Raw genomic sequence first — 40,403 nt, 5'->3', positions numbered from 1 at the left:
CGCCTGGCAAAAACCACCCCGGCCCCAAAGGGGGGGGGGCGGCCGGGCCCGGAAGGGGCGCGGGCTGCGCGAACCGCAGCCCGGTTCAAGGCGGTATTACAGTTCGATGCGCGTGCCGAGCAGCACGAGGAACTGGCGGATCCACTCAGGGTGAGCGGGCCACGCTGGCGCGGTCACGAATGGTGCATCGGTGACGGCGGCGTCGATCGGGATGTCCGCGTAGTCGGCGCCGGCCATCCTGACTTCGGCGGCGCAGGCCGGGTACGCGGAGATCCGCTTGCCGCGGATCACGTCGGCGGCGGCCAGCAACTGCGCCGCGTGGCAGACCGCCGCAACCGGTTTTTTCGCTTCGGCGAACTGGCGCACGATGTCGATGACTTTCTGGTTCATCCGCAGATACTCGGGCGCGCGGCCGCCGGCGATCGCGAGCGCGTCGTACCGGGTTGCATCGACGTCGTCGAAGGTGGCGTTGAGTGTGAACTGATGACCCGGCTTTTCGGTGTACGTCTGATCGCCTTCGAAATCGTGAATCGCGGTCTTGATCCGGTCGCCGGCTTTCTTGCCGGGACACACCGCATCGACCGTATGGCCAACTGCCTGCAGTGCCTGGAACGGCACCATCGTCTCGTAATCCTCGGCGAAATCTCCGGTCAGAAACAGGATCTTCTTCGCTGCCATCGCATGCCTCCAGTGGTGGGTGGAATACATCGAACGCTCCCGCAGTCTACTCCAGCGTGCATGACGGATGCGCGACCTGGCAGTTTCGCAGCCAGGTGGAATGTGCGCTGGATGAGTGCATGAAGCCAGACAAAGCGCGTGTGTTACGGACGGAACGGGCAACGGCGTATGATGGGCAGCGTTTCCGCATATCGAAGCCGCTCAGCCCGGCTCACTTCCGTAATGATCTCTTTCCGTTCCTCTCCTCTGATTCGCCGTACGGCGCTGGCGCTGGCCTTGCTCGGTGTGCTGGCCGCGTGCCAGAAGAACGACGCATCCGCTGGTCAGGTCGCCGGCAAGCTCGATGACGCCGCGCAGGTCGCGGGCCAGAAACTCGATCAGGCCGCAAGCTACGTGGGCCAGCAGGTCGACGCGACGCGCGCCACGGCCGAGCAGAACCTCAATTCCGCCGCCTCGGCGCCTTCGGTCAGGATCGATCCTGCCGATCTCGCATCGTCGGCGCAGGCGAACCTGCAGAACGCCGCCAGCGCCACCAGCGCGGCGATCGATCACGCGGCCTCGCTGACGGACGAAGGCCTGCAGACCACCGGGCGCAAGCTTCAGCAGTGGTCGAGCCAGAGCACGGCCGCCTCGTCGTCCGCTTCGACATCGACGTCCAGCTCGACGGATTCGACCGACGCCCAGAAGCAGATGGACAAATGACCGGCGATTTGACGTCAGTGTTAAATGTAATTACCATGGTTACACATCGTCGCCGGAAACAGTCGCTGTGAATACGAGTAGCCGGTTCGCTTTTGCCGTGCATGTGCTGGCGCTGCTGTCGCTGCAGGAGGGCGTGCCGCTGTCGTCGGACATGATTGCGGGCAGCGTGAACACCAATCCGGTACTGGTGCGCCGGCTGCTTTCGATGCTGTCCGCAGCCGGGCTCACCACGTCGCAACTGGGCGCGGGCGGCGGCGCATTGCTCGCGCGCGCGCCGCGGGACATCACGCTGCTGGAAATCTATCGCGCGGTCGACGATGCGCAACTCTTCGGGCTTCATCGCGAAGAGCCGAACCCGGCGTGCATGGTCGGGCGCAACATTCAAGTGGTGCTGCGCGGCATCATCGACGACGCGCAGCGGGCCATGGAAAGCTCGCTTGGAGCACGCACACTCGCGGATGCGACGGCGGATGTCGAGCGGGCAGAGCGACAGCGCGGGGGCAAGAAACGCGCGCGCGGTTAAAGGATTCGAAAGCAGGGATTTCCGCGCACAAGGCGCGGCAATGCAGGGTGCAGGATTCACACGGGGCGAAGCCCCTCTTTTTTCCTTGATATATGTAATCGATGTGGTTACATATAAATACTTAACGGGAGCATCAGGATGAGCAAGGCACTGAAAATCGCGCTGTTCGGCGCGACGGGCATGATCGGTTCACGCGCCGCGGCGGAAGCGGCGCGTCGCGGGCACACGGTGGTTGCGCTGTCGCGCAATCCGGAGCGCGTTTCGACGGGTGTCGCCAACCTGACGGCGGCGTCCGCGAATGTGCTCGATGCCGCGAGCGTGGCGGATGCGGTGCGCGGCAGCGACGTCGTCGCGAGTGCCTATGCGCCGCCGCAGGGGGACCTGGGCGCGATCGTGGCGGCATCGAAAGCGCTGGTCGACGGTGCGCGCACGGCCGGTGTGAAGCGTGTGGTGGTCGTGGGCGGCGCGGGCTCGCTCGAAGTCGCGCCGGGCACGCAACTGGTGGATACAGCCGGTTTCCCGGACGCCTACAAGGCGATTGCACTCGCGCACCGCGACGCGTTGGCGTATTACCGCACGGTCGGCGACCTCGACTGGACGTTTTTCGCACCTGCCGCGCTGATCGCGCCGGGCGAGCGTACGGGCACGTTCCGCACCGCTGCCAACGTGCTCGTCGCCGACAGGGACGGCAACAGCACGATCTCCGCCGAAGACTACGCCATCGCGTTCGTCGATGAAATCGAGCAGGGCCGCTTCATTCGTCAGATCGCGACGGCCGCGTACTGACGCTGACTGGCCCACTCGCGGGCAAACCGGCGCGGTTTCCCGCTGTTTCCAGCCCGCGCCGGTATCTGCAAGCGTTCTAACATCCGGTTACGCATGTAAGTATCGACGCACCGCAACTGCGACTACACTGGCATGTCCCGTTTTGTCACCGGATCTCATGAAGTCATGCCCGTCGCGGGGGGGGGCGCGGGCCCCGCCGCCGGGCCCGCCGCGCCCCGCCCCGCGCCCCGCCGCCCCCCCCGCGACCGGCCGCTCACGCCGTTTTGTCGCCATTTCCACATTCCCGCCGCCAGTCTGCTTCCGCGCGCGCGCCGTCGTGGTGCGCTGCGTGGTCTTCGGCTGTATGGCTGGCCTTCGTGCTGTGCGCTGTCTTGCTGACGGGCGCGCCGCAACTCGCGCGGGCGGCCGGCACGCCGGTGATTCCGGCGTTGCAGAGCCTGATCAACAGCGCGACCGCGTCATCCGCCGCGGCGGGCTCGGCGCCCGAGGCGGCGTCCGCGCCGACGCCTGCGAGCCAGGCCGAACTGTCGCGCTCGCTCGACAACGTCATCTCGACGCTCGATAACGACCGGCAGCGCACGGCGCTCGTCACGCAGCTGAAAAAGCTGCGCGACGTGTCGAAGACCGTGAGTCCCGTCGCGCCCGCGCAACCGGGGTCGGGTCTGCTCGGTGCGATCGCTTCGGGCATCGCATCGGTCGAAACCGACGTGAGCAACGGCCGCACGCCGCTGCGCTACTGGGCGGGGCGTTTCAACGCGGCGGGCAACGAGGTCTACACGATCGTCGCGAGTCAGGGCCGCGAGTCGTTCGGCCGCGTGCTGCTCGACCTCTTCACCATGCTGGCCGGCTGGGGCGCCTGCGCAGGCGGCCTGATCTATCTGCAAAAGCGGATGTACGCCCGTTTTGGCGTGGTCAATGAGCTGAAGCCGAATCCCACTACGCGCGAGTTGCTGATTTTCGCGCTCAGGCGAGTGGGGCCGTGGATCGTCGCGTTCGTCGCCGCGCTGCTCTTCGCGCGCGCGATGCCGGTCGCGCTCGGCCGCACGCTCGGCATGGTGATCACCTATGCGATCGTTGCCGGCGCGGTGTTCTCGGCGATCTGCCTGATCATGTTCTCGCTGTTCGGCTCCGGGCACCGGCGTGTCGCGGTGAGGCTGCTGCTCGCGCACGGTCGCCGTCTGCTGTTCGTGATCGGCATCTGCAGCGCGCTGGGCGACGCGGCCGTGAATTACGACGTCGCGCATCAACTCGGCCCGAACCTCGCGGCGCTGGTATCGACGGTGGCGAACATGACAGCCGCGCTACTCACCGGCTATTTCGCGCTTGCGTTCCGCCGTCCCGTCGCGCATTTGATCCGCAATCGCTCGTATGAGCAGCGGCACGGCCACAAGGCCGCCACCGATGCATTCGACGTGCTCGCATCGCTCTGGCATTTGCCGATGCTGTTGCTCGCGGCCGTCTCGGTGATCGCGACGATCGCTGGCATCGGCACGAGCGAAAACGTGTTGCAGATTTCCGTGTTGACGGCGCTGCTGCTGGTGCTGGCGTTCTTCATGAGCGCGATCGTGCTGCGCATCACGCGCCCCGGTGACGTCCGCCGCCGGCGTCGCTCGCCTTACGTGTCGCGTCTGTTGCGCTTCATCGGCACGTTGATGGTGCTGTTCATCTGGCTTGCATTCCTCGAATTCGCCGCGCGCCTGTGGGACATTTCCATCGCGGAATTCGTCGAGGAAAGCGTCACCGCGCGCGGCATCGCGCACGCGGTCACGGCGATCATCACCACGGTGTTCGTCGCGTGGCTGATCTGGATTCTGGTCGACACGGCGATTCTCGAAGCACTCAACCCGAGCAGCCCGCGCACGAAAGGGCGCAATACGAGCACGCGCGCGCGCACGATGTTGCCGCTCGTGCGCAACGCGCTGCTCGTGACGATCCTGATGATCGCCGGAATCGTGACGGCCGCGAATCTCGGTATCAACGTGACGCCGCTGCTGGCCGGCGCGGGCGTGATCGGACTCGCGATCGGTTTTGGCGCGCAGTCGCTCGTGACCGACCTGATCACCGGGCTCTTCATCATCATCGAAGATACGATTTCAGTGGGTGACTGGATCGATGTGGACGGCGGTCACGCCGGTACGGTCGAGCACCTGACGATCCGCACGGTGCGTCTGCGCGACGGGCAGGGCGCGATTCACGCCATTCCGTTCTCGCAGATCAAGATCGTGAAGAACCTGTCGCGCGATTTCGCGTACGCGGTGTTCGAGGTGCGCGTGCCGTTCTCCGCGGATGTCGATCAGGTGACGCACCTGATTCGGGAAGTCGGCGCCGATCTGATGGCCGATTTCCGCTATCGACGCGAAATGCTGGGCTCCGTCGAAGTATGGGGACTCGACCGTTTCGATCCGAACTGGATGGTCGTCAAAGGGCAGATCAAGACGCGGCCGCTGCAGCAATGGAGCGTCGCGCGCGCGTTCAATCTGCGCCTGAAGCGCAAGATGGACGATGCCGGCATCGAGATTCCGGTACCGCAGATGCGCGTCTATACGTCGACGAAGGATGAAGCCGGGGTCGATATCGAGCGGGAAGAAACGCACGCGGCGATGCACGCCACGGGCGCGGGCCATGCGCAGGCTTCGGCTGCTCCGGTCGTGGCGCCACGCGATGTGTCGCACGCGCCGCGTCCGGCGCCGCCATCCACGGGTGAAACGGCGCCCGTCGCGCCGCAGATCCCGACTGCCGGTGAGACCGGCAGAAACTAGCGACGCGACATAACCGTCATGCGAAGGTGCGCTCGGCCGCGCCTTCGGTCGCTGCGGCGACGCGGAGCAGATCGTTCACGTGCGTGGCGATCTGTTCGCCCTGCACGCCATACACGTGCAGCGACACCGCGCGTGCGTCACTGAGATTGCCGAGCTGATGAATGCCGGTTCGCCCGGCACGCGTGAACGACACGGCGCTGCGCTCGCGCGGATGAGTGCGCACTTCGGACGCGCACTGACCGGCCTCGTTCCATTCGAAAGCCGTCTCCGTGAGCGCGCCTTCAATGACGGCGTAGCCGCACCACGTGTGATGGGCGTGCACCGGGCTCATCTGGCCCGGCATCCAGACGAGGGCGGCGACAGCGTAACGGCCAAGCGGATCGGCGGCGAGCAGATGACGGCGATAGCCGTCAGGCGAGCCTTCGCGCTGCGTGGAGCCCAGCAGGGTGTCGTCAGCGATGGCTTCGGCCAGCGCGGCGCGCACGGCGCGTGCGAAATCCGCCTCGTGCGACGACTCGACGTGGCTGACGCAGCGGGCGGGGCCGCCAAAAGCATTGTCGAGCGAGCGACACAGCCGGTCGATGGCCGCGAGCGGCCGCATGGCCTGCTGCTCGCGCGCCTGAAGACGTCGGGTGTCCGCGCCAGCGAGCGTAAGGGTGGCACGGTCGGAGGGCATCAGGTTGGCGTCGTGACTCATGGCGGTATTGGATGTGTTGTTGTGTGGTGTTCGGACAACGACATTTATACCGGTTTGCACAGAGAAAGAGTTTCCATATAATTTCCCTTGATACCGTAAAAATAGAATAATTTTCTACCTGAGTGCCCTCATGGGAATGGACCTTATCGACCGGAAGCTGCTCGAACTGCTTCAGTCGGACGCTACGATGCCGGTCGCGGAACTCGCGCAGAAGGTGAACCTGTCGCAGACGCCTTGCTGGAAGCGCGTGCAACGGCTGAAGGAAGCCGGCGTGATTCGCGCGCAGGTGGCACTGTGCGACCCGCGCAAGCTGGGCGTCGGGACAACCGTGTTCGTGGCCGTGCGCACGAACCAGCACACCGAGGAATGGGCGCAGATGTTTACGCGCGCCGTACAGGCTATTCCCGAAGTGGTGGAGGTCTACCGCATGAGCGGGGAGACGGACTACCTGCTGCGCGTCGTGGTGTCCGACATCGACGATTACGACCGCGTCTACAAACTGCTGATTCATGCGGTGCCGCTCTACGACGTCAGCTCCAGTTTTGCGATGGAGCAGATCAAGTATTCGACGGCGTTGCCCGTGCGCGAGACGGCGATCACGTAGATAGCGCGGAGCACGTCGGCCATGCGAGTGCTGGCTGATTGCCCGGTGGCGGTCGACATGCAAAGCCAGCCGCGCGACCAGCGGCGTACTGCAAGCAGAGTGCAAGGACTGCGGGCGTAGAATGCCGCTTCCTTCGACACAACCCACCCTCTGGTGTTTTCATGAACGAACCGCGCAGGAAGAATCCGACTTTTGGCGTCGCCGTATTTATCGTGGTCGTCGTGCTGATCGTGATCGGGACGCTGGCCTATAACTCGATCAAGGACAAGCGCGAGTTCGACCAGCAAAATGCATCGGTGCCTCAGGCCGCCTCGCTCACAACAACGACGACCGGCACGACCGGCGCGACCGGCGCCTCGCAGTAACGCGGCATGCCGCGTTGGGTCAGGTCTGTCAGTCTTCCGGCAACCTGATCACGCTCGCGTCGCGGCGAATCTGCGAGGCCGCCGCGATCATCTGCTTGCACTGATGCGCGAGCTGTTTCAGGTCATGAACCGCGTCCGCCGAATAGCCCGCTGACTGTTCCGCTTCCACCACCGTGGTGTCGAGTTCGCGCGTCATCTGTTTCGCGATGTCGGCCTGATCGGCCGGCGGCGCGCTTCCCAGTTCGGCTTCGCTCAGGTTGTCCCGCACGAGGGTGAGCGCACGCTGCAGCGAGTTCAGCGACACGTCGTCTTTTTGCTGCGCCGCCGTGCGCAACAACGGCGCGGCGGCCGTGATGTGCGACGCGAGCACGTGACTGCGAACCAGCAGGTCATTCAGTTCGGGCACGAACTTCTGTACCGACTTCGGTTCGAGCATCATGCGCTGGAACGCCTGGCCGAGATTCGCAAACGCGACGTGCACGTTCTTGCGCGCGAGGCGATAACGGAAGTCGCGATCGAGCGCGTTAGTGGCGGCTGCGGCGGCGGGCGTCTTTGCGGAGGGCGTGGCGGTTGTTTTCGGCGACACGCCGGGCACAGCGGTTGCGGCGCCGGCGGCCGGATTGAGCGCCACGTTGCCCACGACTGACGGCGCGAGCACAGCCGTATCGCCGCCTGCCGACACTTCCGCCAGCGCCGCGACCGGTGCCCGTGCACCCGCTTCGGTTACCGCCGTCGCGGAAATGCCGGCGCTCGCCGCGGCAGGCTTGCCGCTCCACCACCAGCTCGCTTCCAGATACTGCCGGGTCGCCGAGATCATGTCGTTGACGAGCTTGCCCATCAGCCGGTATTCCCAGTACGGAAACAGATGACTCGCGGCGATCGCGATCGCGCAACCCACGACGGTATCGATCGCGCGCTCGCCGATGATGTGCAGGCTGCCCGGCGCGAGCAGATGAAACATCAACAGAACATACGACGACGTGAACACGACACTTGCCGTGTAATTGAACAGCAACAGGCTGTAGCTCATCACCATCGAGGCGAACATCACGATCAGCAGGATGTGCGGTTCCTTCACGAAGATCATCAGCGCGATACTGGCCGTGCAGCCGATCATCGTGCCGATGATCCGCTGCCCGTTGCGCTGCTTTGTCAGCGAATAGCCAGGCTTCAGGATGATGACGGTGGTCATCACGATCCAGTACGCGTTCGTGAGCGGCAGCAGACGGCCAAGCCAGAAGCCGACCGCGACCGCGATCGTCACGCGCAGCGCGTGCCTGAAACTCGGCGACGCCATGGTCAGGTTCGAGAAGATCTGCCGGAACGGTACGCGGCGGCTGGAGATGAAGCGTGACAGTGCCTGGTCGACACGGACTTCGGTTTCCGTCACGCTGGCGTCGTCAGCCAGGCTCTTCCGCATCCGGTCGATCAGACGCGTTGCGCTCCAGATGCGCCGGAAGGTCGCCGACACCGCGGCGTAGGCCTCCGGGTTTTTCGCCTGCACGTCCTGCTTGCGCAGCTGTTCGAGTTCGTATTCGATGGCCCGCAGTTCGGCTTTCGTGCTGATACGCAGGCGTGGCGGCCGGTTACGCAGTGCCGCGAGCCCGATGTCCTCGAGATCGGCTGCGACCTTGCGCATGAGATCCCGATAAAAGATCAGCAGGTCGGAGCCGCCAAACGTATTGCGCACCAGCGGATAGTCGGTGTGCGCCCCGACTATTAGTTCATGCAGATCGACCGTATTGATAAAGAGATTGAACAGGGCGGCACGGCGGCCGTCCATCCGGCCGCTTTTCAGTTTCGGCAGGTTGCGCAGTACGATGTCGCGAGCCGCATCCTGACGCTCGACCGCTGCGATCTGCCTCGCGACCAGATTGCGATAGCACTCGTCGAGATCGCGATCGAGGTCATAGAAATCGGAGCGGGCCAGCAGGTAATCGGCGCAGGCGAATACGCCTTCGGCGAGCGCCTGCTGTTCGATGCGGTGCATCTGCCAGCGGCTCACCAGCGTGGCCCAGTACGTGTACCACAGCCCGCCGAGCAGGATCCACGAGGCGTTGACGAGCGCCTGCACCGGCGTGAAGTGGTCCTCCAGCGTCATGATCATCATGAAGAGCGTCGCGAAGCTGATCTGCGGCCAGCGGTTGCCGTAGACGACGATCAGCGAGAGCACGAACGTAAGCGGGACGACGGTGCACCAGAGCGCCACGGAGTTGACCGTGGCGAGCCCGGTGGCGAGCGCGGAAAGAAACCCGATCACCGTGCAGGCAAGCATCTCGTTGTGCTTGTACTTGAGCGGGCCGGGCATGTCCACGACGCAGGCGCCGAGTGCGCCGGTGGCGATCGTGAACCCCAGGTCGCGGTTATGGAACACGACGAGGCAAAGCACCGCCGGCAACGATACGCCCACCGCAATGCGCAGTCCGCCATAGAAGTACTGGCTGTACAAAAATTTCTTGATTTCGACCGAATAGCGCATCGACTGCCTGAGCTTTACTGAGTGGAGGGGAAACGTAAAAACGCTTGAGGGGCCAGACTCAAGCTGCGTCGAGTCTAACTGATTTTGCACGTGCTCTGACCTCATCCATCCGGCCAGGTTCTACGCGATCCACGCCTTTGTTATGCTGTCGCCTCAATGTCTGTCGCCGTGTCCTGTCAGGGTCGCGGTGCCGCTTTCCCGGGTCCCATGCTCCAGCTCTTCTATTCGAACCGTTACGAGACGCTCGCAGCCGCGTTGCTCGATGACCTGTTGGCCGCGCCGTCCGATCCATGGGCGGCGCAGTCCGTCATCGTGCCGAGCGCCGCGGTGCGCCGCCAGCTCGAAATCGATATCGCGGAGCGGCATGGCGTCTGCGCGAACATCAACTTTGGCTATCTCGCGCAATGGCTATGGGCGCGTATCGACGGCGTGATTCCCGTGCCGGTTCATTCGCCTTTCGCGCCCGACCGGCTCGTGTGGCGTTGCTACCGTCTGCTGGGCGAACCGGCGGGCGAAGGCGATGGCGCGCCGTGGAACGCGTCGCCGCGTCTGCGCAGCTATCTCGACGCCGCGGATGCACCGATGCGCTACGAACTCGCACGGCGCATCGCAACGGTGCTGGATCATTACCTGACGTACCGGCCCGAGTGGCTGACGCAATGGCAGGCGGGCGGCTCGATCTTCGCGGGTGCGCCGGGGTCCGCACAGGATCGCGGCCCGCGGCTCACGGGTGGCACCGGGGCCCTCCGCGAGGACGAACGCTGGCAGGCCGCGCTCTGGCGCGCGCTTTCGATGGAAGTCGCGGGCAACGTGCCGTCGCCAGCCGATGCGGCGCCACCGGCCTACCGCTTTCTCGATCAGGTGCGCGCGCTCGATCTCGATGCCGTCGCGCGGGCGCGATGGCCGGAGTCGGTGAGTGTGTTCGCGCTGCCGACCATGCCGCCGCTGCACGTCGCGCTGCTGCGTGAACTGTCGCGCTGGGTCGACGTGCGTTTGTACGTGATGAATCCGTGCCGCGAGTACTGGTTCGATATCGTCAGCGAAGGCCGTATCGAATCGCTCGACGCGAAGGATCAGCTCGACTTCCAGGAGGTGGGTCATCCGCTGCTCGCGGAGTGGGGCAGACAGACCCAGGCGCAACTGCACATGCTGCACGAGCTGACGGAGAGCGCTGCGTCGAGCGAAGTGTCGCACTTCGTCGAAAATTCCGGTTCGAGCTGGCTTGCCAGCGTGCAGAACGCGATTCTCGATCTGCGCGACGAAGCCAACGGCGAGCGGCCCGCCGTGAATGGCATCGAGGTCCACGTGTGTCACAGCCTGTCGCGCCAGCTCGAAGTGCTGCACGACCGTCTGCTTGGCTGGTTCGACGAGTTCGACGACCTGCAACCGTCGGACGTGCTCGTCGCGTTTCCCGATCTCGGGGCCGCCGGTCCGCTGATCGACGCGGTGTTCGGCACGGCGCCGCCTGGGGACACACGGCGTATTCCGTATCGCATCACGGGCTTGCCGCCTTCGCAGGCCAATCCTGTCGCACGTGTACTGCTCGACTGGCTGGCGTTGCCGGAGCGCAGCGTGGGCGCACCGGAACTGGTCGAATGGTTGCGCGTCGATGCGATCGGCGCGCGCTACGGCATCGACGCAGTCGCGCTCGAAGCCGCGCAGGAATGGCTGGCGGCTGCTGGTGCGCGTCGCGGGCTCGCCCCGGTCGAGCCGGACGACGCAACGGTGCCCGTTGCCCGCCATACGTTTTCGGACGCGCTGACGCGCCTCTTTCTCGGCTACGCGATGCCCGATGGCGGCGACCCTGTCGATGCCTGGCTTCCCGTCGAAGGCGCTGACGGTTCCGATGCCGAACTGCTGGGGCGGCTCGCGCGCTTCGTCGACGATATCGACGCGTTCGCGCGCATTTGCGAGACGGAGCACACGCCGGCCGGATGGACCGGGTTGCTGCTCGAAACGCTCGGTCAGTGCTTCGACGGCGGCGTGCTGTTTGCCGATGCGCTCTCGGACGTGCGCGACGCGCTCGATGCAATGGGCGCCGCGATGCATGCCGGTGCTGAACATCTGACGTTGCCGGCAGCGGTGGTGCGCACCGCGTTTGCCGAAGCGCTCGACGATCCCGCACGCGGCGGTGTGCCGTGGGGCAGCGTGACGTTTTCGTCGCTAACAAGCCTGCGCGGATTGCCGTATCGCATCGTGTGTCTGCTCGGCATGGACGACGGTGTGCTGCCAAGCCTCGCCCGCGCCGATGAGTTCGATCTGATGGCGGCGTTCGGCAAGGCCGGGGACCGCCAGCGGCGCGATGACGAACGCAACCTGTTCCTCGATCTCGTACTGGCCGCGCGCGACCGTCTGCTGATCGGCTATACAGGGCGCAGCATTCGCGACAATGCGCCGTTACCGCCGGCCGCGCTGGTCGATGAATTGCTCGATCACCTTGCGCGTGCCTCGTCGGAGCCGGATGCAACGCCGGCCGAAATGGATCTTGCGCGGCGCGCATTCATCGTCGAGCATCCGCTGCAGCCCTTCGCATCGGATTACTTCGAGTCGAACAACGGTCTTTTTACCTACGACGCGGACCGCGCGGAGCTTGCTGGTTTGCTGACCGCACCGTCGCAGGTAGCCGTCGCGCCGTTCTTCGCACAACCGTTGCCAGTCGAGGCGGCAGCGCCCGTTGCGTTCGACGGTTTTCTGCACTTCTGGCGTCATCCCGCGCGCGCGATCCTGCGCGACCGGCTTGGCATTGTGCTGTCGGATGCGCAGGGAGAACTGCTCGATGTCGAGCCGTTCGAACTCGACTATGCGGGCCGCGACACGCTGGCTGACCGGTTGCTCCCCGGGCTGCTCGAACGCGATGAAGGCGGCGATGCGTTTGCGCGGGCGCGTCGCGTGGCGGAAGCGAGCCCGGAGTTGCCCGGTGGTGCGACGGGCGCCGTGTGGCGCGCGCGCGAGCTTGGCGCGCTGTGCCATCTGGCGGAGCGCGTGCGAAGTGAGCTCGCCACGGGTGTCGAGCGTTTGCCTTTTGCGCTCAATATCGTCCCGGTCTGGCCCGACACCGGCGACGTCACATTGTTCGGCGAGCACGACACGATGCTTCGGCAGGCAGCGCTTGAATCGCCATTCCAGCTGCATGGCACGCTCAACCTGCTCACGGAGGCCGGTCAGGTCCTGTTTCGATATGCACGCCCTTCGGCGCGCGATTATCTGTCGGCGTGGCTTGCGCATCTTGTCTACTGCGCGGCATACCCGTCCGGCCCACGGCGCACCGTGTGGCATGGCAGCGGCGAGACTTTCGAACTCGCGCCCGTCGATTCACCGCTCGACGAACTCGCGCCGCTCGCCGCGCTGTATCGGGCCGGGCGCATGTTGCCGTTGCGCTTCTTTCCGAAAAGCGCGTGGGCCAGGATCAGCAACGGCGAGTCGGCTGCCCAGGGCGCGTGGATCAACGACCGCGTGCGTGGCGAATCCGAAGATGCGGCGTTGCGGGTCGCGTTGCGCGGCATACCGCTGACGCTCGACGAGCCGTTCGGCACGCTCGCCGCGATTGTTTTCAAACCGCTTGTCCAGCACCTGCGGAGCGGATCATGAGCGGCGCGTCATGGGTGCATGAAACCGCGACGCAGGAGCTCGATGTTTTCGCGTGCGCGCTCGACGGCGTGAACCAGATCGAGGCTTCGGCGGGAACTGGCAAGACCTGGAATATCTGCGCGCTGTACGTGCGGTTGCTGCTCGAAAAGAAGCTGAACGCCGACCAGATTCTCGTGGTCACCTTCACGAAGGCGGCGACAGCTGAATTGCACGAACGCATTCGCGGACGGCTCGCCGAGCTGGACCGCGCAATCGAAACCGGTGATGACAGCGGCGACCCGTTTATCGCGCGGCTGTTCGAGACCACGCTCGCACCGGAAAATGGTATCGACCTTGCCGACGCGGCGAAGATCGTGCGTCGCGCGTTGCGCACGTTCGATCAGGCAGCCATTCATACGATTCACGCGTTCTGTCAGCGTGCGCTGCAGGAAGCACCGTTCGCCGCGGCCATGCCGTTTGCCTTCGATATGGAAGCCGATGACGCCGCATTGCGCTTCGAACTCGCCGCCGGTTTCTGGCGTCAGCGTGTCGAGCCGCTCGCGGCTTTGCATCCCGCGTTCGCGTCCTGGCTCGTGGCAAGGCATGCGGGGCCCGCGTCACTCGACGAGCAACTCGCGCGGCGTCTCAAGAAGCCGCTTGCCCAGTTGCGCTGGAGCGGTCTCGACCTCGCTGATGCGTCGGATGCATCCGGGGCGTCCGGCGCGCATGCCATGCAGGCGCGCTTCGACAACGCGCACGAACTCTGGCGCGCGCAGCGTGATGCAGTCGCCGGATTGCTGGCCACGGCGCAGGAGCGTCTGAGCCGGACAACGCACAAGCCCGAGCAGGTGAGCGTCGCGATCTCCGCGTGGACTGAATACTTCGCCGGCGGCGATCCTCACGAGGCGCCGCCCAAAGCCGCGCTGAAGCTGACCGCATCCGCACTGAAGAAGGCGACGAAGGTCAAATTCGAGCCGCCGGAGCATCCGTTCTTCGCGCTGGCTGAAGAGCTTGCGGCTGCGGTCGTCGCATCGGAGGCGATGCAGCGGGTGCGCTGGCTCACGCTCGTCCAGACGTGGCTCGACACCGCGCCGGTTGAGTTGAGCGCGCGCAAGCGCACGCGCCGGGTGGTGTCGTTCGACGATCTCCTGTCGAACCTGTATTGCGCGCTCGCATCGCATCCGTGGCTGGCCGACGCGTTGCGTGCCCGCTATCCGGCCGCGTTGATCGACGAGTTTCAGGACACGGACCCGCTGCAGTTCGCGATCTTCGATCGCATTTTCGCGCCGGCGGGGCCGCTTTTTCTCGTCGGCGATCCGAAGCAGGCGATCTACAGCTTCCGCGCGGCCGATCTGCACACGTATCTGGCGGCGCGCGATGCCGCGTCCGCCCGCTATACGCTCGCCGTCAACCAGCGTTCGACGCCGCCCATCGTCGAGGCCTGCAACCGGATTTTCGCGGCGAATCCACGAGGGTTCGTGCTGGAAGGGCTCGACTACCATCCGGTGCGCGCGGGCGAGCGGCAACGTCCGCCGTTCGTCGACCGTCACGGCGCGGGAGCGGACTTCCGTGTGTGGATGCTGCCGCAAGGCGAAGCTGCGTTGAACAAGCGCCAGGCACAGTATCAGGCGAGCGAGGCGTGCGCGGCGGAGATCGTGCGTCTGCTGCGCGGCGCGCGCGAAGGCTTCGTATCGATCGGTGGCGTGCCGCTTGCGCCGGCCAGCATTGCCGTGCTCGTGCAGACGCACCGGCAGGGGAGTCTCGTCAAACGGTCGCTGGCGGCGTGGGGTGTCGGCAGCGTCGAACTGGCCCAGGCGTCGGTATTCTCGACGCTGGATGCCGGGCAGATCGGGCGCGTGCTGGCGGCAGTCGACACGCCAGGGGATCTGCGCCGGCTGCGGGCCGCGCTCGCCACCGACTGGTTCGGGCTCGACGCCGCGGCGTTGTGGCGTCTCGAACAGATCGCGGAAGCGCCTCAGGCGTTGGACGACCCCGCGCATGCGGCCGATGCGATGAGCTGGGTCGAGCGTTTTTCGCGCTACCGGACGCTCTGGCACGAACGCGGCTTCGCGGTGATGTGGCGCACGCTGATGCGCGAGCTTCACGTCGCGCAGCGGCTGGTGACAGGCGTGGATGGCGAGCGCCGTCTGACCGATATCAACCATCTCGCCGAACTCGTGCAGGCGCGCGCGGCGACGCAGCCGGGCATCGCGCCGACGCTGCGCTGGCTTGCCGCTCAACGCACGCAGGGCGGCGGCGAAGAGGCGCAGCTGCGTCTCGAATCCGACCGCAATCTCGTGCAGATCGTCACGGTGCACAAGTCGAAGGGTCTCGAATACGCGGTCGTATTCTGCCCGTTTCTCAATGATGGCAAGTTGCGCGAGCCGCCTTCCTCGGGTCTGCCGGACGCGCGTGAGTATCACGATGACGAAGGCGCCGCCGTGCTGCATTACGGTTGCGACGACGATGAAGCGGAGCGCGCGCAGCGTTCTGCCACGCGTGAACAGGCGGCCGAGCGGGCGCGGCTCGTGTACGTGGCACTCACGCGCGCGGTGTATCGCTGCTATCTCGTCGGTGGCGTCTATCTGGCGTCGCGTGCGACCAGGGAGTCGCGCCGTAGCGTGCTGAACTGGCTGGTGGCGGGCGAGGGCTACACGTTCGACGGCTGGCTCGCTGACCCGCCCGATGAAGGCGTGCTGCAGGCGCGCTGGCAGGCACTCTCCGGCGGACCGGTTTCGGTCGAACCGTTGCCGGCGCTGATGCGTCGCGTGCCACTCGAAAGCCAGCAGGGCGACAGCGCGAACATGCGGTCGCGCACGAACCGCCGGCTGTTGCGCGATCAATGGCGCATTGCCAGCTTCAGTGGGCTCGTCGCGGCGGGCGCGCGTACTGAAGAGGCCTTTACACCGACTGGGGAAGCGCGTCCCGATCACGATGAGGTCGTCGATGTGGCGGCGGGCGTGAGCGCCGCGCCGGTTATCGCCCAGCGTCCGGTGCACGGGCCGGACGACATCCTCGGCTTTCCTCGTGGAGCCGCCGCCGGCGAGTGTTTACACCTGATGTTCGAACTGGCCGATTTCTCCGATCCCGCAACCTGGCCCACCGCGATCGAACGCGCGTTGCGCGAGCGGCCTGCGCCCGCGCTGCCAGAACTGGCGCGCCAGATGCCTTCGATGATGCACGCGCTGCTGACGGACATCGTCGCGACCGAACTCGTGCCCGGCATGACGCTCGCTGCGTTGGACCCGCAGCGTCGGCTGAACGAGCTCGAGTTCCTGTTTCCCGCGCACGCGCTGGATTTTTCCGCGCTGCGTGCACTGCTGGTGTCGCACGGCTATCCGGACGTCGCGCTGGAAATGGGCGCATTGCGCGGTTTCGTCAAAGGATTTATCGACATGATCGTCGAGCACGATGGCCGCTACTGGATCGTCGACTGGAAATCGAATCACCTGGGCGATACGCCGGATGATTACGATGCGGCTTCGCTGAATGTGGCGATGGCGGACCACGCGTATCACCTTCAGGCGCTGCTCTATACGGTTGCGTTGCATCGCTATCTGCGGACACGCGTGCGCGACTATGCATACGACACGCATATCGGGGGCTACCTGTATCTCTTCGTGCGGGGCGTGCGGCCTCAGTGGCGTAATGGCGGTGGTGCCGCCGGTGTACACGTGCGCACGCCATCGGCGCAACTTGTCTTTGCGCTCGATGCCCTGATGGACGGAGGCGCGCCATGAGCGCATTCGAACCGCCGCCGCTCGATATCGAGGTCACGCTGCCGACGCCGGCAGATTTCAGCACGGCGCTCGCCGAAGGTTTCGCGCGGCGGCTCGGCGTGCTGGCGCGCCGGCTCGGCGGCAACGCGGCCAGTGTGCGCTGGGCGCAGCGGGCGGCGTTTGCCGTCAGTCGCGCAACGTCTGAGGGACACGTCTGCGTGCCGCTCGATGTACTTGCCGCGCGCTATGAAACGCCGGAAGCGGATGTGCGCGCGGCGCTGGCGGCAAGCGGAATCGCCTGTGACGGCTCGGCGGAAGCGGCGGCGCTGCGGCCGCTCGTCGTCGACGCGCAGGGCCGTGTATTTCTCGCCCGTTACTACGAGCACGAGCGGCAGCTTGCACGCGCGCTTGTCGCGCATGCGGGGCGCGACGACGGGCCATCCGCGTCGGCGATGCACGACGTGGCGCAAGACGCGGACGCGCTCCGCGCGCGGCTGCTGCGCTACTTTGGTCCGCCGCGCGATGACGAACTCGACTGGCAGCGCGTCGCCGCGGTCATGGCGTTGTCGGGTCGTCTCACGATCGTGAGCGGTGGCCCCGGTACGGGCAAGACGACGACCGTCGTGGGCGTCCTTGCGTGTCTTCTCGACGCGGCGCCCGATTTGCGCATCGCGCTCGCCGCGCCTACCGGCAAAGCCGCGCAGCGCATGCAGGAAGCGCTGCTCGCCCGCGCTGGCGACCTGCCGCCAGAGATCGCCGTGCGGCTGCCGCAGACGTCCAGTACGCTGCATCGGCTGCTCGGCGGCGGGCCGGGCGGCCGCTTCAGACATCATCGCGACAATCCGCTGCCGTTCGACGTGATCGTGATCGATGAAGCATCGATGATCGACGTCGCGATGGCCGCGCATCTGCTCGACGCGATTGCGCCACGGACGCGTCTCGTGATGCTGGGCGACAAGGATCAACTCGCGGCGGTCGAGGCAGGCGCCGTGTTCGCCGAACTCAGCGCGCGTCCGGTGTTCAGCGCCGACGGAATCGCTCGCGTCGCGGCGGCGCTGGATATCGGCATCGCGCAACTCACCGCGGCTCTACCGGGGACGGCGTCCGGCACGGCTTTCTCGTTGGTGCCGTCGGCGGTGCTGAAGGCGTCGAACGCAGAAGGATCGACATCAGCACTATTCGAAGACGACCGGTCCGGCATGACTGCATACGAGGACGGTCGCGCCACCCACCCTGCGCCCGCGCCGACCGGAGGGCCGCTCGCCGACGCCGTCGTCTGGCTCGAGCGCAACTACCGGTTTCGTCTGGATTCGGCGATCGGCCGCCTGTCGCTCGCGATTCGAGGCGGCGATCCACAGGCCGTGCTCGACACGCTCACACCGAACCCTGACGCGCCGTGCGCGGCCGCGCTCCACGAAGACGCGTCGCCTGCCTTGAGCGAGCGCACCGTCGCGCGACTCGCGGCCGGTTTCGCGCCGTACGCCGAAGCGCTCGCGAATGCGCTTGCTTCCGGCGCTCCAGATCCCGCGCCGCTCTTCGAGGCGCTGAATCGTTTTCGCATTTTGTGCGCAACGCGCTCTGGGCTTCGCGGCGTCGAGCAGGTCAACACGCTGATGGCGGCTCAGGTGCGCCGTATGGCGCGTGTTCCGTTGACCGTCGGCGCCGGCTGGTTCGCGGGCAGGCCGGTGATGGTCACGCGCAACGATTACGCGCTTGGCCTTTTCAACGGCGACATCGGTATTGCGCTGCCAGGCGCGGATGGTGCGCTGCGCGTGTACTTCTGGACGGGCGACGGCAGTTCGCGCGCCGTGTCACCGGCGGCGTTACCGCCTCACGATACGGCCTTCGCGCTCACGGTCCACAAGTCACAGGGGTCGGAGTTCGAGCACGCCGCGCTCGTGCTGCCGACGGCGTTTAGCCGCGTGCTGTCGAGGGAGCTCGTTTATACGGCGATCACGCGCGCGCGTGAGCGGGTGGAAGTGATCGGCTCACGCGCGATACTGGCGCAGGCGATCGCCGCGCCAACGCAGCGCGACTCCGGTCTCGCTGCACGTATCGAGGAGGCAATGGCGCGCGAGTCGTGACGCGTGACTGGCCGCGCCGCGGCGCATCTCGATCCGTGCCAGCGGGCGCCACTGCATGCGGCATGCTTCGCCGGATCGCCTCGGCACAGGCTATGTCGTGAGCGGGGCCGTTCCACACGTACACTCGCTGACCGGGGCGATACCTGAGAACACCCTATTCAGCAAAACCGCCCGTGGCGTTGCCCGTCTCCGAAGCGCGCTGGCGAAGACTTTTCCGGTACCACAACGTCCACAGCAGCAACGTGCCGTAGATGCCGTAACTCACAAACGGCGACACGACCAGAAAGCGCTCGACGGGCCACGTCATCGCCATGAAGGCGCGCAGCGCGGTTTCGACCGTCAGTCCCGCGCCCCACACGAGCGTCATCAGCCGAAGCGCGGATGCGAAAGCAGGGCGCGCGTGCCACAGTGCGTCGATCTGCGCGGCGCCGTCCGCCTTTTCGCGCGCGACGGTCGCCCGGGCGAGATAGAACACGAGCGGTCGTCGCATCACGAGCGAAACCAGGAACGCGACGCCGACCGCGCCCGACACCAGCGATTCCCGCAGCAACAGCATGCGCGGACTGCCGCCTGCCGCCATCGCCGCGATCGACAGCACGATGCCGAGCAGCACCAGCACGCTGAGCGCATCGACGCGGCGAAAGCGCGCGAGTTCGACGACGCTCCAGATCACCGGCGGCACCGCCGATGCGATGAGGCCGCCCGTTTCTCCCCAATGTGGCGCGGCGAGGCGATATGCAAGCCACGGCAGCGCCAGGTTCACGACCAGTTCCAGCAAAAAGCTCGCGCGTATTTTCATGCTGATCCGTCAGCTCTCAAGGTGTCGCAAGTATCGTGAGCGCACCGGTTGCCGGCAAATGTTTTTTATTCGATGCGCCCGGTCCGCGACGCGGGTAAAGTGCCGCGCATACGACAGGACGCCGTGCCATCGCTTTGGCGGTGCGGTCCTCACGTGCACGATTCTCCGGGGCTTCGTGCGAAACGCACGGCGACGGCTGCCCAGGCTATCCTCGCATTTGATCGAAATCCATCCGAGCCATGACTTCCCGTTACCCGGTCCCACTGAATGAAATCGAACTGACGGCCGTTCGCGCGCAAGGAGCGGGCGGGCAGAACGTCAACAAGGTGTCGAGCGCGATTCATCTGCGCTTCGACGTGCGGGCGTCGTCGTTGCCGGACGTGCTCAAGATGCGCCTGCTCGCGCTGTCGGATCATCGTTTGACGCGCGACGGCGTCGTGATCATCAAGGCGCAGGAACACCGGACGCAGGAGATGAATCGCGCAGCCGCGCTGGCACGGCTCGACCAGCTGATCGAAAGTGTCAGCGTCAGTCGCAAGGCGCGCGTCGCGACACGTCCGACGCGAGCATCGAACCGGCGCAGGCTCGATGGAAAAACAAAACGCGGTGAAATCAAGGCAGGCCGCGCACGCATCGACGACTGAGGTGTCCGCGCGCCGGCGAACTCAGCGCGTCGTGTCGCGCGATTTCCCGGATCGGTCAGGCAGAAAATCCGCGCAGAATACATCCGGGCCTTCGCTGCCATCGGCGCTATCGATGGTGATGGCGGCGGTATAGCAATCGTCGCCCTCGGTGAGCGAATAGTGCGGCCCCATCAGAGCGACGCGCCCAGGTGTTGCCAGCGCGTGACGGAAATACGCGCGCCGTGACCAGTTGCTATGCGTATCGGGAAAGAGCGGCGCAAGACGATCTGGCGGCGGCGCGAGATCCTTCGCGGTGACGGACGGCTGTTCCTGCAGCCCATGCGAGTTGAGGACGAAGATGCGTCGTGCGTCGCTCACGGTGAAAACGTGCTCCGCCGCCTGCGCGAGATTCCGCGTCGCCGAATACACGCTCGCGCCCGCGCGCACCGCTTCGGCATAGGTCTCGAAACCCAGTTGCTGGTGGCGCCTGTTCGCGCGGTCATACGCCTCGTATTTGCTCCACATCGAATCGATCAGCTCCGGTGCGCCGTTACCGGCCGCCCGCACGGACGCCTGTGGCTTGCCGAACCAGTATCCCTGCACGAAATCCACGTCGGCCTGCATGAGAATCATCAGCTCGTCATCGGTCTCGACACCTTCGGCGAGCACGAGCGTGCCGGCCTGATGCAGCATCGCGATCAGATGCATCATCAGTGATTCATCGCCGTCACGCTTGCCGGCGCGCGCGATCAGCGAGCGGTCCAGCTTGACGATATCCGGACGCAGCCGCCACACGCGGTCGAAGTTCGAAAAGCCGGTGCCGAAGTCGTCGATCGCGATCAGAAAGTCGCGCGGCCTGGCAGCGGCGAGCGTGCGCGCCACGGCCTCTTCATCGCCGGCGGGCTGCTCCAGCAGTTCGATCACGATGCGCTCGAGAGGCAGGCCGAAATGAGTGGACAGTTCGTCGATAAACGCGCGATGCGGCCACTTCGTTTCGAAAACCTGCGGCAGTGCGTTCAGAAACAGCCAGCACGCATCGATTTTCTGTTCGACGAAATTCGCGACGTGCAGACAGCGCGAGAGCCGGTCGAGGATCGGTGCGTTGGCGTGAACCTGCGCCTGTGAGAAGAGTGCTTCGGGTGTGACCGGGTTGCCCGCCGAATCGGTCGCGCGCAACAGCGCCTCATAGCCGACGATGCGTTGATGCGTGATCGACAGCACCGGCTGGAACACGCTGTGCAGCGTGATGGAACGCCAGTTGGCCGACCAGCCGTCCCCCGCCCGGACGATGCGGGGCAAGAGGCGGCCAAGCGTCAGTTCGTCGATGGTGGACATCCGGGTTTGTGATGGGCAAGGTGCTTCGGCATGCTGCCGGCCGCGCATTTTCGCGCGTTTTCTCGATACCGGCCGGCGAAAGCCCCGCCTGCGCGCGGCTGCGTAACCTGTGCCTGAAGGCATGCTCCAGCGATCTCGCGTGGAACGCCATGCAGACCTGGGGTCGAAAAGAGTCTATCAGTTCATTTGCCAGATGAGTGTTCGGCGGGCCACAGAATCCAGTGTTCAGCGCGTTGGCGACGCCGCGGGTATGCTGCTGCTTTTCTGGAATGGAGAGCGATATGTCGGAAGTGGCGGTGGTGGCAATCTCGGTAGCGAAGCCGGGCTGCGAGGAACAGTTGCGCGAGGCAATGGTGGGGATAGTCGGGCCGACGCGCAGGGAGCCAGGTGCGCTGCAATACGATCTGCATCGCGATGTGAAGGAACCGCGCCGCTTCGTGTTTGTCGAGCGCTGGGAGAGCGAGGCCGCACTCGCCGCGCACGCAAAGTCCGCGCATATCGCTGCCTACAAGGCAGCGACCGTGGACTGGGTCGAACTCTTCGAAATTCGCGTCGTCTCGAAGATCGCGTGATGACGTGGCCGGAGGCATCTGGCTGCATGCCGGTGACGGATCAGGCGACCCCGGATGGACCGACGGCGGGCATATGCCCGCCGTCGTTGTTCTGGCCTGTCGTCGATGCCAGGCACGTGTTCGCTGAAAGCGGCGCCTTAGTGCGTGGCCTGCGGAACGTCGAGGATCAGGATGATCGTCCAGTCCGCGTCGCCTTCGTGATGGTACTGCCGCTCCGCGACGATAAACGGCTGCTGCTTGCCAGCCGGGCCGAGGAAGAGCACATCGCCTTCCATGGGCAGGCATTCGACCGGCGGTAACGCGAGAAACGCTTCCTGGCTGCCACGCGGCATCAGTTTTTCAATCTTGCGGGACGCTGCTTCGGTCCATTCGATGTCCAGCTCGATGTTGCTCATACTGTCCTCCGCACCAGGGTGCGCACGGGTTGGGATGGGTGGGTGCGCGACTTTAGCATACCGTCATCCACACGCCGGCAATAAAAAAGCCGAAGCCGATGACGCCGGCTTCGGCCTTCTCTCCTTGATGCGGCACGATCTTGCCGCGACGCCGGAGCAGACGTTATTCGGCCTTCGGGGCCTTCTTGTGCTTCATCGACTTGCCATGGTGGTGAGCCGGCATCGGCGCGCTTTCCATGGCTTGCTGCTTTGCCTGCAAATCTTGCGCACGTTGTTCGACGTCGGCTGCCTTTGCCGGATCGGTGCTCATCGTGACGCCGTTACCGGACTGCGCATAAGCCGCCGTCGTCAGCGCCGAAAGGGCAACCAGGACTGCCAGGGACGCTTTTTTCATTGCTACCTCCGTAGAGTGATTGATGGACCCGAGTAAAGCCTGTCCAGTCGGAAAGACACTGCATTCTAGCGAGCAATATCTGTTATCGCGGACCGCTCGTAACAGAATTGACAGTTCGTTACATTCAGTTACATACGACTCCGATCCTTGTCCTGGGTGGCCAGGGCAGTATCGATGCGATTCGCATGCGTCGGTCCGCAGGGCGTGCTCATATGGGTCCGCCCATTCGAGCAGCATTCTGCGTGCCCTGGTCTGATCAGAACCAGCCGATCGCACGATAGACGTGAAATTGTACAATTCCGATTAGTTCGTGCAGCGCGATGTCCGCGTTGACAAGGTTGATGTAGCGCGGCAGGACGCCGGGGTGTGCGCGACGCGTATTGGAAATAACTGGCTGCGGGAAACTGCCGAAACGGTGGAAGTCGAGCAACGCGCGTGGCATCTGATGCGCGGATGTCACGAGTATCGTCGAATCGTAATGTTCGCGTTGCAGAATGGGTACGACGAGCTTTGCATTTTCGTAAGTCGTGAGGCTGCGGTTTTCGAGCACGATATCGCTGCGCGCGACGCCGCGTTCCACGAGCCAGGGCAGATAGATATCGGCTTCGGCGGCTTCGTGCCGCTGTGGATTGCCTCCGCTTACGATGACATCGCAGTGCGTCGCGACGTGCGTGCAGTCGGCGTAGAGCGCGGCGGTTTTTTCGATGCGTGCGATGGCGTCGTGCTTCGGCATCAGGCGGCCGTTGCTGTCGTATTCGGTGCCGCTGCCAAGCAGCACGATCGCGGCGCGCCCGGAGAAAGTTGCGTGTGCAACCGGACTTGCTCCGCGCTCGGCCCATGCGAGAAGCGGCGCCGTCAGCCATCCGGACGAGAGCAGCCAGAAGAGCGCAAGCGCGATAATGAAAATGATCGAACGCTGCCGGCGCAAGAGCAGGAAAGCTGCAAAAAAAAGCGCCAATAAAGTGAATAGAATCAATTTAAATGGGGTAACGTATGACTTTCGGGACAATCTTCGCGCCTGCCATCGCACCGGTACGGATCGCATCGTCGGCACGGGGATAGAACGTCGGCAACGCGTTCGTACGGGGGTTCTGAATATAACAGGCAGCACCCGGTGGCAAACGGAACATCGGGAGAATCCGGTGCTTCGCCTCTCACCAGTGGCGCGGTGACAAGCGTTGCGCAAGTCGTGTCATGGCTGCACTTTAAGAAAGAAGTGAGATGACCACGTATTCCAACGAAGCGGTACTCGAAGCGCTAAGGCGGGCGCAATATCGCCAGGTACCCTGGGCCAGACGACCCGGTGTTTTCGAATATCTTCGCGCGCAAGGTCTCATGGAGACCGTTCGACAGCGCACGGTGGCGCCGGCGCCGGGCTTTCATGCCCCGGTCGATATCGCGGTGCTGACCGAGCGGGGCAGGGCAGAGTTCGCGCGACTCGAACGCGACGAGCGCTCACTGCAGTGGCATGCCCACCGGATGAACGACTACATCGTCATCACACCTGAAGCGAGCCCGGTCGTCGATCTCGAAGCGCGTTCGTAACCGCTACTGATTCGGCCCTGCGCGAACCCGCGCCGTGCGTCGGCGAGACCACCTTTCGCAAAAAAAAGCCCATATCGCGAGATACGGGCTTACCGGATTTGCTTCTGCCACGCTGTGCTTATGGCGTGGGTGAGACAGCGCTCATTTCGAAGTGGTTCCCGGCATTGTTCGCATGGTTCGCTCAGGATCGTAGCGGCGCCTGACGGTTATGAACCTGCTTCCTTCCAACGCGCGCCCATATCTTCATCCGGTTGTGTAAAACAGCCGCAATTTCCTGCGTGCCTGCTGGATGGAGAAGCGCTAACGCCTGCGCTGATCGTTGTCGCGCGATACGTCTGGCCGCTCGCGCGCGTTGCTCGCGATATCGCCGCGTAGATTGCCACGTGGGGCGGGCGGTGTGAAGCTGCGATCCGGCGTGTCGTTCTGCCCGGTTTTGAGGCTGGCAGAACGTTCCGGATGCCAGTTCCACATCTGCGGTCGTTCCTGGGCCAGCGTGCGTACGGCAAGTAATGAAACCACCATGCCGTACAGAAGCAGGGACACTGGTTTCATGATGGGCTCCCGTCAAGCCACCTGGTTCAGGCTTGTTTGCATACTCATACGGTATGCCTGGGAGCGAAAGCGCACTGTAAATAATGGTAAAGAGATGTTTCGCCAGCCGCTGAATACCGCGTAGGGATTGCGATGCGGAACCTGCGTTGGGAAACGCTATTCCCGGTGTCGGCAGGACAGAAGCGAAGCAGGAGAAAACGCCTTCACCCCCGCAGCGAACGAAGCGGAACCCATGCGCGAGACCTCGCAGATGCGCATCGGGCGCCCAAAGGCGCCCGATGGCATGGGGGTGGCGTCAGGCCATCTTGACCGGTGCGCGCCAGGATTCCGGATTGGTCCAGAAAGCGCCGCGCAGGCGGTCGCGGCTCGGCGGTGCGGGCGGCTTGGCTGCCGTCGCGCCGATGCGTCCGCGCAACGAAATTTCGCGGCCGCTCGTGCCCAGTCGCTTGACTATTTCGGCGAGCGTACCATCGGCTTGCCACTCGTCGAAACGACGGCGGCACGTGGGCGGTGACGGGTAGCGGCCCGGCAGTTTCGACCAGCCTTCACCGGTCGACAGCACCCACAGCACGGCATTGACAACCGCGCGGGCTTCCACGCGAGGACGGCCGCGTCGTTCGCTTCGTGCTGGCTCCGCACAAAACAACGCCTCGACCAGCGCCCACTCGTTGTCTCTCAAATCGTCGAACAGCATCATATTTTCACCTCAGCGAAGCTAACTCCGGTGCGCTGCCCCGCGCCGCGCACTCTTCATGCACCCAGATTCGGGTGCCAGGCGGGGTCGGGCTTGCCACGGCGTGTTGAGCGTCAATCCAGCGGCGAGGAGCGCCGACCCAGTGATCACCCTAATGCATGAAGCGTGCCATTGCCTCGACAAACGCTCCGGAACCCTGTGGCATCGGGCCAGCGCGGGCGCTAGCCAGGGGCGTATAAGAATCCAAAAAACCCATTCCGCAAATCGGGACAATCACCAATCTTGTGCAATCAAGCCCGCCCAGCGTGCGTCTGCGCTTTATTGCTGCATTGCAGCGAATAGTGATTTGTGCCTTTGCGCGTTCAGAAACAATACAATACGCATGAAAGACGTCAATTGATGAGGTGAATGGATGAATGTGACGCTGCGTCAGTTACGCGTGTTTATCGAGGTGGCGCGACTGCAGAGCTTCAGTCGGGCGGGCGACGAGATCGGGCTGACACAGTCGGCGGTGAGCCGGTGTGTGCGCGAACTGGAGGGGGAAATCGGTCTCAAGCTGATCGACCGGACGACGCGTGAAGTCCAGCTCACGGACGTCGGCGGCAATCTGGTGGCGAGCGTATCGCGGCTGCTCACGGATCTGGACGACGCGCTGCGCGAGATTCGCGAGATCGGCCAGCAGCGGCGCGGGCGGGTCGTGGTGGCGGCGAGCCCGACGGTGGCGTGCCGGCTGATGCCGCAGATCATCGCGAGCTGCGGGCGGGGTTTTCCGTACGTCACGCTGGGGCTGCGCGACGACGTACAGAGCGACGTGGTGCGCAAGGTGAAGTCGGGCGAGGTGGATTTCGGCGTCGTGATCGGGCCATTGTCCACGGACGATCTTATGTGCGAGCCGATGATGACCGATTCGTTCTGCCTCGTGTCGCGCAGCGATCACCGGCTGGCTGCGCGGCGCCAGGTCGCGTGGACGGATCTGGAGGGCGAACGGCTCGTGATGCTCGACTACGCGTCGGGCAGCCGGCCGATCATCGATGCCGTCATGGCCGAACACAACGTCACCGCTACCGTCGCGCAGGAGCTTGGTCATTCGGCGACCGTGTTCGGGCTGGTCGAGGCTGGTATCGGCGTGACCGTGCTGCCGTGGCTGTCATTGCCGCTGCCGGCGAATTCGTCGCTCGTGGCGCGACCCCTGGTGCCGCGCGCGGAGCGGACGGTGGAACTGGTGCGCCGCCGGGACCGGTCGCTGTCGCCCGCGGCCGAGGCGGTCTGGGGATTGATCCGCCAGTTGCCCGCACGGGCGGAGGATTTGCGGTAACGTTACCGCCGTCGCGAACCGCTTCACCGATAACCAGACAGCACAATGACCGAACTGCATTTGCACCAACCTTCAGCCCCTGATGCCCGGGATGCCGTCCGGGCGCTGCGGCCCTCGCAGATCCGTGAAGTGGCGAATGCCGGATTTGGCATCGAGAACGTACTGCCGTTCTGGTTCGGCGAATCCGACCGGGTGACGCCGCAGTTCATCCGCGATGCGGCCAGCGCCGCGCTTAACGATGGCGCAACCTTCTACACGCACAATCTCGGCATCGCACCGCTTCGGGAGGCGCTTGCAGGGTACGTGAGCACGTTGCATGGCGCGACCCCGGCGGGACACGTCGCCGTGACGAGCGCCGGCGTGAACGCGCTGATGCTGGCCGCGCAGCTGGTGGTCGGCGCGGGAGACCGCGTGGTCGCCGTCACGCCGCTCTGGCCGAATCTCGTCGAAATTCCCAAAATCCTCGGTGCGCACGTCGACACCGTCGCGCTCGATTATGGCGCGGATGGCTGGACGCTCGATCTGGAACGGCTGCTGGCGTCCCTCACGCCGGACACGAAGCTGTTGATGATCAATTCGCCGAATAATCCGACCGGCTGGGTGATGACGCGTGAGCAGCAGCGCGCGGTGCTCGGGCATTGCCGTCGTCACGGCATCTGGATCGTCGCCGACGAAGTCTACGAGCGCCTTTATTACGCCGATGACGCCAGCGGTGCCCGCGCGGCACCGTCGTTCCTCGATCTCGCGACACGCGACGAGCGAGTGATCTGCGTCAATTCGTTTTCGAAAGCGTGGCTCATGACGGGCTGGCGGCTCGGCTGGATCGTCGCGCCGGCCGCGCTGATGGATGATCTCGGCAAGCTCGTCGAGTACAACACGTCCTGCGCGCCGTCGTTCGTGCAGCAGGCCGGCGTGGCCGCGATCGGGCAGGGCGAGGCGTTCACGCGGCAACTCGTCGCCGATCTGCACGCTTCACGCGATCATCTGGTGCGCGCGCTTTCATCGATAGCCGGTGTCGACGTCAAGGCTCCGGCGGGGGCGATGTATCTGTTCTTCTCGCTGCCGGGTGCAAAACAGAGTCTCGAACTGTGCAAGGCGCTGGTCCGGGAAGCCGGGCTTGGACTGGCGCCAGGCAGCGCATTCGGTCCTGAAGGTGAGGGCTTCGTGCGCTGGTGCTATGCCTGCGACACGGCGCGCCTCGACGCGGGGGTGGAGCGCCTGCGACGCTATCTGACAGCGCGCGGCGGCCGTTGACAGCCGCCGGACATCGGCGGGACGGACCTTCTGGCGGCCGCATGGCCGGCATTTCGCCTTTACGCTTCGATTTTTTTTGCGTAAGATGGCGCTCAGTCACGCGATTCCTTACGGGAATTTCGCTGCTCCGTCCGGCTGGGTTTGGCTCGATTAGCCTGTTTCGCCTCCCCCCGGTGCGTGCTCCCATCAATATGACCGATCAGAATCGGGCGAGCGCGTCTTCAGTTCCAAATCGTCTGTCTGATCCGGTTCTTTGACCCTAACTCATAAGGTCGACCTGGCTGCATGAATACCCAAGAGGCGAAAATCGTCCTCGAGACTGCCTTGATCTGCGCGCAGGAGCCGTTAAAGCTCGGCGAGCTGCGCAAGCTCTTTGCCGACGGCGTGTCGGCAGACACGGTTCGCACGTTGCTCGAAGACCTGAAGCTGGACTGGTCGGGTCGCGGGGTGGAACTGGTCGGGCTGGCGTCCGGCTGGCGCTTTCAGAGCAAGCCTGCAATGCGCTCGTACCTGGACCGTCTGCATCCCGAGAAACCGCCGAAATATTCGCGTGCGGTACTCGAGACGCTCGCGATCATCGCCTATCGTCAGCCCGTTACGCGCGGCGATATCGAAGAAATCCGTGGTGTGACGGTGAACACGCAGGTCGTCAAGCAGCTCGAAGATCGTGGCTGGATCGAAGTGATTGGTCATCGTGATGTGCCGGGGCGCCCGGCGCTCTATGCAACGACGCGTTCGTTCCTCGATGACCTGGGGCTGAAGGCGCTCGACGAATTGCCGCCGCTCGACGATCCGTCGGCGCAGCTGAACGCGAATCTGCTGGGGCAGCGCGCAATCGAATTCGCCGATGGCGAAGCCGCCGCGGGTGAGGCGACCGATGCGGATGCGGTCAACACGAAGCCTGTTGAAGATGCGATGGAAACGTCCGGTGCGTCCGATGCGGATGTCGATACACCGCATGTCGAAGCAGCGCATGCTGAATCGGGTGACGCGACCAGGGCGCACGCAAACGTAGAAACCGGCCCGGCGGACATCGGAACCGAGGCAGCCGGCGATGCGTCGCACGTGTCTGCGATGAACGGAGAAGGTCCGCTCGCGAGTGCCGATGCCAGTGTCAGTGCCGAAGGGCAACCGCTCGCGGCGCAAGCCGATGAACACACGCATTCTGCCGAAGCGCCCGACGAAGTACATGCCGATGCGCACGCGCAACCGGCTGAGCCGCTCGCCGACGCAGATGTGGAACCGAAAGCCGGCGATGCCTCGGGTATCGCCAGTCATGCAGAAAATCAGGATATGGCCTCCCAGGCCGATCCCGCAATACCCGCGCACGGCTCGGGCGAACTCCGCGAAACGGAGCACGCCAGTGAGTCGAACCCGACACGTGCGGCACACGACGATCAGGAAGATCGTGACGATGCCGCGCGGGACGCAGGCCTCCTGACCGACGACGAAACCGAATCGCGCAGCGCCTGACGTAACCGAACTTTTGCCGCGCCCGCAATGGGCGCGCGCGACCTGACATTTTGAGGTTGTTTTGACACATACCCACGACACCGATTCGTCCGAATCCGAGCGCGCCGTGAAATCCGCGCGTCCCGACGAGACGCGCGAATCACAGGCAACGGCCGGCGAAAGCGATCGCACGGGCGACACCGCGGGCGCCGACGGCGAAGACCGTCCGCGCCGCGGTCTGCGCCGCGGTCCGCGCAGCCTGATTGCACGCCGCCGCTCAGGCGCCAGGGCGAAGGGCGCGGAAGGCGCGCCGGCACAAGGCGAGCCGGTCGCAACCGAAACGCCGCCGGACGGCGAGGTGGTCGCGCAGCCGCGCCCGCCTCGCAAGGAAGGTGGTCCGCGGCAAGGTCAGGGTCAAGGCCAGGGTCAGCGCCGCAATGCAGGCGGCAAGCGGCCTCAGGCGCCTCGCGACGGTGCGCCGCGCGAAGGCGGTCAGCGCCAGCAGAATCGCCGCGGCGAAGCGTCCGTCGCAGCAGTCGCAACCGATGCTTCCACGGACGATCTTTTCTCCTACGTGACCTCGCCGGCGTTCGACGCCGACAACAGCACGACTGGCGGCGTACGCGCGCCGATGGTCCGTGGCCGGGCCGCCGCGCCGAAACGCGTGCTCTCCCCGGACGATGACGCGCCGAAGCTGCACAAGGTGCTCGCCGAAGCCGGCATGGGTTCGCGCCGCGACATGGAAGAGCTGATCGTCGCTGGACGGGTGTCCGTCAACGGCGAGCCGGCGCACATTGGCCAGCGCATCATGCCGACCGACCAGGTCCGCATCAACGGCAAGCCGGTCAAGCGCAGGCTGGCGAACAAGCCGCCGCGCGTGCTTCTCTATCACAAACCGACCGGCGAAATCGTCAGCCACGCAGATCCCGAAGGCCGCCCGTCGGTGTTCGACAAGCTGCCGCCGATGAAGACCGCCAAGTGGCTCGCGGTCGGCCGTCTCGACTTCAACACCGAAGGTCTGCTGATGCTGACCACGTCGGGCGATCTGGCGAACCGCTTCATGCATCCGCGCTACAGCGTCGAGCGCGAATACGCGGTGCGCGTGGTCGGCGAGCTCGCCGAAGGCATGCGTCAGAAGCTGCTGCACGGCGTCGAACTCGAAGACGGCCCGGCGAATTTCCTGCGCATCCGCGATGGCGGCGGCGAAGGCACGAATCACTGGTATCACGTTGCGCTCGCCGAAGGCCGGAATCGCGAAGTGCGTCGTATGTTCGAGGCGGCTGGGCTGATGGTGAGCCGCCTGATCCGTACGCGTCACGGCCCGATCTCGCTGCCGAAGGGTCTGAAGCGCGGCCGCTGGGAAGAGCTCGAGGACAATCAGGTGCGCAGCCTGATGGCGTCGGTTGGACTCAAGGCGCCGGCTGAGGAAAAGGGCGGTCGCAACGGGGCGCCGGAGCGCCGTCAGCCGGATCCGATGCAAACGTCGATGGGTTTCATCAACCGCGAGCCGGTACTGATGTCGCATGCGCGTCTGACTGATCCGGCGCCGCGCGGCCAGGGCCGTCGCGGTGGCGCTGGCGGCGGCTTCGGTGGTGGCTTCGGCGGCGGTGCGTCGTCGGGCTTTGGTGGAGCGGGAGCCGGTGGATACGGCGGCCGCGGCACGGGCGGAGGTCGAGGCACAGGCGGCGCAGGCGGTGCCGGTGGTGGTCGAGGCGGCAATCCGGGTGCGCGCGGTGGACGCGATATCGATGGTAACCGTGCGCCCTCGGGTAACGGCGGCAATCGTGCTGCGGGCGGCGGCGGTGCGAATCGTGCCGGCAGCGGCGGCGGGAATCGCACGCCGGGCGGCAGTCGCGGCGGCAATGCCGGTGGCGGCAACGCGGGCAATCGCACGGGCGGTAGCCCGAATGCGGCCGGTAATCGGGGCGGCCCGCGCGGTACACCGCGCAACCGCACACGCGGTCGCTGAAGCGCCGGATGAATCGTGCGTCGCGCGGGCGGCTGACCGCCGTCGACGCACGCAACCCGATGCGCTGGTCGTGCGGTCGCGGCGGGCTTCGCTAAAACGCGGGGGAAACCGTGAAATTCCTGTTAAAACAGGCTTCAGCAGGCGTTCTGCGGGTATCGCGGGTTTGCATTTGTCCCGAAAAATGCTAGAATCGCGAAGTCGCTGGGTGTGCGGTTTTTCGTGTGCGACTCAGGTGCGAGCACCTGGCAACAAGATGATGGGCGTTTCGCCCATTTTTTTTTGCCAGTGCGTTTTTGCATCCCGGGTAACACGAACGCGCGCCGGCTTTGCGCGCGGCCCGCAGGTGTGATCGTTGGGGCAACCTGGTTGGCAACCCGCTGGCCCGCCGCGCGAACATCCTGGAGGGCACTGTGCAACTGACGGAACTGATTGAAACCACGGTCGTGGGCCTCGGCTACGAGCTCGTCGATCTCGAGCGCACCGGGCGCGGCATGATGTGCGTGTATATCGACCAGCCGGCCGGCATCGCAATCGAAGACTGCGAGAAGGTCACGCGTCAGCTCCAGCACGTTCTGACGGTCGAAAACATCGATTACGAGCGGCTTGAAGTGTCGTCGCCCGGTCTCGACCGTCCGCTGAAAAAACTGGCGGACTTCGAACGCTTCGCTGGCAGCGAAGTGGTCATCACGTTGAAAAAGCCATTGGACGGACGGAAATCGTACCGGGGCATCCTGCATGCACCCGAGGGCGAGACGATCGGTCTGGAATTCGAAGGGAAGGAAGGTGCCGCGATGCTCGATTTTACAGTCGCGGATATCGACAAGGCACGCCTCGTCCCCCAAGTTGATTTTAGGAGCCGCAAACAATGAGTCGCGAAGTGTTGATGCTGGTGGATGCGCTGGCACGCGAGAAGAACGTCGACAAGGACGTGGTTTTTGCCGCCCTTGAGGCGGCGCTCGCTTCGGCCTCCAAGAAACTCTTCGAAGAAGATGCGGACATCCGCGTCCATATCGACCGTGAAAGCGGTGAGCACGAAACGTACCGCCGCTGGCGCGTGGTGCCCGACGAAGCGGGTTTGCAGGAACCGGATCAGGAAATCCTGCTGTTCGAAGCACGCGAACAGAAGGCCGATATCCAGCTCGACGAGTTCATCGAAGAACCGGTGCCGTCGATCGAATTCGGTCGTATCGGCGCGCAGGCCGCCAAGCAGGTGATCCTGCAGAAGGTGCGCGACGCTGAACGCGAGCAGATCCTGAATGACTTCCTGGAACGCGGCGAACACATCATGACCGGCTCGGTCAAGCGCCTCGACAAGGGTAACTTCATCGTCGAAACCGGCCGTGTCGAAGCGCTGCTGCGCCGCGACCAGCTGATTCCGAAGGAAAACCTGCGCGTCGGCGACCGGGTTCGCGCGTATATCGCAAAGGTCGATCGCACCGCGCGCGGTCCGCAGATCGAACTGTCGCGCACCGCGCCCGAATTCCTGATGAAGCTGTTCGAAATGGAAGTGCCGGAAATCGAGCAGGGCCTGCTGGAAATCAAGGCGGCTGCACGTGATCCGGGTGTTCGGGCGAAGATCGGCGTGGTTGCCTACGACAAGCGCATCGATCCGATCGGCACCTGCGTGGGCATTCGTGGTTCACGCGTGCAAGCCGTCCGTAATGAGCTCGGTGGCGAAAACGTCGACATCGTGCTATGGTCGGAGGATCCCGCCCAGTTCGTGATCGGCGCGCTCGCGCCGGCAGCCGTCCAGTCGATCGTCGTCGATGAAGAAAAACATTCGATGGACGTCGTCGTGGACGAAAACGAACTCGCGGTCGCAATCGGCCGCAGTGGCCAGAACGTGCGTCTTGCCAGCGAACTCACCGGCTGGCAGATCAACATCATGACGCCGGACGAATCTGCACAAAAGCAGAATCAGGAACGCAGCGTACTGCGTGACCTGTTCATGGCGCGTCTCGATGTCGATGAGGAAGTAGCCGACATCCTGATCGACGAGGGCTTTACGAGCCTCGAAGAGATTGCCTATGTGCCGCTCAACGAGATGCTCGAAATCGAAGCCTTCGACGAAGACACCGTGCATGAATTGCGCAATCGCGCCCGCGACGCCTTGCTGACGCAGGCGATTGCGAACGAAGAGAAGGTCGAAAACGTAGCGCTCGACCTGAAGAGCCTTGATGGCATGGACGCCGACCTGCTCACGAAGCTGGCCGAACACCAGATCCAGACCCGCGACGAACTCGCGGAACTGGCGGTGGACGAGCTGACCGAGATGACAGGTATGGAAGAAGAGGCTGCCAAGGCGTTGATCATGAAGGCCCGTGAACACTGGTTCCAGTGAAAATGACCATGACCCACTGACCTGAAAGCGGCCGTCAGGCCGCATGACCCGATGCTAACCGCAAGGAATCGGTCCTTGCATTAAGAGGAATGAATGGCGAGTAACAACGTAGCCCAATTTGCCGCGGAACTGAAAATGCCTGCCGGCGTGCTGCTCGAGCAGCTGCAGGCGGCGGGCGTCACCAAAGCGAGCGAAGACGATACCCTGTCCGAAACGGACAAGGCGCGTCTGCTCGACCACTTGCGCAAGTCGCACGGTTCGACTGATGCCGACAAGCGCAAGATCACGCTGACGAAACGGCACACGTCGGAGATCAAGCAATCCGACGCGACGGGCAAAGCTCGCACCATTCAGGTCGAAGTGCGCAAGAAGCGCACGTTCGTCCGCCGTGACGAAGCGGCTGGCGAAGGCGGCGATGCATCGAACCATGTGGCTGAGGATGTCGCCGAGGTCGATGACCTCGAACTTCAGCGTCGCGAGGAAGAAGCGCGGCACGAAGCCGAGCTGCTTGAAAAGCAGGCGCAGGAACTGAAGGCCCGTCAGGAACAGCTCGAGCGCGAAGAAGCAGAGCGCCAGGCACGCGAACAGGCGGCCGAGGCGGAGCGTCGTCGCGCGGAAGAGGATGCTGCGAAGAAGCGCGCGGCGGTTGCTGAAGCGACTGCGCGTGTCGAAGCGGAGCAGGCGGAGGCCGTTCAGGCCGAACGCCCGTCCGAGCAGGACGACGAACGTGCCGCCGCGGAGCGGGCGGCGCAACGCGAAGCCGCGAAGAAGGCGGAAGACGCAGCGCGTCAGGCTGCTGAAAAGACGCGCGCCGAGCAGGAAGAAGTCAGCAAGCGCCGCGCGGCGGCCGAAGCCGAAGCGCGTGCGATCCGCGAAATGATGAACACGCCTCGCAAGGCGCAGCAGGCCAAGGCGCCGGAACCGGCGCCAAAGGCCGCTGAGCCGGCGAAGGCCGCCGAAGCCAAGGGTACGCTGCACAAGCCGGCGCGTCCGGAGGGCGCCGCAACGGCCCGTCCGGCCGCGAAGAAGCCTGCGGCTGCACCGGCCGCGACGGCGGCGCCGTCCTCGGTGGGCGACAAGAAGAAGCCGGGTGGCGGCAAGGGCGGCTGGCAGGACGATGCAGCGAAGCGCCGTGGCATCAAGACGCGCGGCGATTCCAGCGGCGGCGTCGATCGCGGCTGGCGCGGCGGTCCGAAGGGCCGTGGCAAGCATCAGGACCAGAACACCACGTTCCAGGCACCGACCGAACCGATCGTACGCGAAGTGCACGTGCCGGAAACGATTACGGTGGCCGATCTGGCGCACAAGATGGCCGTGAAGGCTTCGGAAGTCATCAAGTCGATGATGAAGCTTGGCCAGATGGTCACGATCAACCAGATGCTGGACCAGGAAACGGCGATGATCATCGTCGAGGAACTGGGCCATCACGCCGTCGCGGCGAAGCTGGACGATCCGGAAGCGATGCTCGTCGAGGGCGAAATTTCCGATGCTGAAGCGTTGCCGCGTCCGCCGGTCGTCACCGTCATGGGTCACGTCGACCACGGCAAGACCTCGCTGCTCGATTACATCCGTCGCGCGAAGGTTGCGGCGGGCGAAGCCGGCGGTATTACGCAGCACATCGGCGCGTACCACGTCGAAACGCCGCGCGGCGTCATCACGTTCCTCGACACGCCGGGCCACGAGGCCTTCACGGCCATGCGTGCCCGCGGTGCGAAGGCAACGGACATCGTGATTCTGGTGGTGGCTGCCGACGACGGCGTGATGCCGCAGACGAAGGAAGCGATCGCCCACGCGAAGGCCGGCGGCGTGCCGCTCGTCGTCGCGATCAACAAGATCGACAAGCCGGATGCGAATCTGGACCGCGTGAAGCAGGAACTCGTCGCGGAAGGCGTCGTGCCGGAAGAATACGGTGGCGATTCGCCGTTCGTGGCAGTGTCGGCGAAAACCGGTGCGGGTATCGACGACCTGCTCGAAAACGTGCTGCTGCAGGCCGAAGTGCTGGAACTGAAGGCACCGATCGATGCGCCGGCCAAGGGTCTCGTGATCGAAGCGAAGCTCGACAAGGGTAAGGGTCCGGTTGCAACGATCCTCGTCCAGTCCGGCACGCTGAACCGCGGCGACGTCGTGCTGGCTGGCAGCGCCTACGGTCGCGTGCGTGCCATGCTCGACGAAACCGGCAAGCCGACGAAGTCAGCGGGTCCGTCGATTCCGGTTGAAATCCAGGGTCTGTCGGAAGTGCCGCAGGCTGGCGAAGAAGTCATCGTCATGCCGGACGACCGCAAGGCGCGTGAAGTCGCACTGTTCCGTCAAGGCAAGTTCCGCGACGTCAAGCTGGCCAAACAGCAGGCCGCGAAGCTCGAGAACATGCTCGAACAGATGGGCGAAGGCGAAGTGCAGCACCTGCCGCTTATCGTCAAGGCGGACGTGCAGGGCTCGCAGGAAGCACTGGTCCAGTCGCTGCTCAAGCTCTCGACCGACGAAGTTCGCGTGCAGGTCGTGCACAGCGCGGTGGGTGGTATCAGCGAATCCGACGTCAACCTGGCAACGGCTTCGAAGGCAGTCATCATTGGCTTCAACACGCGTGCGGATGCGCAGGCGCGCAAGCTCGCGGAATCCAATGGCATCGACATTCGCTACTACAACATCATCTATGACGCAGTGGATGAGGTGAAGGCCGCGATGTCGGGCATGCTGGCGCCGGAGAAGCGCGAGGTGATCACCGGTATGGTCGAAGTCCGTCAGGTCTTCAAGGTACCGAAGATCGGCGCGGTGGCCGGCTGTATGGTCACGGACGGTGTGGTCAAGCGTTCGTCGTCGGTGCGCGTGCTGCGCAACAACGTCGTGATCCACACCGGCGAACTCGACTCGCTGAAGCGCTTCAAGGACGACGTCAAGGAAGTCCGTCAGGGCTTCGAATGCGGTATGTCGGTGAAGAACTTCAACGATATCGTCGAAGGCGATCAGTTCGAAGTCTTCGAAGTCACGGAAGTCGCGCGTACGCTGTAAGTCAGGCGTAGCGCTCGAAGGGCGGAGCGGGCGCTTGCCCGGCTCCGCCCTTTGTTTTTGCGTCGGTGTCTGCGTGCGTATTCAGGTCGCGGCGGGTCATTTCATTACCCCTGCCGTTCCGGCCTGAACGCAACGCAGCCGACAAACCGGATCACGGATTCACCATGCCTAAAAAACGTTCTTCTCCCAATCGCAACGTGCAGATCGCCGATCAGATCCAGCGCGATCTGTCCGAGCTGCTGCGCGAAGTGAAAGACCCGCGCATCGGGCTCGTCACGTTCCAGAGCGTCGAATTGACGCCGGACTACGCTCACGCAAAAGTGTTCTTCACGACGCTGACGGGCGATCCGCAGCAGACGCAGGACGCGCTCAATCACGCGGCCGGCCATCTGCACAACCAGCTGTTCAAGCGCTTGCATATTCACACCGTGCCGACGCTGCATTTCCACTACGACAAGACGATCGAAAAGGCCGTCGAAATGTCGCGTCTGATCGACGAAGCGAACGCTTCGCGCGCCAAAGACGAGTGAGCCCGCGTTCTTCACTCAAGCCAGCGTTCGATTGATATGACTGCACCACAACGCCCGCGCATTGCGCGCCGTGCGCTCGACGGCGTGCTGCTGCTCGACAAGCCCATCGGCCTGTCGAGCAACGACGCGCTGATTCGCGCCAAGCGTCTCTATCTTGCGAAGAAGGCGGGCCATACGGGCACGCTCGATCCGCTCGCATCCGGCCTGCTGCCGCTGTGTTTCGGCGAAGCGACCAAGTTCTCGCAGGATCTGCTCGAAGCCGACAAGACGTATGAAGCGACGATGCGTCTCGGCGTTCGCACGACTACTGGCGACACCGAAGGCGAAGCCGCGGAAACGCGCGAAGTTTTGTGCGACGAGGCCGCGGTGCTCGACGCAATGGTGCGTTTTCGCGGCGACATCGTCCAGATTCCGCCGATGTATTCCGCCTTGAAGCGCGACGGCAAGCCGCTGTACGAATACGCGCGCGCCGGGCAGGTGGTCGAACGGGAAGGGCGCCAGGTCACGATCCACGTACTCGAACTGATTGCGTGCGCGTTGCCCGACGTCACATTCCGCGTCACGTGCAGCAAGGGCACCTACGTTCGTACGCTGGCCGAGGACATCGGCGAAGCGCTCGGTTGCGGCGCGCACCTGGTGGCATTGCGCCGGACGGGTGTCGGCGTGTTGACGCTCGAACATGCGGTCACGCTCGATGCGCTTTCGGACGCAGCAGAATCGGAGCGCGACGCCTGGCTGCAACCCGTCGACGCGTTGCTTTCGACGTTCCCCGAAGTGCAACTCGACGCTGAAGCCACGCGACGCTTTTTGCACGGCCAGCGTCTGCGGCTCGACGAACTGGCTATCAGCGAGGACGTGCTGAAGCAGTCGCCGCGCATGCGCGTGTATGGCGAAGGCCGGCTGCTTGGTGTCGCGAAGGCGGCCGACGGCGTGCTCGCGCCGGAGCGGCTCGTCGTGACCGCCGCGAACTGAAGCGCGAGCCGCGCCTCACAACGAAAAAAGCGGTGCCGCGTGATTGATCGCGGCACCGCTTTTTTCATTCCGCGACGCATCGATTACCGCGTCGCGGATAGACGAACCTCAGTGCGCGGCTGCCGCCGCGGCACCCGCGTCGCCGCCGGCGCGCTCCGGCTTCGTGATCCAGATCAGCGCGATCAGCGCGACAAAGATGCCGGCCGAGACGTAGAACAGGTCGTTCACGCCAAGCTGGGCGGCCTGCTGCGTCGCCATCGCGTTGAAGAGGCCGTACGCCTGCGGCTGGTTGAACCCGGCTGCGCTGAACTGCTGCATCGAATGATCGAACACCGGGTTGTAGACGTTTGCCTGTTCCGAGAGTTGCGCGTGATGCATGATTGTCCGGTGATCCCAGGCCGTCTGGAAAATCGACGTGCCGATCCCGCCGCACATGATCCGCACGAAATTCGACAGGCCCGACGCGGCCGGAATCCGGTTGCCCGGCAGGCCCGACAACGTGATCGACACCAGCGGAATAAAGAAGCCGGCCATGCCGATGCCCTGGATCAGCGTTGGCGCGAGCAGCGAAAACGTGTCGACGCCCGTCGTGTAGCGCGAGCGCATCCAGAAGCACAACGCGAACACGAGGAACGACGCGGTCGCGATATAGCGCGGATCGGTGCGCGGCAGGAACTTGCCGGTGAGCGGCGAGAGCAGCACCGCGAAGAGCCCGACGGGCGCCATCACGAGCCCCGCCTCGGTCGCGGTATAGCCGATGTCGGTCTGCAGCCACAGCGGCAACAGCACGAGATTGCCGAAGTACAGGCCGTAGCCGATCGACAGCGCGACGGTGCCGCCCGTGAAGTTGCGCTTCGAGAAGAGCGACAGGTCGACCACCGGATGCTCCGCCGTCAATTCCCAGACGATGAAGAACGCGAGCGCGATCACGGCGGTGAGGGCGAGCACGACGACCGTCGTCGACGAAAACCAGTCGAGATCCTTGCCCTTGTCGAGCATGACCTGCAGCGAGCCGACCCACGTGATCAGCAGCGCGAGACCGACGCCGTCGATCGGCGCCTTGCGGATGACCGAGTCGCGGTTGCGAAAGATCGCCCACGTCGCCGCCGCGGCCACGAACCCGACCGGAATGTTCACGTAGAAGATCCACGGCCATGAGATGTTGTCGGAGATCCAGCCGCCGAGAATCGGCCCGGCCACCGGCGCGATCAGTGTGGTCATCGCCCACATCGAGAGCGCCATCGGCGCCTTGGCGCGTGGATAGCTCGCGAGCAGCAACGTTTGCGACAGCGGAATCATCGGGCCTGCAACCGCGCCCTGCAGCACGCGCGACGCGAGCAGGAACGGCAGCGTCGGCGCGAGCCCGCACATCCACGACGAGATCACGAACAGGATGATCGACGCCATGAAGAGACGCACCTGGCCGATGCGATCGGTGAGCCAGCCGGTGAGCGGCACCGAGATCGCGTTCGCCACCGCGAACGACGTGATCACCCACGTGCCCTGATCCGACGAGACGCCGAGGTCGCCCGAAATCGACGGGATCGACACGTTGGCAATCGACGTATCGAGCACGTTCATGAAAACCGCGAGCGAAACGGCGATCGTGCCGATCACCAGTTGCGCCCCCCCCCCCCGCGGGGGGGGGGCAGGGGCCCGAGCCCTGAAACCATTTTAAATAATTCTTGTGTT

31 protein-coding genes and 1 pseudogene are annotated in these 40,403 nt (G+C 64.6%); 21 read left to right on the top strand and 11 right to left on the bottom strand.

Annotation, left to right across the window (positions count from 1 at the left end; genetic code table 11):
- Positions 1–96: 96 nt before the first annotated feature.
- Positions 97–678 (bottom strand): DJ-1/PfpI family protein, encoded by a 582-nt coding sequence (locus tag LPA37_RS25470; protein WP_228982681.1) that lies wholly within the window; start codon positions 676–678, stop codon positions 97–99.
- A 222-nt stretch (positions 679–900) separates the two neighbouring features.
- Between LPA37_RS25470 and LPA37_RS25465 the strand changes: the two genes are divergently transcribed.
- From LPA37_RS25465 to LPA37_RS25450, 4 genes are all read left to right on the top strand, one after another.
- The gene (locus LPA37_RS25465) at positions 901–1,380 is read left to right on the top strand and encodes a hypothetical protein (protein ID WP_228982683.1); all 480 of its coding nucleotides are present in this window, start codon (positions 901–903) and stop codon (positions 1,378–1,380) included.
- A gap of 67 nt (positions 1,381–1,447) precedes the next feature.
- Positions 1,448–1,903: an Rrf2 family transcriptional regulator gene (locus LPA37_RS25460; RefSeq protein WP_228982684.1), complete on the top strand. Its 456-nt coding sequence runs from the start codon at positions 1,448–1,450 to the stop codon at positions 1,901–1,903.
- Positions 1,904–2,041: 138 nt separating this feature from the next.
- Positions 2,042–2,689: an NAD(P)-dependent oxidoreductase gene (locus tag LPA37_RS25455; RefSeq protein ID WP_229014028.1), complete on the top strand. Its 648-nt coding sequence runs from the start codon at positions 2,042–2,044 to the stop codon at positions 2,687–2,689.
- 356 nt (positions 2,690–3,045) lie between these two features.
- Positions 3,046–5,448 carry a mechanosensitive ion channel family protein gene (locus LPA37_RS25450; protein WP_229014027.1) on the top strand — a complete coding sequence of 801 codons (2,403 nt, stop codon included), beginning with the start codon at positions 3,046–3,048 and terminating at the stop codon, positions 5,446–5,448.
- A gap of 16 nt (positions 5,449–5,464) precedes the next feature.
- Here LPA37_RS25450 and LPA37_RS25445 read toward each other — a convergent pair whose 3' ends face one another.
- Positions 5,465–6,145 carry a cysteine dioxygenase family protein gene (locus tag LPA37_RS25445; RefSeq protein WP_407672621.1) on the bottom strand — a complete coding sequence of 227 codons (681 nt, stop codon included), beginning with the start codon at positions 6,143–6,145 and terminating at the stop codon, positions 5,465–5,467.
- Positions 6,146–6,275: 130 nt separating this feature from the next.
- On the opposite strand from LPA37_RS25445, the gene LPA37_RS25440 reads away from it, so the two are divergent.
- Positions 6,276–6,749: an Lrp/AsnC family transcriptional regulator gene (locus LPA37_RS25440; RefSeq protein ID WP_228982689.1), complete on the top strand. Its 474-nt coding sequence runs from the start codon at positions 6,276–6,278 to the stop codon at positions 6,747–6,749.
- Between the two features lie 161 nt (positions 6,750–6,910).
- Positions 6,911–7,114: a hypothetical protein gene (locus LPA37_RS25435; protein ID WP_228982690.1), complete on the top strand. Its 204-nt coding sequence runs from the start codon at positions 6,911–6,913 to the stop codon at positions 7,112–7,114.
- 28 nt (positions 7,115–7,142) lie between these two features.
- Here LPA37_RS25435 and LPA37_RS25430 read toward each other — a convergent pair whose 3' ends face one another.
- Positions 7,143–9,593: an FUSC family protein gene (locus tag LPA37_RS25430; protein ID WP_229014026.1), complete on the bottom strand. Its 2,451-nt coding sequence runs from the start codon at positions 9,591–9,593 to the stop codon at positions 7,143–7,145.
- A gap of 207 nt (positions 9,594–9,800) precedes the next feature.
- Between LPA37_RS25430 and recC the strand changes: the two genes are divergently transcribed.
- From recC to LPA37_RS25415, 3 genes are read left to right on the top strand one after another with little or no spacing between them, the layout of a single operon-like run.
- A complete protein-coding gene (gene recC / locus LPA37_RS25425) occupies positions 9,801–13,181 on the top strand; it encodes an exodeoxyribonuclease V subunit gamma (protein ID WP_229014025.1) in 3,381 nt (1,126 codons plus the stop codon).
- Entirely contained in the window at positions 13,178–16,900 is a 3,723-nt protein-coding gene (gene recB / locus LPA37_RS25420) for an exodeoxyribonuclease V subunit beta (RefSeq protein WP_229014024.1), read from the top strand. The genes recC and recB overlap by 4 nt, the downstream gene beginning before the upstream one ends.
- Positions 16,897–18,963, top strand: a complete 2,067-nt coding sequence (locus LPA37_RS25415) for an AAA family ATPase (RefSeq protein ID WP_229014023.1) — start codon at positions 16,897–16,899, stop codon at positions 18,961–18,963. The genes recB and LPA37_RS25415 overlap by 4 nt, the downstream gene beginning before the upstream one ends.
- A 154-nt stretch (positions 18,964–19,117) precedes the next feature.
- Here LPA37_RS25415 and LPA37_RS25410 read toward each other — a convergent pair whose 3' ends face one another.
- Complete coding sequence (locus LPA37_RS25410; protein WP_229014022.1) at positions 19,118–19,762, bottom strand: VC0807 family protein; 645 nt, start codon at positions 19,760–19,762, stop codon at positions 19,118–19,120.
- 239 nt (positions 19,763–20,001) lie between these two features.
- On the opposite strand from LPA37_RS25410, the gene arfB reads away from it, so the two are divergent.
- Positions 20,002–20,406 carry an alternative ribosome rescue aminoacyl-tRNA hydrolase ArfB gene (gene arfB, locus LPA37_RS25405; RefSeq protein ID WP_228982708.1) on the top strand — a complete coding sequence of 135 codons (405 nt, stop codon included), beginning with the start codon at positions 20,002–20,004 and terminating at the stop codon, positions 20,404–20,406.
- Positions 20,407–20,427: 21 nt separating this feature from the next.
- Here the strand turns inward: arfB and LPA37_RS25400 are convergent, their stop codons facing one another.
- Entirely contained in the window at positions 20,428–21,720 is a 1,293-nt protein-coding gene (locus LPA37_RS25400) for an EAL domain-containing protein (RefSeq protein ID WP_228982713.1), read from the bottom strand.
- A 281-nt stretch (positions 21,721–22,001) separates the two neighbouring features.
- Between LPA37_RS25400 and LPA37_RS25395 the strand changes: the two genes are divergently transcribed.
- Entirely contained in the window at positions 22,002–22,292 is a 291-nt protein-coding gene (locus LPA37_RS25395) for a putative quinol monooxygenase (protein WP_228982714.1), read from the top strand.
- Positions 22,293–22,429: 137 nt separating this feature from the next.
- Here LPA37_RS25395 and LPA37_RS25390 read toward each other — a convergent pair whose 3' ends face one another.
- The 3 genes from LPA37_RS25390 to LPA37_RS25380 all read right to left on the bottom strand — a co-directional run bounded on the left by LPA37_RS25390 (position 22,430) and on the right by LPA37_RS25380 (position 24,057).
- Complete coding sequence (locus LPA37_RS25390) at positions 22,430–22,687, bottom strand: DNA-binding protein (protein WP_228982715.1); 258 nt, start codon at positions 22,685–22,687, stop codon at positions 22,430–22,432.
- A 163-nt stretch (positions 22,688–22,850) separates the two neighbouring features.
- Positions 22,851–23,081, bottom strand: a complete 231-nt coding sequence (locus LPA37_RS25385) for a hypothetical protein (protein ID WP_228982717.1) — start codon at positions 23,079–23,081, stop codon at positions 22,851–22,853.
- Positions 23,082–23,337: 256 nt separating this feature from the next.
- Positions 23,338–24,057, bottom strand: coding sequence for a YdcF family protein (locus LPA37_RS25380; protein WP_228982719.1), 720 nt, complete (start codon positions 24,055–24,057; stop codon positions 23,338–23,340).
- A 245-nt stretch (positions 24,058–24,302) separates the two neighbouring features.
- Between LPA37_RS25380 and LPA37_RS25375 the strand changes: the two genes are divergently transcribed.
- Positions 24,303–24,626, top strand: a complete 324-nt coding sequence (locus LPA37_RS25375) for a hypothetical protein (protein ID WP_228982720.1) — start codon at positions 24,303–24,305, stop codon at positions 24,624–24,626.
- A 300-nt stretch (positions 24,627–24,926) separates the two neighbouring features.
- Here LPA37_RS25375 and LPA37_RS25370 read toward each other — a convergent pair whose 3' ends face one another.
- Together LPA37_RS25370 and LPA37_RS25365 are read right to left on the bottom strand one after the other, a co-directional pair.
- Positions 24,927–25,178: a hypothetical protein gene (locus tag LPA37_RS25370; RefSeq protein WP_229014021.1), complete on the bottom strand. Its 252-nt coding sequence runs from the start codon at positions 25,176–25,178 to the stop codon at positions 24,927–24,929.
- Positions 25,179–25,476: 298 nt separating this feature from the next.
- Positions 25,477–25,872, bottom strand: a pseudogene (locus LPA37_RS25365) (transposase); the annotation flags it as partial.
- 412 nt (positions 25,873–26,284) lie between these two features.
- Between LPA37_RS25365 and LPA37_RS25360 the strand changes: the two are divergent.
- The 9 genes from LPA37_RS25360 (at position 26,285) to truB (ending at position 38,711) form a co-directional block, all read left to right on the top strand.
- Entirely contained in the window at positions 26,285–27,187 is a 903-nt protein-coding gene (locus LPA37_RS25360; protein ID WP_229014020.1) for a LysR family transcriptional regulator, read from the top strand.
- Positions 27,188–27,232: 45 nt separating this feature from the next.
- Positions 27,233–28,441: a pyridoxal phosphate-dependent aminotransferase gene (locus tag LPA37_RS25355; RefSeq protein ID WP_228982723.1), complete on the top strand. Its 1,209-nt coding sequence runs from the start codon at positions 27,233–27,235 to the stop codon at positions 28,439–28,441.
- 285 nt (positions 28,442–28,726) lie between these two features.
- Positions 28,727–29,914 (top strand): SMC-Scp complex subunit ScpB, encoded by a 1,188-nt coding sequence (scpB, locus tag LPA37_RS25350; RefSeq protein WP_229014019.1) that lies wholly within the window; start codon positions 28,727–28,729, stop codon positions 29,912–29,914.
- Positions 29,915–29,975: 61 nt separating this feature from the next.
- Positions 29,976–31,862: a 23S rRNA pseudouridine(2605) synthase RluB gene (rluB, locus tag LPA37_RS25345; protein WP_229014018.1), complete on the top strand. Its 1,887-nt coding sequence runs from the start codon at positions 29,976–29,978 to the stop codon at positions 31,860–31,862.
- Positions 31,863–32,272: 410 nt separating this feature from the next.
- Positions 32,273–32,731 (top strand): ribosome maturation factor RimP, encoded by a 459-nt coding sequence (rimP, locus tag LPA37_RS25340; RefSeq protein WP_228982733.1) that lies wholly within the window; start codon positions 32,273–32,275, stop codon positions 32,729–32,731.
- Positions 32,728–34,203, top strand: coding sequence for a transcription termination factor NusA (nusA, locus tag LPA37_RS25335; protein WP_228982729.1), 1,476 nt, complete (start codon positions 32,728–32,730; stop codon positions 34,201–34,203). Before rimP ends, nusA begins: the two co-directional genes overlap by 4 nt.
- A gap of 93 nt (positions 34,204–34,296) precedes the next feature.
- Entirely contained in the window at positions 34,297–37,209 is a 2,913-nt protein-coding gene (infB, locus tag LPA37_RS25330) for a translation initiation factor IF-2 (protein WP_229014017.1), read from the top strand.
- 164 nt (positions 37,210–37,373) lie between these two features.
- Positions 37,374–37,739 carry a 30S ribosome-binding factor RbfA gene (rbfA, locus tag LPA37_RS25325; protein ID WP_228878171.1) on the top strand — a complete coding sequence of 122 codons (366 nt, stop codon included), beginning with the start codon at positions 37,374–37,376 and terminating at the stop codon, positions 37,737–37,739.
- A gap of 36 nt (positions 37,740–37,775) precedes the next feature.
- Positions 37,776–38,711, top strand: coding sequence for a tRNA pseudouridine(55) synthase TruB (gene truB / locus LPA37_RS25320; RefSeq protein ID WP_229014016.1), 936 nt, complete (start codon positions 37,776–37,778; stop codon positions 38,709–38,711).
- 108 nt (positions 38,712–38,819) lie between these two features.
- On the opposite strand, the gene LPA37_RS25315 is transcribed toward truB, so the two are convergent.
- A complete protein-coding gene (locus tag LPA37_RS25315; RefSeq protein WP_267478197.1) occupies positions 38,820–40,331 on the bottom strand; it encodes a DHA2 family efflux MFS transporter permease subunit in 1,512 nt (503 codons plus the stop codon).
- Between the last annotated feature and the right edge of the window lie 72 nt (positions 40,332–40,403).

This window comes from Paraburkholderia gardini (assembly GCF_907164545.1).
Taxonomy (GTDB): Bacteria; Pseudomonadota; Gammaproteobacteria; order Burkholderiales; family Burkholderiaceae; genus Paraburkholderia; species Paraburkholderia gardini.
The sequence above is the reverse complement of the archived record's forward strand: the minus strand, read 5'-3'. Positions and strand labels throughout refer to the sequence as shown.

Excerpts from the sequence above, each read along its gene's own strand:
- LPA37_RS25385 (WP_228982717.1), bottom strand. The coding sequence starts at position 23,081 with ATGAAAAAAGCGTCCCTGGCAGTCCTGGTTGCCCTTTCGGCGCTGACG.
- rbfA (WP_228878171.1), top strand. The coding sequence starts at position 37,374 with ATGCCTAAAAAACGTTCTTCTCCCAATCGCAACGTGCAGATCGCCGAT.
- LPA37_RS25370 (WP_229014021.1), bottom strand. The coding sequence starts at position 25,178 with ATGAAACCAGTGTCCCTGCTTCTGTACGGCATGGTGGTTTCATTACTT.
- arfB (WP_228982708.1), top strand. The coding sequence starts at position 20,002 with ATGACTTCCCGTTACCCGGTCCCACTGAATGAAATCGAACTGACGGCC.
- LPA37_RS25415 (WP_229014023.1), top strand. The coding sequence starts at position 16,897 with ATGAGCGCATTCGAACCGCCGCCGCTCGATATCGAGGTCACGCTGCCG.
- LPA37_RS25410 (WP_229014022.1), bottom strand. The coding sequence starts at position 19,762 with ATGAAAATACGCGCGAGCTTTTTGCTGGAACTGGTCGTGAACCTGGCG.
- LPA37_RS25455 (WP_229014028.1), top strand. The coding sequence starts at position 2,042 with ATGAGCAAGGCACTGAAAATCGCGCTGTTCGGCGCGACGGGCATGATC.
- LPA37_RS25465 (WP_228982683.1), top strand. The coding sequence starts at position 901 with ATGATCTCTTTCCGTTCCTCTCCTCTGATTCGCCGTACGGCGCTGGCG.
- recB (WP_229014024.1), top strand. The coding sequence starts at position 13,178 with ATGAGCGGCGCGTCATGGGTGCATGAAACCGCGACGCAGGAGCTCGAT.
- LPA37_RS25435 (WP_228982690.1), top strand. The coding sequence starts at position 6,911 with ATGAACGAACCGCGCAGGAAGAATCCGACTTTTGGCGTCGCCGTATTT.
- LPA37_RS25400 (WP_228982713.1), bottom strand. The coding sequence starts at position 21,720 with ATGTCCACCATCGACGAACTGACGCTTGGCCGCCTCTTGCCCCGCATC.
- scpB (WP_229014019.1), top strand. The coding sequence starts at position 28,727 with ATGAATACCCAAGAGGCGAAAATCGTCCTCGAGACTGCCTTGATCTGC.
- truB (WP_229014016.1), top strand. The coding sequence starts at position 37,776 with ATGACTGCACCACAACGCCCGCGCATTGCGCGCCGTGCGCTCGACGGC.
- LPA37_RS25470 (WP_228982681.1), bottom strand. The coding sequence starts at position 678 with ATGGCAGCGAAGAAGATCCTGTTTCTGACCGGAGATTTCGCCGAGGAT.
- LPA37_RS25360 (WP_229014020.1), top strand. The coding sequence starts at position 26,285 with ATGAATGTGACGCTGCGTCAGTTACGCGTGTTTATCGAGGTGGCGCGA.
- LPA37_RS25440 (WP_228982689.1), top strand. The coding sequence starts at position 6,276 with ATGGGAATGGACCTTATCGACCGGAAGCTGCTCGAACTGCTTCAGTCG.
- nusA (WP_228982729.1), top strand. The coding sequence starts at position 32,728 with ATGAGTCGCGAAGTGTTGATGCTGGTGGATGCGCTGGCACGCGAGAAG.
- recC (WP_229014025.1), top strand. The coding sequence starts at position 9,801 with ATGCTCCAGCTCTTCTATTCGAACCGTTACGAGACGCTCGCAGCCGCG.
- LPA37_RS25395 (WP_228982714.1), top strand. The coding sequence starts at position 22,002 with ATGTCGGAAGTGGCGGTGGTGGCAATCTCGGTAGCGAAGCCGGGCTGC.
- LPA37_RS25355 (WP_228982723.1), top strand. The coding sequence starts at position 27,233 with ATGACCGAACTGCATTTGCACCAACCTTCAGCCCCTGATGCCCGGGAT.
- LPA37_RS25375 (WP_228982720.1), top strand. The coding sequence starts at position 24,303 with ATGACCACGTATTCCAACGAAGCGGTACTCGAAGCGCTAAGGCGGGCG.
- infB (WP_229014017.1), top strand. The coding sequence starts at position 34,297 with ATGGCGAGTAACAACGTAGCCCAATTTGCCGCGGAACTGAAAATGCCT.
- LPA37_RS25445 (WP_407672621.1), bottom strand. The coding sequence starts at position 6,145 with ATGAGTCACGACGCCAACCTGATGCCCTCCGACCGTGCCACCCTTACG.
- LPA37_RS25430 (WP_229014026.1), bottom strand. The coding sequence starts at position 9,593 with ATGCGCTATTCGGTCGAAATCAAGAAATTTTTGTACAGCCAGTACTTC.
- LPA37_RS25390 (WP_228982715.1), bottom strand. The coding sequence starts at position 22,687 with ATGAGCAACATCGAGCTGGACATCGAATGGACCGAAGCAGCGTCCCGC.